At 61.1% G+C, this 44,254-nt stretch carries 39 protein-coding genes and 2 tRNA genes; 26 read left to right on the top strand and 15 right to left on the bottom strand.

All coding sequences use genetic code 11. The features are described from left to right. Nucleotides 1-469 precede the first annotated feature (469 nt). From BLL38_RS24420 to BLL38_RS24415, 3 genes are read left to right on the top strand one after another with little or no spacing between them, the layout of a single operon-like run. Nucleotides 470-1,813, top strand: coding sequence for a nucleobase:cation symporter-2 family protein (locus tag BLL38_RS24420; RefSeq protein WP_065942378.1), 1,344 nt, complete (start codon nucleotides 470-472; stop codon nucleotides 1,811-1,813). A gap of 44 nt (nucleotides 1,814-1,857) precedes the next feature. Continuing rightward, the gene (locus BLL38_RS30765) at nucleotides 1,858-2,253 is read left to right on the top strand and encodes a hypothetical protein (RefSeq protein ID WP_130898266.1); all 396 of its coding nucleotides are present in this window, start codon (nucleotides 1,858-1,860) and stop codon (nucleotides 2,251-2,253) included. After that, nucleotides 2,250-3,035, top strand: a complete 786-nt coding sequence (locus BLL38_RS24415; protein ID WP_032863253.1) for an outer membrane protein OmpK — start codon at nucleotides 2,250-2,252, stop codon at nucleotides 3,033-3,035. Before BLL38_RS30765 ends, BLL38_RS24415 begins: the two co-directional genes overlap by 4 nt. Before the next feature lie 66 nt (nucleotides 3,036-3,101). Here BLL38_RS24415 and BLL38_RS24410 read toward each other — a convergent pair whose 3' ends face one another. Continuing rightward, the gene (locus BLL38_RS24410) at nucleotides 3,102-4,256 is read right to left on the bottom strand and encodes a patatin-like phospholipase family protein (protein WP_076964629.1); all 1,155 of its coding nucleotides are present in this window, start codon (nucleotides 4,254-4,256) and stop codon (nucleotides 3,102-3,104) included. A gap of 35 nt (nucleotides 4,257-4,291) precedes the next feature. Next, nucleotides 4,292-5,224 carry a lipid A biosynthesis lauroyl acyltransferase gene (locus BLL38_RS24405; RefSeq protein ID WP_032863255.1) on the bottom strand — a complete coding sequence of 311 codons (933 nt, stop codon included), beginning with the start codon at nucleotides 5,222-5,224 and terminating at the stop codon, nucleotides 4,292-4,294. A gap of 118 nt (nucleotides 5,225-5,342) precedes the next feature. Between BLL38_RS24405 and minC the strand changes: the two genes are divergently transcribed. The 7 genes from minC to BLL38_RS24375 all read left to right on the top strand — a co-directional run bounded on the left by minC (nucleotide 5,343) and on the right by BLL38_RS24375 (nucleotide 12,253). After that, entirely contained in the window at nucleotides 5,343-6,080 is a 738-nt protein-coding gene (gene minC, locus BLL38_RS24400) for a septum site-determining protein MinC (RefSeq protein WP_032863256.1), read from the top strand. Nucleotides 6,081-6,280: 200 nt separating this feature from the next. Further along, entirely contained in the window at nucleotides 6,281-7,093 is an 813-nt protein-coding gene (gene minD, locus BLL38_RS24395; RefSeq protein WP_032863258.1) for a septum site-determining protein MinD, read from the top strand. Between the two features lie 3 nt (nucleotides 7,094-7,096). Further along, entirely contained in the window at nucleotides 7,097-7,351 is a 255-nt protein-coding gene (minE, locus tag BLL38_RS24390; protein ID WP_032863259.1) for a cell division topological specificity factor MinE, read from the top strand. Between the two features lie 189 nt (nucleotides 7,352-7,540). Then, nucleotides 7,541-8,176: an RluA family pseudouridine synthase gene (locus BLL38_RS24385; protein ID WP_065942377.1), complete on the top strand. Its 636-nt coding sequence runs from the start codon at nucleotides 7,541-7,543 to the stop codon at nucleotides 8,174-8,176. 172 nt (nucleotides 8,177-8,348) lie between these two features. Next, complete coding sequence (locus BLL38_RS24380) at nucleotides 8,349-9,638, top strand: M18 family aminopeptidase (RefSeq protein WP_032863261.1); 1,290 nt, start codon at nucleotides 8,349-8,351, stop codon at nucleotides 9,636-9,638. A 187-nt stretch (nucleotides 9,639-9,825) separates the two neighbouring features. Further along, nucleotides 9,826-10,002, top strand: coding sequence for a hypothetical protein (locus BLL38_RS31175; RefSeq protein ID WP_162843703.1), 177 nt, complete (start codon nucleotides 9,826-9,828; stop codon nucleotides 10,000-10,002). Between the two features lie 73 nt (nucleotides 10,003-10,075). Then, entirely contained in the window at nucleotides 10,076-12,253 is a 2,178-nt protein-coding gene (locus tag BLL38_RS24375; RefSeq protein WP_076964628.1) for a mechanosensitive ion channel family protein, read from the top strand. On the opposite strand, the gene BLL38_RS24370 is transcribed toward BLL38_RS24375, so the two are convergent. Next, entirely contained in the window at nucleotides 12,229-12,942 is a 714-nt protein-coding gene (locus BLL38_RS24370; protein WP_076964627.1) for a UTRA domain-containing protein, read from the bottom strand. The genes BLL38_RS24375 and BLL38_RS24370 overlap by 25 nt on opposite strands. A 348-nt stretch (nucleotides 12,943-13,290) precedes the next feature. Between BLL38_RS24370 and BLL38_RS24365 the strand changes: the two genes are divergently transcribed. The 6 genes from BLL38_RS24365 to BLL38_RS24340 all read left to right on the top strand — a co-directional run bounded on the left by BLL38_RS24365 (nucleotide 13,291) and on the right by BLL38_RS24340 (nucleotide 18,599). Then, nucleotides 13,291-14,358: an ABC transporter substrate-binding protein gene (locus BLL38_RS24365; RefSeq protein ID WP_076964626.1), complete on the top strand. Its 1,068-nt coding sequence runs from the start codon at nucleotides 13,291-13,293 to the stop codon at nucleotides 14,356-14,358. Between the two features lie 133 nt (nucleotides 14,359-14,491). Further along, nucleotides 14,492-15,298, top strand: coding sequence for an alkaline phosphatase family protein (locus BLL38_RS24360; RefSeq protein ID WP_076964625.1), 807 nt, complete (start codon nucleotides 14,492-14,494; stop codon nucleotides 15,296-15,298). Beyond that, a complete protein-coding gene (locus BLL38_RS24355) occupies nucleotides 15,295-16,140 on the top strand; it encodes an ABC transporter permease (RefSeq protein ID WP_032863266.1) in 846 nt (281 codons plus the stop codon). The genes BLL38_RS24360 and BLL38_RS24355 overlap by 4 nt, the downstream gene beginning before the upstream one ends. After that, complete coding sequence (locus BLL38_RS24350) at nucleotides 16,127-16,927, top strand: ABC transporter permease (protein ID WP_076964624.1); 801 nt, start codon at nucleotides 16,127-16,129, stop codon at nucleotides 16,925-16,927. The genes BLL38_RS24355 and BLL38_RS24350 overlap by 14 nt, the downstream gene beginning before the upstream one ends. Continuing rightward, entirely contained in the window at nucleotides 16,924-17,913 is a 990-nt protein-coding gene (locus BLL38_RS24345; RefSeq protein ID WP_076964623.1) for an ABC transporter ATP-binding protein, read from the top strand. The genes BLL38_RS24350 and BLL38_RS24345 overlap by 4 nt, the downstream gene beginning before the upstream one ends. A 32-nt stretch (nucleotides 17,914-17,945) precedes the next feature. Beyond that, nucleotides 17,946-18,599: an HAD family hydrolase gene (locus BLL38_RS24340; protein WP_076964622.1), complete on the top strand. Its 654-nt coding sequence runs from the start codon at nucleotides 17,946-17,948 to the stop codon at nucleotides 18,597-18,599. A gap of 155 nt (nucleotides 18,600-18,754) precedes the next feature. Here the strand turns inward: BLL38_RS24340 and BLL38_RS24335 are convergent, their stop codons facing one another. Continuing rightward, entirely contained in the window at nucleotides 18,755-19,717 is a 963-nt protein-coding gene (locus tag BLL38_RS24335) for a zinc-binding dehydrogenase (RefSeq protein WP_076964621.1), read from the bottom strand. Nucleotides 19,718-19,855: 138 nt separating this feature from the next. On the opposite strand from BLL38_RS24335, the gene BLL38_RS24330 reads away from it, so the two are divergent. Beyond that, complete coding sequence (locus BLL38_RS24330; protein ID WP_174553792.1) at nucleotides 19,856-21,937, top strand: carboxy terminal-processing peptidase; 2,082 nt, start codon at nucleotides 19,856-19,858, stop codon at nucleotides 21,935-21,937. Between the two features lie 118 nt (nucleotides 21,938-22,055). Further along, nucleotides 22,056-23,813, top strand: a complete 1,758-nt coding sequence (locus tag BLL38_RS24325; protein ID WP_278045936.1) for a bifunctional diguanylate cyclase/phosphodiesterase — start codon at nucleotides 22,056-22,058, stop codon at nucleotides 23,811-23,813. 18 nt (nucleotides 23,814-23,831) lie between these two features. Here BLL38_RS24325 and BLL38_RS24320 read toward each other — a convergent pair whose 3' ends face one another. The 5 genes from BLL38_RS24320 to bamJ all read right to left on the bottom strand — a co-directional run bounded on the left by BLL38_RS24320 (nucleotide 23,832) and on the right by bamJ (nucleotide 26,651). Further along, nucleotides 23,832-24,218, bottom strand: a complete 387-nt coding sequence (locus BLL38_RS24320) for a tetratricopeptide repeat protein (protein WP_032863273.1) — start codon at nucleotides 24,216-24,218, stop codon at nucleotides 23,832-23,834. Further along, the gene (locus BLL38_RS24315; protein WP_076964618.1) at nucleotides 24,219-24,590 is read right to left on the bottom strand and encodes a hypothetical protein; all 372 of its coding nucleotides are present in this window, start codon (nucleotides 24,588-24,590) and stop codon (nucleotides 24,219-24,221) included. Then, the gene (locus tag BLL38_RS24310) at nucleotides 24,587-24,925 is read right to left on the bottom strand and encodes a helix-turn-helix domain-containing protein (RefSeq protein ID WP_076964617.1); all 339 of its coding nucleotides are present in this window, start codon (nucleotides 24,923-24,925) and stop codon (nucleotides 24,587-24,589) included. Before BLL38_RS24310 ends, BLL38_RS24315 begins: the two co-directional genes overlap by 4 nt. Nucleotides 24,926-25,022: 97 nt before the next feature. Continuing rightward, nucleotides 25,023-25,478: a YkvA family protein gene (locus tag BLL38_RS24305; RefSeq protein ID WP_076964616.1), complete on the bottom strand. Its 456-nt coding sequence runs from the start codon at nucleotides 25,476-25,478 to the stop codon at nucleotides 25,023-25,025. 444 nt (nucleotides 25,479-25,922) lie between these two features. Then, the gene (gene bamJ / locus BLL38_RS24300) at nucleotides 25,923-26,651 is read right to left on the bottom strand and encodes a BamJ family beta-barrel-assembly machinery protein (RefSeq protein ID WP_032863277.1); all 729 of its coding nucleotides are present in this window, start codon (nucleotides 26,649-26,651) and stop codon (nucleotides 25,923-25,925) included. A gap of 258 nt (nucleotides 26,652-26,909) precedes the next feature. Here bamJ and BLL38_RS24295 point away from each other — a divergent pair, with 258 nt between their 5' ends. Both BLL38_RS24295 and BLL38_RS24290 read left to right on the top strand, forming a co-directional pair. After that, nucleotides 26,910-28,718, top strand: a complete 1,809-nt coding sequence (locus tag BLL38_RS24295) for a di-heme-cytochrome C peroxidase (protein ID WP_076964615.1) — start codon at nucleotides 26,910-26,912, stop codon at nucleotides 28,716-28,718. Nucleotides 28,719-28,747: 29 nt separating this feature from the next. After that, complete coding sequence (locus BLL38_RS24290) at nucleotides 28,748-29,881, top strand: catalase family protein (RefSeq protein WP_076964614.1); 1,134 nt, start codon at nucleotides 28,748-28,750, stop codon at nucleotides 29,879-29,881. Nucleotides 29,882-29,929: 48 nt separating this feature from the next. Here BLL38_RS24290 and BLL38_RS24285 read toward each other — a convergent pair whose 3' ends face one another. From BLL38_RS24285 to BLL38_RS31170, 4 genes are all read right to left on the bottom strand, one after another. Continuing rightward, on the bottom strand, nucleotides 29,930-30,889 hold the full coding sequence (locus BLL38_RS24285) for a LysR substrate-binding domain-containing protein (protein ID WP_076964613.1): 960 nt from the start codon (nucleotides 30,887-30,889) through the stop codon (nucleotides 29,930-29,932). A 50-nt stretch (nucleotides 30,890-30,939) separates the two neighbouring features. Continuing rightward, nucleotides 30,940-32,949 (bottom strand): CocE/NonD family hydrolase, encoded by a 2,010-nt coding sequence (locus tag BLL38_RS24280; protein WP_076964612.1) that lies wholly within the window; start codon nucleotides 32,947-32,949, stop codon nucleotides 30,940-30,942. A 27-nt stretch (nucleotides 32,950-32,976) separates the two neighbouring features. Further along, nucleotides 32,977-34,560: a BCCT family transporter gene (locus BLL38_RS24275; protein ID WP_076964611.1), complete on the bottom strand. Its 1,584-nt coding sequence runs from the start codon at nucleotides 34,558-34,560 to the stop codon at nucleotides 32,977-32,979. A 533-nt stretch (nucleotides 34,561-35,093) separates the two neighbouring features. Next, entirely contained in the window at nucleotides 35,094-35,261 is a 168-nt protein-coding gene (locus tag BLL38_RS31170) for a hypothetical protein (RefSeq protein ID WP_154220652.1), read from the bottom strand. Between the two features lie 119 nt (nucleotides 35,262-35,380). Here BLL38_RS31170 and kdpF point away from each other — a divergent pair, with 119 nt between their 5' ends. The 6 genes from kdpF (at nucleotide 35,381) to BLL38_RS24245 (ending at nucleotide 43,510) form a co-directional block, all read left to right on the top strand. After that, nucleotides 35,381-35,479, top strand: coding sequence for a K(+)-transporting ATPase subunit F (gene kdpF, locus BLL38_RS31690; protein WP_076964610.1), 99 nt, complete (start codon nucleotides 35,381-35,383; stop codon nucleotides 35,477-35,479). 107 nt (nucleotides 35,480-35,586) lie between these two features. After that, complete coding sequence (gene kdpA, locus BLL38_RS24265) at nucleotides 35,587-37,293, top strand: potassium-transporting ATPase subunit KdpA (protein ID WP_076964609.1); 1,707 nt, start codon at nucleotides 35,587-35,589, stop codon at nucleotides 37,291-37,293. Nucleotides 37,294-37,303: 10 nt separating this feature from the next. Then, complete coding sequence (kdpC, locus tag BLL38_RS24260; RefSeq protein ID WP_076964608.1) at nucleotides 37,304-37,957, top strand: K(+)-transporting ATPase subunit C; 654 nt, start codon at nucleotides 37,304-37,306, stop codon at nucleotides 37,955-37,957. A gap of 12 nt (nucleotides 37,958-37,969) precedes the next feature. Beyond that, nucleotides 37,970-40,039, top strand: coding sequence for a potassium-transporting ATPase subunit KdpB (gene kdpB / locus BLL38_RS24255; RefSeq protein WP_076964607.1), 2,070 nt, complete (start codon nucleotides 37,970-37,972; stop codon nucleotides 40,037-40,039). A gap of 130 nt (nucleotides 40,040-40,169) precedes the next feature. Further along, nucleotides 40,170-42,818, top strand: a complete 2,649-nt coding sequence (locus BLL38_RS24250; protein WP_076964606.1) for a sensor histidine kinase — start codon at nucleotides 40,170-40,172, stop codon at nucleotides 42,816-42,818. Continuing rightward, complete coding sequence (locus BLL38_RS24245; protein WP_076964605.1) at nucleotides 42,818-43,510, top strand: response regulator; 693 nt, start codon at nucleotides 42,818-42,820, stop codon at nucleotides 43,508-43,510. Before BLL38_RS24250 ends, BLL38_RS24245 begins: the two co-directional genes overlap by 1 nt. An 87-nt stretch (nucleotides 43,511-43,597) precedes the next feature. Here BLL38_RS24245 and BLL38_RS24240 read toward each other — a convergent pair. Next, nucleotides 43,598-43,674: transfer RNA gene (locus BLL38_RS24240), tRNA-Asp, on the bottom strand. Between the two features lie 19 nt (nucleotides 43,675-43,693). Continuing rightward, nucleotides 43,694-43,769 (bottom strand) — tRNA-Val (locus BLL38_RS24235). Nucleotides 43,770-44,254: the final 485 nt, after the last annotated feature.

Here is a 44,254-nt window from a genome sequence, read left to right as displayed (position 1 = left end):
TTCGATACGATCTTTGTTTCAGCAGTTTCACTTTGATAAACAACTACTTCGGCTTTAGCGACATCCACTCCAATGATTGATTGCGAGACAGTCATTGCCATGAGAAAAGCTCCGGGTTAGGGTTTACGGGCTTGTCGGGGCTTCACCGTTGCGCTGGCTTGCTTCTATCGTCGGTCATGGCCGATGCATTCCTTATCGGCGCTTTGGTGAAGGGGTGGGACGAAGTCTCCCACGGTCTGTACTGGCTAGAGTCAGATGCTGGCTTTTAGTCCCACCACCCCTACAAGTCTAACCATACAAGCGGGCTTGCTCGCGAATGCGGTGTGTCATTCAACCCTTAAGGTGACTGAGCCGCCGTTTTCGCGAGCAAGCCCGCTCCCACAGGGGATCTGCGGTGATTTTGAGATCGAGCTCCAAATGGCAATTGACTGCCAAACAACACAAAAATAAAAAAGATCCGAGGTGTTGCATGTCCCAGTTAGAAACGCAGATTCCTGCCGCGCCCGCCATGGTGCGGCTTCCACTTTTGCAACTGATCCTGGTAGGCCTGCAACATGTACTGCTGATGTACGGCGGCGCCGTGGCCGTACCGCTGATCATCGGACAAGCCGCGGGTTTGAGCCGTGAAGAAATCGCCTTTCTGATCAACGCCGACCTGTTGGTGGCGGGGATCGCCACCATGGTCCAGTCCTTTGGCATCGGCCCGCTGGGTATCCGTATGCCGGTGATGATGGGCGCCAGCTTTGCTGCGGTCGGCAGCATGGTCGCCATGGCAGGCATGCCGGGTATCGGCCTGCAGGGGATCTTCGGCGCAACCATCGCCGCCGGGTTCTTTGGCATGGTGATCGCGCCGTTCATGTCCAAGGTAGTACGCTTCTTCCCACCTTTAGTGACCGGTACCGTGATCACCGCCATCGGTCTTTCGTTGTTTCCCGTCGCGGTGAACTGGGCGGGCGGTGGTGCTAGCGCTGTGCAATTCGGCTCACCGATCTACCTGGCCATCGCCGGCCTGGTACTCGCCACCATCCTGTTGATCAACCGTTTCATGCGCGGTTTCTGGGTCAATATCTCGGTGCTGATCGGCATGGCCCTGGGCTATGCCTTGTGCGGTTTGCTCGGCATGGTCGACCTCGGTGGCCTGGAGCAGGCGCCGTGGGTGCAAGTGGTCACGCCGTTGCACTTCGGCATGCCCACGTTCGAGTTGGCGCCGATCCTGTCGATGTGCCTGGTGGTCGTGATTATTTTCGTCGAGTCCACCGGCATGTTCCTGGCCCTGGGCAAGATCACCGGGCAGGAAGTCACCCCGAAAATGCTACGGCGCGGCCTGCTGTGCGATGCCGGCGCATCGTTCTTTGCCGGGTTCTTCAACACCTTCACCCACTCCTCTTTCGCCCAGAACATCGGCCTGGTGCAGATGACCGGCGTGCGTTGCCGCTCGGTGACGATCATGGCCGGGGCCTTTCTGATTGTGCTGAGCCTGCTGCCCAAGGCGGCGTTCTTGGTCGCGTCGATTCCACCTGCAGTGCTGGGTGGTGCGGCCATCGCGATGTTCGGCATGGTCGCGGCGACCGGGATCAAGATCCTCCAGGAAGCCGACATCGCCGACCGCCGTAACCAGCTGCTGGTGGCCGTGAGCATCGGCATGGGCCTGATTCCGGTGGTACGCCCGGAGTTCTTCGCCCAGTTGCCGTTGTGGATGAGCCCAATTACCCATAGCGGCATTGCCATGGCCACGCTCAGTGCGTTGTCGCTGAACGTGTTGTTCAACATCCTGGGCGGTTCAGAACGACCCGAAGTCGCCCATACGCATTGATTCCTTCGTGACTACAAAAATAACAACGAACAGGGAATATCCACATGCACGCCATTCACCTGGGGCCGGCCACACGCCGTGCCCCATTCTCGCCCCTCGCGCTCTTTTACAGCGCACTTGAGCACAGGCTCTGGAGCCAGTATTCTCCGCGCCCGCTCAAATCGACTCAAAAAAAAACAGCGAATGTAAAAGCTGACTTAAAGGCCAACTTATCCCGGCCTTATGTTGGCTGCCAAAGTGCGCAAAAGTCCTCTGAATTCGACTGCATCCCCTGCAGCCGACGGGGATTTTTTGGCTTTTCAAACACCTTGGCGCAGCTCTTGCTAAAAGCATTAAAGCTGACCGAACAGACGATTTTTGCAGCGAACCAAAAGGCGCCACACCAGAGCGCCTGCGTAGAAGAAAAACCACAAAACCTTAGCTCGGGAGCAACCGAATGAAACGTACCGTGAACAGCCTTATGTTGGCAGGATCCCTGTTGGTTGGGGGCCAAGCGATGGCGGGTGACCTGCTGCAGTGGCAGAACAACAGCCTGACTTACCTGTGGGGCAAGAACTTCAAAGTCAACCCAGAGATCCAGCAAACCGTCACCTTTGAACATGCCGATGCGTGGAAGTACGGCGACAACTTCTTCTTCCTCGACCGTATCTTTTACAACGGCAAGGAAGACGGCAATGTCGGCCCCAATACTTACTATGGCGAGTTCAGCCCACGGCTGTCGTTTGGCAAGATCTTCGATAAAGACTTGTCCTTCGGACCGATCAAAGATGTCTTGCTGGCGTTCACTTACGAGTTCGGCGAAGGCGACAATGAGTCCTACCTGGTAGGCCCGGCATTTGACCTGAACATCCCTGGCTTCGATTACTTCCAGTTGAACTTCTACCAGCGCCAGACCGAAGGCAATCGCCCGGGTGACGGCGTATGGCAGATCACGCCGGTATGGTCGTACACCATTCCCGTGGGCAACTCCGACGTGCTGATCGACGGTTTCATGGATTGGGTGGTGGATAACGACAAGAACGCCCGTGGCACCTACCACGCCAACCTGCACTTCAACCCGCAGGTCAAATATGACTTGGGCAAGGCCATGAGCTGGGGCGCCAAGCAGTTGTATGTCGGCTTTGAATACGACTACTGGAAGAACAAGTACGGGATCCAGGACAGCGGCGCGTTCGAGACCAATCAGGACACGGCGAGCCTGCTGGTCAAGTACCACTTCTGATATGAAATTGCGGTGTATCAAACACCGCATGTCCCTTGTGGGAGCGGGCTTGCTCGCTCCCACATTTTAGATCGGCGCAATTCCCAGGAACCGCTGCAACTCTTCGCGCTTGGCCAGTGCATCGCGCCGGCCCAGCTCGATCAACTCACTGCAATACCCCGCCTCGAACAGCAGATAGCTGAGCACCCCCGCCCCGCTGGTCTTGGTCGCCCCTGGCCCACGTAAAAACAGACGCAACGCTGCCGGCAGTTCCTGGCGATGGCGCGCCGCAATCTCGTCGATTGGCTGGCTGGGCGCAATCACCAGCACGTCTACCGGTGCCAGACCGCGCGCGGCGCTGTCGGCCGGCTGCAGATGGCTGAACTGGTTGAGGCGCTCCAGCAACTCGATATCGCTCTCAAGGCTGTCAATGAACGTGCTGTTGAGCATGTGCCCGCCGATCTGCGCCAGGGTCGGCTGCTGGCCGGTGTAAGTGCGTTGCTGCGGCTCATTCGGGTCAACGGAACGCGGGTTGCCACTGACGCCCACCACCAGCACCCGGCTCGCCCCCAGGTGCAAAGCCGGGCTGATCGGCGCCGACTGCCGGACGGCGCCATCGCCAAAATACTCCTGATCGAGTTTGACTGGCGCAAACAGCAACGGAATCGCCGAGCTGGCCAGCAGGTGCTCCACGGTCAACTCCGTGGGCAGGCCAATGCGCCGGTGGCGCAGCCAGGCGTCGATGGTGCCGCCACCCTGATAGAACGTCACCGCCTGCCCCGACTCATAGCCGAACGCCGTCACGGCGACGGCGTGCAGGTGTTTATGGCGGATCGCCTCATTGATGCCTTCGAAATGCAATTTTTCCTGCAACAGTTCCCGTAGTGGCGAACTGTCGAGCAGCGCCACCGGCACCGGCGATCCCAGGCCCAACAGGCTGCGGGTCAGGAAGCGGCTGGCCTGGTGAATCACCCCCGGCCAGTCGCTGCGCAGTACCAGATGGCTGCGAAAGCCCTGCCAGAAGGCGGTGAGGCGTTCAATGGCGGCGGTAAAATCCATGGCCCCGCTGGCCAGGCTCACGGCGTTGATTGCGCCGGCCGAGGTGCCGACAATCACCGGGAAGGGATTGGCCGCGCCCGGCGGCAACAGTTCGGCAATCGCCGCCAGCACCCCGACCTGATACGCCGCACGCGCCCCGCCGCCGGAAAGAATCAAGCCAGTGACCGGTTCAGTTGGGCGCATTGCATAACTCCATGGGCGGGGGACAGTCCGTTTGTTCAGCGACGCTTTTCGTACAGCTTGGGTTCGCCCGGCGGCCGGCTCTTGAAACGGCGATGGGCCCACAGGTATTGCTCAGGGCACTCGCGCACCACCGTTTCCACCCACTGGTTGATGCGCAGGCAATCGACTTCGTCGGACTCACCGGGAAAGTCGCGCAACGGCGGATGAATCACCATGCGGTAACCGCTGCCATCCGCCAGGCGCTGCTGGGTAAACGGCACCACTAACGCCTTGCCCAGCCGCGCGAACTTGCTGGTGGCGGTGACCGTGGCGGCCTGGATACCGAACAACGGCACAAAAACGCTTTGCTTGGCGCCATAGTCCTGGTCCGGCGCATACCAGATCGCCCGGCCGGCGCGCAGCAGCTTGAGCATGCCGCGTACGTCTTCACGCTCTACCGCCAGGGAATCGAGGTTGTGGCGCTCGCGGCCACGGCGCTGGATGAAATCGAACAACGGGTTGCCGTGCTCACGGTACATGCCATCGATGGTGTGCTTCTGGCCCAGCAAGGCAGCGCCGATCTCCAGGGTGGTGAAATGCAGGGCCATGAGGATCACGCCCTTGCCTTCCAGTTGTGCCTGCTTGAGGTGTTCCAGCCCTTCGACATGGGCCAGGCGCGCTAGGCGCGGCTTGGGCCACCACCAGCTCATGGCCATCTCGAAGAAGGCGATGCCGGTGGACGCAAAGTTTTCCTTGAGCAAATGTTTACGCTCCTGGGCGGACATTTGCGGGAAGCACAGTTCCAGGTTTCGCGCGGCAATACGCCGACGTTCACCGGCCACTCGGTACATAAACGCACCCAGGACACGGCCAATCCCCAGCAAAACCCGGTATGGCAGCTGCACGATCAACCACAGCACACCAAGTCCCAGCCACAATAGCCAGAAGCGCGGGTGAAAAAATACAGCTCGAAAACGCGGGCGATCCATTACAGATTCCGGTAAAGACAAGGGCCGCGCATTCTACAACGGTTCGACCCGGCTTGCGGCTAGCGGATGTTCTCGTTATAAGTCTCGACACTTTTCGTGACAAGCCGCTTTGCCGACCATGAGCCAAACTGAATCGCTAGACCAAGATCCCGTATTCCAGCTCAAGGGCAGCATGCTGGCCATTACTGTGCTGGAACTGGCCCGCAACGACCTTGACGCACTGGATCGCCAGCTTGCCGCCAAAGTCGCCCTCGCGCCGAATTTCTTCAACAATGCGCCGCTGGTGCTGGCCCTGGACAAATTGCCAGCCGGCCAGGGCGCCGTTGATCTGCCGGGCTTGATGCGCGTGTGCCGCCAACATGGCCTGCGCACCCTGGCCATTCGCGCCAGCCGCATTGAAGACATCGCTGCGGCCATCGCCATTGAACTGCCAGTATTGCCACCGTCCGGCGCCCGCGAGCGCGTGCTCGACCCGGTGGAAACTGAAGTGAAGAAAAAACCGGAAAAACCACCCGAGCCGACGATCAAGCCTACAAAGATCATCACCTCCCCCGTACGCGGCGGGCAGCAAATTTACGCCCAGGGCGGCGATCTGGTTGTAGTCGCCCCCGTCAGTCCCGGTGCGGAACTTCTCGCCGATGGCAACATCCATGTATACGGCCCAATGCGCGGTCGGGCACTGGCCGGGGTCAAGGGTGATACCAAGGCACGGATTTTCTGCCAGCAACTGAGTGCTGAGCTGGTGTCCATCGCCGGGCAGTACAAGGTTTCAGAAGATTTGCGGCGTGATCCGCTGTGGGGGGCCGGGGTACAGATCAGCCTGTCGGGCGATGTGTTGAACATCATCCGTCTTTAACGGATACTGCCGCATTTTCCAAGCATCTCTAGACTCTGATAGCAAAGCGAAACCGGCAAGACTTGTGTAGGAACAATAGGAAGTTGGCGTTTCCCTACGGGAACCACATCTTTTTCTTACGAAGGCTGTCCGCCTGCAGCGAGTTTCAAGAGATGTTTTTCAGGGACCGAAAAGTCCTTTTTCCTTAGGGGTGAAACACCTTGGCCAAGATTCTCGTGGTTACATCCGGCAAGGGTGGTGTGGGTAAGACCACCACCAGCGCCGCTATCGGTACCGGCCTCGCTCTGCGCGGCCACAAGACAGTCATCGTCGACTTCGACGTGGGCTTGCGTAACCTTGACCTGATCATGGGTTGCGAGCGCCGCGTGGTGTACGACTTCGTCAACGTGGTCAACGGCGAAGCCAACCTGCAACAGGCACTGATCAAGGACAAGCGCCTTGAGAACCTGTATGTACTGGCCGCCAGCCAGACCCGTGACAAAGACGCGCTGACCAAAGAAGGCGTGGAAAAAGTCCTGATGGAACTCAAGGAAACCTTTGAGTTCGTGGTCTGCGACTCCCCGGCCGGTATCGAGACCGGTGCTCACCTGGCGATGTACTTCGCCGATGAAGCCATCGTCGTGACCAACCCGGAAGTGTCTTCGGTACGTGACTCGGACCGTATGCTGGGCCTGCTGGCCAGCAAATCCCGTCGCGCCGAGAAAGGCGAAGACCCGATCAAGGAGCACCTGCTGCTGACCCGCTACAACCCTGAGCGCGTAAGCAAGGGCGAGATGCTGGGCGTAGAAGACGTTAAAGAGATCCTGGCAGTTGCGCTGCTGGGTGTGATCCCAGAATCCCAAGCGGTACTCAAGGCGTCCAACCAGGGCGTACCGGTCATTCTCGACGACCAGAGCGACGCCGGCCAGGCGTACAGCGATGCTGTCGATCGCTTGCTGGGCAAGACCGTGGAACATCGCTTCCTCGATGCACAGAAGAAGGGATTCTTCGAGCGCCTGTTTGGAGGCAACTAAACAATGAGTATTTTTGACTTCTTTCGCTCCACCAAAAAAACTAGCACTGCGTCGGTAGCGAAAGAGCGTCTACAGATCATCGTGGCGCACGAACGCGGCCAACGCAGCACCCCGGACTACCTGCCAGCCCTGCAAAAGGAACTGGTGGAAGTGATCCGCAAGTACGTCAATATCGGTAACGATGACGTGCATGTCGCCCTGGAAAATGACGGCAGCTGCTCGATTCTGGAACTCAATATCACCCTGCCTGATCGTTGATCGAACAGGCGGTCGCCACGGCGGCTCCGCTACCTGGCCCCCTGTAGGAGCGAGCTTGCTCGCGAAGAACCTGAGAGCGCCGCGTTTATCCAGGATGGACGCGGCGCACCTGATTCCTTCGCGAGCAAGCTCGCTCCTACAGGGGGCGGTTGGCGCAGCCGCCGTTGGCGTTTGTTACGAGGCTGTTTAATGCCGCTGTCCAATATCCATATTCTCCATCAGGATGCTGCTGTGCTGGTGGTGAACAAGCCTACCCTGCTGCTGTCGGTGCCAGGTCGCGCCGACGACAACAAGGACTGCCTGATCACCCGCCTGCAGGAAAACGGCTATCCCGAGGCCCGCATCGTCCATCGTCTGGACTGGGAAACCTCGGGGATCATCCTGCTGGCCCGGGATGCTGACACCCACCGCGAACTGTCCCGTCAGTTTCACGACCGCGAAACCGAAAAAGCCTACACCGCCTTGTGCTGGGGCCAACCGGAACTGGACAGTGGCAGCATCGACCTGCCGCTGCGCTATGACCCGCCGACCAAGCCGCGACATGTGGTGGACCATGAGTTCGGCAAACACGCGCTGACCTTCTGGAAAGTCCTGGAGCGTTGCGGGGATTGGTGCCGGGTTGAGCTGACGCCGATTACCGGACGTTCACACCAGTTGCGCGTGCACATGCTGTCCATCGGCCACCCGCTGCTGGGCGACGGTTTGTATGCCCACGAACAGGCCCTGGCTGCCTGGCCGCGCCTGTGCCTGCACGCGAGCATGCTGAGCTTTACTCACCCGCAAAGCGGCGAACGTTTGCGCTTCGAGTGCCCTGCGCCGTTCTAAAATTGGCAACCCGATCAAAAATGTGGGAGCGGGCTTGCTCGCGAATGCGGTCTATCAGTCACAGAAAGGCTGACTGACACACCGCATTCGCGAGCAAGCCCGCTCCCACATTTGTTCTGTGCACTTATCACATCGGACGGTAAACTCGCGCCATTGCTGTCTGGAGCTACTTATGCGCGAAGCGTTGAATCAAGGCCTGATCGACTTCCTCAAGGCCTCTCCCACCCCCTTTCATGCCACTGCTGCCCTGGCCCAACGCCTGGAAGCCGCCGGTTTCCAGCGCCTTGACGAGCGCGAGACCTGGACCACCGAGGCCAACGGTCGCTATTACGTAACCCGTAACGACTCCTCGATCATCGCGTTCAAGATGGGTCGCCAATCGCCCCTGCATGACGGCATCCGCCTGGTGGGCGCCCATACCGACAGCCCGTGCCTGCGGGTCAAGCCGCAACCCGAGCTGCAACGCCAGGGTTTCTGGCAACTGGGTGTGGAAGTCTACGGTGGCGCATTGCTGGCGCCGTGGTTCGACCGCGACCTGTCCCTGGCCGGGCGCGTGACGTTCCGCCGTGACGGCAAGGTCGAAAGCCAGTTGATCGACTTCAAGTTGCCGATCGCCATTATCCCCAACCTGGCCATCCACCTGAACCGGGAAGCCAACCAGGGCTGGGCGATCAACGCCCAGACCGAACTGCCACCGATCCTCGCGCAGTTTGCCGGTGACGAGCGCGTGGACTTCCGCGCCGTGCTCACCGACCAACTGGCCCGCGAACATGGCCTGAACGCCGACGTGGTGCTCGACTACGAGTTGAGTTTCTACGACACCCAAGGCGCCGCCGTGATTGGCCTGCATGGCGACTTTATCGCCGGTGCACGCCTGGACAACCTGCTGTCGTGCTACGCCGGCCTGCAAGCCCTGCTCACCAGCGAGACCGACGAAACCTGTGTGCTGGTGTGTACCGACCACGAAGAAGTCGGCTCCTGCTCGGCTTGCGGTGCCGACGGCCCGATGCTGGAGCAGACCTTGCGCCGCCTGCTGCCTGAAGGTGATGAGTTTGTACGTACGATTCAGAAATCACTGCTGGTCTCTGCCGACAATGCCCACGGCATCCACCCCAACTACGCCGACAAGCATGACGCCAACCACGGCCCCAAACTCAATGCCGGCCCGGTGATCAAGGTCAACAGCAACCAGCGCTACGCCACCAACAGCGAAACCGCCGGGTTCTTCCGCCACCTGTGCATGGCCGAAGAAGTGCCGGTGCAGAGCTTCGTGGTGCGCAGCGACATGGGCTGCGGCTCGACCATCGGCCCGATCACCGCCAGCCACCTTGGCGTGCGTACCGTGGACATCGGCCTGCCGACATTCGCCATGCACTCGATCCGCGAGCTGTGCGGCAGCCATGACCTGGCGCACCTGGTGAAGGTGTTGAGTGCGTTCTATGCGAGCCGTGACCTGCCCTGAGGTCGGCGGCGCTGCCAATCGCGGGCAAGCCCGCTCCTACAGAAGACTGCGGTCAAAATGTGGGAGCGGGCTTGCCCGCGATGGCGATTTCGACTGCACTTCATCTCTATCTGACACACATCAAGGCACCCTGCACCAAACACGCCTAGACTGGTAATCATCTTCCAACGACAAGGCCGTCCCCACCATGATCCCGATGTCCGCCTTCCACGCCATGCTCATCCCCATCCTCGCGGGCATGATCCTGCTGGCCGTTGGCTTCAACTTCCGCGACAAGAACCTCGGTGTGTTTGGCATGTGGGTCGGCATGCTGCTGATCCTCGGCACCATCGTCTTCCGGATCCTCGCCAAACTGGCCGAATAGACAAATGCACTCGCATTGGGCATAGCGCCCTCGTACACTCGGTCGATCTGTCGTTTTCAAGGTTGACCGCCTCGTGCTTGCCCGTCTGTTTGCCCTGCCGTACTGCCTGCTCCTGTGTCTGCTGACCCTGCTGCCCATCGCCCCTGCCCAGGCGGTCGGCCTGCCCGGCATCCTCGGCAGCTCCTCCAAGGCCCAGCCGCAGGCCGATGTGCCGTTGGGGCAGTCCCTGGACGAGGTGATCAAGAACCTGGAAAACGACCAGCAGCGCGCCAAGCTGCTGGCCGACCTGAAAAAACTGCGCGAAGCCACGAAAAAGGCCCAGCCCGCCGCCGAGCAAGGGGTACTGGGCTTGATCGGCGGGACCCTGGCCAGCCTGGAGCAACAGCTGTCCGGCACTGACAGCCCGCTCAATCGCTGGTCTGCCGAATTCGAGCAGGCTAAGTCCGAGTTTTCCGCGTTGATGCTGCCGGCCAGCGAATGGCTGCCGATCATCTTCGGTTTTGCCGTGATTTTGATGCTCTGGAGCCTGCTGGCTGCCGCGCTGATCTGGCTCGGTCACTGGGTACGCCTGCGCTTTGGCCTCAGTGAAGAATTGCCACAACACCCCAAGACCTGGGACATGCTGCGCTTTGCCTTGCGCAAGCTAGGGCCCTGGCTGATTGCCTTGGTGATCACGGTCTATATGAGTTACGCCCTGCCCTCATCCCTGGGCAAATCCCTGGCCATGGTGCTGGCGTACGCGCTGGTGGTCGGCACCTGTTTCTCGGCGATCTGCGTCATTGCCTTCTCTGTACTCGACGGCCCGCACCGCCACCGGGCGCTGTATATCCTGCGCCACCAGGCTTTTCGCCCGCTGTGGCTGATCGGCAGTTTTGCCGCCTTTGGCGAGGCGCTGAGCGACCCGCGCCTGACCGAAGCCCTGGGGATCCACCTCGCGCACAGCGCGGCGACGGTCGCCAATGTACTGGCCGCGCTGTCCACCGGCGTGTTCATCCTGCGTTTCCGTCGCCCCATCGCCCACCTGATCCGCAACCAGCCGCTGTCGCGGCGCCTGACCCGCCGTGCGCTGACGGATACCCTGTCGATCATCGGCACCTTCTGGTATTTGCCGGCACTGTTGCTGGTGGGTATTTCGCTGTTTGCCACCTTTGTTTCCGCCGGCGACACCAGCACCGCGCTGCGCCAGTCGCTGTTTTGCACGGTGTTGCTGGTGTTGTGCATGGTGATCAATGGCCTGGTGCGCCGCCAGGCCCTCAAGCCGCAACGCGGGCACAAGCGTCATGCGCTGTATTCCGAGCGGCTGAAAAGCTTCTTCTACACCCTGGTCCACCTGTTGGTATGGCTGGTATTTATCGAGCTGGGCCTGCGCGTCTGGGGCTGGTCGCTGATCCGCTTTACCGAAGGCGACGGGCATGAAATCAGCGTCAAGCTGTTTGGCCTGGCCGGTACGCTGCTGTTTTCGTGGCTGATCTGGATCCTCGCCGATACCGCGATCCATCACGCCCTCACCCGCTCACGCAAAGGCCTGGCCAACGCGCGGGCGCAGACCATGATGCCGTTGATCCGTAACGTGCTGTTCGTGACGATCTTTATCATCGCCGCCATCGTCGCCCTGGCGAACATGGGCATGAACGTCACGCCCCTGCTGGCCGGTGCCGGTGTGATCGGCCTGGCCATCGGCTTTGGTGCGCAGTCCCTGGTGGCGGACTTGATCACCGGCCTGTTCATCATCATCGAAGACTCCCTGGCCATCGATGACTACGTGGACGTCGGCGGCCACCTGGGTACCGTCGAAGGCCTGACCATCCGCACCGTGCGCCTGCGTGACATCGACGGCATCGTCCATACCATCCCGTTCAGCGAGATCAAGAGCATCAAGAACTACTCGCGGGAATTCGGCTACGCGATTTTCCGCGTCGCGGTACCCGCCAGCATGGACATCGACACCGCGATCAAGCTGATGCGCGATGTGGGGCAGAAAATGCGCGCCGACCCGCTGCAACGTCGCAATATCTGGTCGCCCCTGGAGTTCCAGGGTGTGGAGAGTTTCGAGTCCGGCAACGCCATCCTGCGCGCACGCTTCAAGACCGCGCCGATCAAGCAGTGGGAGGTGTCGCGGGCGTTCAACCTGTCGCTCAAGCGGCATCTGGACGAGGCCGGCATGGACCTGGCAATGCCGCGCTTGAGTGTGCAGGTGGTGACGGCGGCGAGTGGCCCGCAGGACACTCAGGTCACATCCACCCCCACATGAATCGCATCATGGCGCCAGAACTCCAGGTCGCAGTCGATCAGCCGCTCATGTTGATCGTAGTTGACCCGGGCGATCCGCAGCCCGGGGCTGCCTACCGAGACTTTCAGGGCCGCTGCCGCTTCTACCTGCAATGAAGTCGGCACAATCTCGAAGCGTACACGCCCGTAATGCAGGTCGTACTTGCGGGCATACAACTCGGTCATCGATTCATTCAAGTCACACGCCAGGATCCCCGGGAAATACTGGGGATTGAGGTAGTGCTCGACATACAGCACCAATCGCCCATCAATCCGTCGCCTGCGGCAGATCTGGATCACGCTGGACAGGGCCGGCAGTTGCAACCAGGCGCAGACTGCCGCCGACGCCGGTTGCAGGCGTGCCGAGATGACCTCGGTAGACGGCACCCGGCCCTGGGCGCTGACCATGGCGTGGAAGTGGCTGCGCTGCATCAGGTTGTAGGCCAGACGGGGCGGCGAGACAAACCAGCCGCGGCGTTCTTCGCGGTAGATCTGGCCCTGGGCCTCCAATTGCAGCAAGGCTTCGCGCACCGTTATCCGGGTGGTACCAAACAACTCACTGAGTTTGCGCTCGGCCGGCAATTTGCTCGCAGGCGTCAATAAGCCGTGGCTGATCTGCTCTTGCAGCGCCTGGCCAATGGCTGTCACCGCTTTGGTTGCCTCATCACGCATCAACGTTACCTATCTGGACTAGGCCAGCACTGTTTGGGTGCGCCAAATGCCCCTGGAATGGGCGGCGGTCATTGCGTGCAGCCTAGGCATCACACATGACCGACAGATGACAGCGCCTTGTGACGCTGCCTCAAACGCCCTGCAATACATCGGCCAAGTCCAGGAAATACGGGGTCCATACCTTGGTCTACGCTTACCCGGCAGGCGCCTGCGCAGGCGTTATAAAAACGACATCGACATGAAACTGTCATCCAGCGCGCCTAAATTGGCTCGTGTATTGCTGACCTAGACCAAACCAACCGCGCATCATAAAAAACGCAGCGTTGAAAACGCCCAAAGGAGCTTCGGATGAAACAGCTTTTCCTGGCATCACTGTTAGGCTCGACCATTGCCATGTGCACCGCCGCCATGGCCGCTGACACCGACTTGAAAACCCTGGAGGCTGCCGCCAAGGCAGAAGGCGCTGTGAACAGCGTCGGCATGCCCGATGACTGGGCCAACTGGCGCGGCACCTGGGAAGACCTGGCGGCCAAGTACGGCCTCAAGCACATCGATACCGATATGAGCTCGGCCCAGGAAATCGCCAAGTTCGCCGCAGAAAAAGACAATGCCAGCGCCGATATCGGTGACGTGGGCGCAGCCTTTGGCCCGATTGCGGTCAAGCAGGGCGTGACCCAACCCTACAAGCCAAGCACCTGGGAGCAGATCCCGGCCTGGGCCAAGGACAAGGACGGCAACTGGGCACTGGCCTACACCGGCACCATCGCGTTTATCGTCAACAAAAAGCTGCTGCACGGTTCCGAAGTCCCGACCAAGTGGGCTGACCTGAAGACCGGCAAGTACAAGGTCTCGATTGGTGACGTGAGCACCGCCGCCCAGGCCGCCAACGGTGTGCTGGCCGCAGCCCTGGCCAACGGTGGCGACGAAAAGAACATCCAGCCGGCGCTGCTGATGTTCGCCGAGATTGCCAAGCAGGGACGGATCTCCCTGGCCAACCCGACCATCGCCACCATGGAAAAAGGTGAAGTGGAAGTAGGCGTGGTCTGGGACTTCAACGGCCTGAGCTACAAGGCCAAGATGGCCAACCCGGATGATTATGTGGTGCTGATCCCATCGGATGGCTCGGTGATTTCCGGCTACACCACCATCATCAACAAATACGCCAAGCACCCCAACGCCGCCAAACTGACCCGCGAATACATCTTCAGTGATGCCGGGCAGATCAACCTGGCCAAGGGCAATGCGCGGCCGATCCGTGCCGAACACCTGACCCTGCCCCCAGAAGTCCAGGCCAAGCTGCTGCCCAACGAGCAGTACAAGGGCGTGACCCCGATCAAGGACGCCGATGCCTGGGAGAAGACCTCCAAGGCGCTGCCGCAGAAGTGGCAGGAAGAAGTCATTATCAATATGCAGTAAGCCCAGTACCCACATTGGAAATCCACTGGAAACCCAATGTGGGAACAGGCTTGTGTGGGAGCGGGCAAGCCCGCTCCCACCGTTTTGACCCTGTTCCTCCAGACATACCGATGTTTACTGTTGCGGAGCCCCTATGAAGCACAACGTCATCCTTGTGGTGCTCGACGGTCTGAACTACGAGGTCGCCCGGCATGCCATGGGGCATCTCCAGGCCTACGTCGGCGCAGGACGCGCAGCGCTATACAAGCTGGAATGCGAATTGCCCGCCCTCTCCCGCCCGCTGTACGAATGCATCCTCACCGGCGTAGCGCCGATCGACAGCGGCATCGTCCACAACCACGTCTCGCGCCTGTCCACCCAGCGCAGCATTTTCCATTACGCCACGGATGCCGGCCTGAGCACCGCAGCGGCGGCTTACCACTGGGTCAGCGAGCTGTATAACCGCTCGCCCTTCAGCGCAGCCCGCGACCGGCATACCGATGACGAGGCCCTGGCGATCCAGCACGGGCATTTCTACTGGAGCGATCATTACCCGGACGCCCACCTGTTTGCCGATGCCGAAAGCCTGCGCCTCAAGCACGCGCCGAACTTTTTGCTGGTACACCCGATGAATATCGACGACGCCGGCCACAAGCACGGCCTCGACACCCCGCAATACCGCAACAGCGCCCGCTCGGCCGACATCATCCTGGCCGACTACCTGCAAGGCTGGCTCGATGCCGGTTACCAGGTGCTGGTCACCGCCGACCACGGCATGAACAACGACCGTTCGCACAACGGCCTGCTGGCGGAAGAGCGCGAAGTACCGCTGTTTGTCCTCGGCAATGCGTTCAGCCTCGACCCCAAGGCCCAGCCCAAGCAAACCGAAATCTGCGGCACCGTTTGCGCCCTGCTTGGCGTGGCCCACGACAAACCTGTCTGCCAGGAGCTGTTGAAGTGAATTCAGTAATCCGTGGCAAATGGCTGGCCGCCCTGTGCCTGGTGCCCTTCGCCCTGTTCTTTATCGTGTTCCAGATCGCGCCGCTGTTCTGGGTGATGGTCAACAGCCTGCAATCGGAAGAGTTCGGCTGGGGGCTGGCCAACTTCAGCAAGATCTTCAGCTCGAAGTTCTACGTGCAGGCAATCAAGCACAGCCTGGAGATCAGTTTCTACTCCAGCATCTTCGGCATCATCATCGCGTTGCTGGGCAGCTATTCCCTGCGCAAGGTGGATTCGCCGCTGCGCAACTTCGTCACTGCGTTTGCCAACATGACCAGCAACTTCTCCGGCGTGCCCCTGGCCTTTGCCTTCATCATCCTGCTGGGGTTCAACGGCAGCATCACCATCATGCTCAAGCAGGCCGGAATCATTCAGGACTTCAACCTGTATTCCAAGACCGGCCTGATCATCCTGTACACCTACTTCCAGATCCCCCTGGGCGTGTTGCTGCTGTACCCGGCCTTCGATGCCCTGCGCGAAGACTGGCGCGAATCCGCCGCTTTGCTGGGGGCCAATGGCTGGCAGTACTGGCGGCATATCGGCCTGCCGGTGCTGACCCCGGCGCTGCTGGGCACCTTCGTGATCCTGGTGGCCAATGCCCTGGGCGCCTACGCCACGGTCTATGCGTTGACCACCGGCAACTTCAACGTGCTGCCGATCCGCATCGCGGCGATGGTTTCCGGCGATATTTCCCTGGACCCGAACATGGCCAGCGCCCTGGCCGTGATCCTGGTGGCGCTGATGACCGTGGTCACCGTGGTCCATCAACTGCTGCTCAAGAGGAGCTACCATGTCTCGCGCTGAAGCCAGCCCCGTCGCCCTCTATCATCGCGTGGTGGTGTACCTGCTGTTCGCAATCCTGGTGCTGCCGTTGATTGGCACCCTGGTGTATTCCCTCGCCAGCAGTTGGTCGGCAACCATCCTGCCCTCAGGCTTTACCTTAAAATGGTATGTGCAACTGTGGAGCGACCCGCGCTTCCTGCACGCCTTTGGCCAGTCATTGCTGGTCTGCGTCGGCGCGCTGATCCTGTCGGTGGTGCTGATCCTGCCGCTGCTGTTCGTGGTGCATTACCACTTTCCCAAGCTCGACGCGCTGATGAACATCCTGATCCTGCTGCCCTTCGCGGTGCCGCCGGTGGTGTCGTCGGTGGGGCTGTTGCAGTTATACGGCTCGGGGCCACTGGCGATGGTCGGCACGCCGTGGATCCTGATTGGCTGCTACTTCACCGTGGCGCTGCCGTTCATGTACCGCGCGATCACCAACAACCTGCAAGCGATCAACCTGCGCGACTTGATGGATGCCGCCCAACTGCTCGGCGCCAGCACCTGGCAGGCGGCGATCCTGGTGGTGTTGCCTAACCTGCGCAAGGGCCTGATGGTGGCGTTGCTGCTGTCGTTCTCGTTCCTGTTCGGCGAGTTTGTGTTCGCCAATATCCTCGTCGGCACACGCTACGAGACCTTGCAGGTGTACCTCAACAACATGCGCAACAGCAGCGGCCACTTCACCAGCGCCGTGGTTATTTCCTATTTCCTTTTCGTGCTGCTGCTCACCTGGGCCGCCAACCTCTTGAACAAGGACAAAAGCCAATGAGCTTCGTCAGCGTCCAGCACCTGCAAAAAAGCTATGCCGCCACCCCGGTGTTCAGCGATATCAATTGCGAGATCGCCAAGGGCGAATTCGTCACCCTCCTCGGCCCATCCGGTTGCGGCAAGTCCACGCTGCTGCGCTGCATCGCCGGCCTGACGCCGGTGGACAGCGGGCAGATCCTGCTGGACGGCCAGGACATCGTTCCTGTTAGCCCGCAGAAGCGCCATATCGGCATGGTGTTCCAGAGCTACGCGCTGTTCCCCAACATGACCGTGGAGCAAAACGTCGCCTTCGGCCTGCGTATGCAGAAGGTCAACAGCGACGACAGCCATAAGCGTGTCCAGGAAGTGCTGCAACTGGTCGAACTCAAGGATCTGGCCGGGCGCTACCCGCACCAGATGTCCGGCGGACAGTGCCAACGCGTCGCCCTCGCCCGCTCCCTGGTCACCCGGCCGCGCCTGTTGCTGCTCGATGAGCCGCTGTCGGCGCTGGACGCACGGATTCGCAAGCACCTGCGCGAACAGATCCGCCAGATCCAGCGTGAACTGGGGCTGACCACGATTTTCGTGACCCATGACCAGGAAGAAGCCCTGGTCATGTCCGACCGCATCTTCCTGATGAACCAGGGCAAGATTGTGCAGAGCGGCGACGCCGAAACCCTGTACACCGCCCCCGTGGACGCCTTCGCGGCCGGTTTTATCGGCAACTACAACCTGCTGGACGCCGAGCAGGCCAGCAAGCTGTTGCAGCGCCCGGTCAGCAGCCGCATTGCGATTCGCCCCGAATCCATCGAACTGAACCACAGCGGTGAACTGGACGCCCTGGTCCGCAGCCATAGCCTGCTGGGCAATGTGATCCGCTATCGGATCGAAGCCCGGGGCGTGGAATTGGTGGTGGACGTACTCAATCGCTCGGCCCAGGATCTGCACGCGGATGGCCAGCGCCTGGCACTTTCTATCGATCCCGCTGCCCTGTGTGAGGTAGCCTGAGGGATGCCGCGTTTATTGAGGAAGCATGACTGATGGCTTTGGTAATTTTTGATCTGGACGACACCCTGATCCACGGCGACTGCGCCACCTTGTGGAGCGAACAGATGGGCCGCCTGGGCTGGGTGGACCCCGACTCGTTCATGCGCAAGAACCATGAACTGATGGCCGCCTACAGCCGGGGCGAACTGGCCATGGAAGAATTCATGGACTTCAGCCTGGAACCGATGATCGGGCGCACCCCGGAAGAAGTCGCCCATCTGGTAGAGCCCTGGGTGGAAGATATTATCGAACCGCTGATCTACAGCGACGCCACCCGGACCATCGCCCGCCACCGCCAGAACGGTGACCGGATCCTGGTGATTTCAGCCTCGGGCACCCATCTGGTCAAGCCGATTGCAGCGCGCATTGGCATCGAGGAAGTACTGGGGATTGAACTGGACGTGGCGCATGGGGTGTACAGCGGCAAGACCGTCGGTGTACTGACCTACCGTGAAGGCAAGATCACCCGGCTGATGCAATGGCTGGAGCAGGCAGGTGAAAGCCTGGAAGGCGCGTACTTCTATTCGGATTCGCGCAATGACTTGCCGCTGTTGAGCAAGGTCGATTACCCACAGGTGGTGAACCCGGATCCTGTGCTGCGGGCCCACGCAGAACAGGCCGGCTGGCCGATCCACCAGTGGACCTGACACCCCTTTTCCTGAATTGAAACCCAATCAAAATGTGGGAGCGGGCTTGCTCGCGAAAGCGGTATGTCAGTTAACAACTATGTCGACTGATCCACCGCTTTCGCGAGCAAGCCCGCTCCCACACTTTTGACCCGGTTTCAATTCGGCATTGGTATTTAAGCCAGGCTTGCGTCGATCACCAACACCAACTTCCCGGAAATCTGGTTGGTCGCCAACTGCGCAAACGCAGCCTCGGCATCCGTGATCGCAAAGGTCTTGGCCAACTGCGGGCTCAACCGCCCTTCGCCAAACAACGGCCACACATGCTGACTCAGATCACTGAACAAATCGGCCTTGAACTGATCATCACGGCTACGCAAGGTCGAGCCCAGCACCTGCACGCGTTTTGCCAGCACCTGCGCCAGGTCCAGTTGGGCCTCGCGCCCGCCCATCAGGCCGATCAACACCCAGCGCCCATCGCGGGCCAGCAGCTTGAGGTTGATCGCGGCGTAATTGCCGCCCACCGGGTCAAGAATCACGTCGAACGGGCCGAAATCGCGCAAGGCCTCGATACCGTCGGTACGTACCACACCGCCCTGGGCGCCGAGGGCTTCGCAATAGGCCAGGCGATCCGCCGAGCCGACGCTGACCCAGCACGGGCTGCCAAACGCCTTGCACAGTTGGATCGCTGCCGAGCCGACACCACTGGCGCCCGCGTGCAACAGTACCTTTTCACCGGGCTTGAGCGCCGCCAACTGGAACAGGTTGAGCCAGGCCGTGCTGTACACCTCCGGCAACGCCGCTGCCTCGGCCAGGGACAAACCCTCCGGCACCGGCAGTACGTGGCGTGCATCCACCACCACTTCTTCGGCCATGCCACCGCCCGCCAGCAGCGCACAGACCCGATCTCCCACCTGCCAGGACGAGCCGGCGCCGACTTCGCTGATGACCCCGGAACACTCCAGGCCCAGCACTTCGCTGGCCCCAGGCGGTGGCGGATAAAGCCCCGCACGTTGTAATAAATCGGCACGATTCAAGCCCGCAGCCGCCACACGAATACGAACTTGTCCTACATCACACATAGGACTTGGGGCCTCAACCCATTCCACATGACCTTCAACGCCTTGCAATGCTTTCACAGTGCCTCCATAGTGAGTCTGGACTGAGCCCGATGCTGTAGCGCCGGGCTTTTTGCATTATGCGACCGGCCCAAATGGAACCGGTAACTTCAAAGACGGCCTAATATGCGTTATCAATTGCCCCCGCGTCGAATCAGCATGAAGCATTTGTTCCCCAGCACCGCCCTCGCTCTTTTCATTGGTCTCGGCCTGTTGCCGCTATCGACCAATACGTTCGCAGCCAACAGCTGGGACAAGCTTCAGCCCGATCGCGACGAGGTGATTGCCAGCCTTAACGTCGTTGAGTTGCTCAAGCGCCACCATTACAGCAAGCCGCCGCTGGACGATGCGCGCTCGGTGATCATCTATGACAGCTACCTCAAGCTGCTGGATCCCTCGCGCAGCTATTTCCTGGCCAGCGATATTGCTGAGTTCGACAAGTGGAAGACCCAGTTCGACGACCTGCTCAAGAGCGGCGACCTGCAGCCTGGCTTCACCATTTACAAGCGCTACCTGGACCGTGTCAAAGCGCGTCTGGACTTCGCTCTGGGTGAGCTGAACAAAGGCGTCGACAAGCTCGACTTCACCCAGAAGGAAACCCTGCTGGTGGATCGCAAGGACGCCCCTTGGCTGACCAGCACCGCCGCCCTGGATGACCTGTGGCGCAAGCGCGTCAAGGATGAAGTCCTGCGCCTGAAGATCGCCGGCAAAGAGCCCAAGGCGATCCAGGAGCTGCTGACCAAGCGCTACAAGAATCAACTGAGCCGCCTGGAGCAGACCCGCGCCGAAGATATTTTCCAGGCCTATATCAACACCTTCGCGATGTCCTACGATCCGCACACCAATTATCTGTCGCCAGATAACGCGGAAAATTTTGATATCAACATGAGTCTGTCCCTCGAAGGCATCGGTGCCGTGCTGCAGAGCGACAACGATCAGGTCAAGATCGTGCGCCTGGTGCCGGCAGGCCCGGCGGACAAGACCAAGCAGGTGGCTCCGGCCGACAAGATCATCGGTGTGGCCCAGGCTGACAAAGAAATGGTCGACGTAGTCGGCTGGCGCCTGGACGAAGTGGTCAAGCTGATCCGTGGGCCGAAAGGCAGCGTGGTGCGCCTGGAAGTGATTCCACACACCAATGCGCCGAACGACCAGACCAGCAAGGTGGTGTCGATCACCCGCGAAGCGGTGAAGCTCGAAGACCAGGCCGTGCAGAAGAAAGTCCTCAACCTCAAGCAGGATGGCAAGGACTACAAGCTGGGCGTGATTGAAATCCCGGCCTTCTACCTGGACTTCAAGGCCTTCCGTGCTGGCGATCCGGACTACAAGAGCACCACTCGCGACGTGAAGAAAATCCTCACCGAGCTTTCCAAAGAGAAAGTTGACGGTGTGGTCATCGACCTACGCAACAACGGTGGCGGCTCCTTGCAGGAAGCCACCGAGCTGACCAGCCTGTTTATCGACAAGGGTCCGACCGTATTGGTGCGCAACGCCGATGGCCGCGTAGATGTGCTGGAAGACGAAAACCCGGGGGCCTTCTATAAAGGGCCGATGGCGTTGCTGGTCAACCGCCTCTCGGCTTCGGCCTCGGAAATTTTTGCCGGGGCGATGCAGGATTACCACCGCGCATTGATCATCGGTGGCCAGACCTTCGGCAAAGGCACGGTGCAGACTATCCAGCCGCTCAACCATGGCGAGCTCAAACTGACGTTGGCCAAGTTCTACCGGGTTTCCGGGCAGAGCACCCAACACCAGGGCGTGCTGCCGGACATTGATTTCCCGTCGATCATCGACACCAAGGAAATCGGCGAAAGCGCCCTGCCCGAAGCCATGCCGTGGGACACCATCCGCCCGGCCATCAAGCCTGCCTCGGACCCCTTCAAGCCGTACCTGGCCCAGCTCAAGACCGAACATGACGCCCGCTCCGCCAAGGATGCCGAGTTCGTGTTTATCCGCGACAAGCTGGCCCTGGCCAAGAAGCTGATGGCCGAGAAGACCGTCAGCCTCAATGAAGTGGACCGTCGTGCGCAGCACACCGACATCGAAAATCAGCAACTGGCCCTGGAGAACATCCGACGCAAGGCCAAGGGTGAAGAAGCCCTCAAGGAGCTGAAGAAAGAAGACGAAGACGCGCTGCCGACTGAACCTGAAAAGACCAAGCCGGAAGATGATGCCTACCTGAGCGAAACCGGGCGGATTCTGCTGGACTACCTGAAAATCAGCAAGACGGTGGCCAAGCAGTAAGTGATGGCAATTTAATGTGAGCGCTCCACGGAGCGTCATCAAATAGACATCATTCTGTCGTGAAATGAAGGACCGGGCGCCCCAGGCACCCGGTCCTTTTTTTTCGACCGGGATCATCATGACCATGACCGAACAGCTGAATGCCCTGGGCTCCATCCTGGCTCAAGGCAGTTTGCACAGCCTGTTCCAACCGATCATTTGCCTCTCCGAACGTCGCATCCTCGGCTACGAAGCCCTGAGCCGCGGCCCGTCCAACAGCCCGTTGCACTCGCCCCTGGCGCTGTTTTCGGTCGCACGCCAGGGCGGGCTTCTCAATGAGTTGGAGATGGCGTGCCGGCAAAGCGCATGTCGGCGCTTCAGCGAGCAACAGTTGCCGGGCAAGCTGTTTCTCAACGTCTCACCGGAATCGTTGCTGGAGACCACCCACCAACCAGGGCGCACCTTGCACATGCTGCGCGACTTCGGCATCGCGCCCAGCCAGGTGGTGATCGAACTCACCGAACAATCCCCAACCGACGACTTCCAACTGCTGCAAACCGCCCTGCATCACTATCGCAACATGGGGTTTTCGATTGCCCTGGATGACTTGGGTGCCGGCTATTCGAGCCTGCGGCTGTGGTCTGAATTGCGCCCCGACTATGTGAAGATCGACCGACACTTTATCGACGGGATCCACCAGGATGCGCTCAAGCGTGAGTTTGTCGGCTCGATCCTGCAAATCGCCAGGGCCTCCCGCGCGCAGGTGATTGCCGAAGGTATCGAGTTGCAGGAAGAGTTGGCGGTATTGACGGAAATGGGTGTGGACCTGATCCAGGGCTACCTGCTGTGTCGTCCCCAGGAGCATCCGCCCCAGGAAGCGCGGTTGATGCTGGCCAGGCCCGACAGCACCAGCGTCTCGCTCAACGAAGAAGCCAGCGACCTTAGCGCCCTGCTCAACGAACAACCCGCCGTGGCCCAGCACACGCCTACCGCCAATGTGCTGGAAGCCTTTCGCCGCCAGGCCAACCTCAACTCCCTGGCGGTGCTGGACGAGCTTGGCCAGCCCATCGGTATCGTGCATCGGCACTCGTTGTCTGATGTGCTGCTCAAGCCGTTTGCCACCGACCTGTTTGCGCGCAAGCCCATCAGCCGCTTGATGAGCGATGACTTCCTGGCCGTGGAGCTGAGCCAGTCGTTGCAACAGGTCAGCCGCCTGCTGACCAGTCGGGCGCGGCAACGGATCGAAGAAGATTTCATCATCACCCAGAACGGCAACTACCTGGGGTTGGGCCGGGTGATCGACGTGCTCAAGTTGATTACCGAGCTGAAAATCCAACAGGCGCGCTACGCCAACCCGCTGACCCTGCTACCGGGCAACGTGCCAATCCAGCAGTGCCTGACACGGCTGTTGCAGCAGCAGCGCGAGTCAGTGATTTGTTATGTGGATATCGACAGTTTCAAGCCGTTCAACGATATCTACGGCTATGGGCGTGGCGATGAAGTGCTGCTGTGCCTGGCACAATGCCTCAACGACCGAGTAGACCCCAGCCGCGACTTTGTCGGGCATATTGGTGGCGATGACTTTTTGCTGGTGCTCGGCGCCCAGGATTGGCGTAAGCGGCTCAACCTGTTGGTGGATGATTTCCAGACCCAGTGCCGGCGCTTCTACCGCAGTGAGCATCTGGAGGCCGGCTGTTTTATCGCCCTGAATCGCCAAGGCCTGCGTCAGGAATTCGCCCTGCTGTCGCTGTCCATTGGCGTGGTGCATCTGCATCCATTGAGCTGTGGCCACCTGGATGCCAGCCAACTGGCCGAATTGGCCTCGCAGGCCAAGCATCACGCCAAGAACGTGGCCGGCTACAGCATCCACGTGATCGACAGCCGCGAACTCCTGTAGGCGCTGGCTTGCCGGCGCCTACAACTGCTCCAGGCGTATCTGCGCCAGCGGATGCCCGGCCTTGGCGGCGATGGTCCACCAACGTGCGGCTTCAGCCGGGTCCGGGGCCTTGCCCAGGCTGCCTGCCAGGCTCAGCACACCGACTTGATAGGCCGCCTTGCCATCGCCTGCCTGCCCCGCCAGGCGCAGCAAGCGCACGCCTTCTTCCCGCGCGCCCAGCCCTTGGCCACGAAAGGTCAGGATATGCCCATAAAAACTTTGTGCATCGACATTGCCCAGGTTGGCCATGCGTGCGAACTGGCCCTCCAGCCAGTGCCAGCCACGGGGCTGACGCACAAACCATGACCAATGAAACAACCGGCGTGCCAGCCAATAGCTGGCATACGCTTTGAGCTTCCAGAACACTCAGGCCTCCGCTGATTCAGGATATTGGTACTCGAACACTCGGACCACTTCCGAGGCATGCCAGGATGCTGCGGCGACACCATCGGAAGGTCCACAGAAACGCCCAAGGCGTTCGACACATTCAAAAAAACCGGTACGCGGCAACCGGCTCGCGCCCTGGCTGATCACCAGGGAACTGCGTAGCGGTTGCTCGGCCTTGGCATCCAGGGCGGCCAGGTGTTCCAGGGCTGCGGTCAGGGTTTGCATCGCCGGCGTCGGAAACTGCAGGCGCTCAAGCAATGCACGATAAGTCAAAAGATGGCGTTGGCGACGGGCCTGATCAAGTTCGTTGAGCAACCCATCCCAATGTTGACGGCTGATGCGCACACTCACGTTTCATCCCTCCAACCAGCAATCCCCAACTCCCAGGCCAGGCTGCGACGGATCGCGGCATCCGGCTGGCGTTCACCACTTTCAATCAAGCCCAGGTAGGACGGGCTGATGCCCACGGTGCGGGCCAATGCCTCAATGGCCAGGCCCTTGGCTTCGCGCAGGTTGCGCAAGTGCGCCAGGGGGCGTAGATCCGTCGCGGTCGCGACGGGAGGGGTCTGTGCAGCAGGAGTGCTTGGTTGCTGCAGGCCGGCGGCTGTTAACAGCGCCTGGTACTGAGCCCATGGCAGAACCGCATATTCGGGTTCGCCATTCCGTGAAATGATCTGTATATCCATGACTGCCCCGTAGGATCACAACACTTACGAAGTAAGTACTTTCCTTAGGAGTGTAATCCTAACAGCCGCAAAGAGCGCAGGGGGATAATCCGCGCCTTCAGTTTTTTTTCGGGTTTTCCTGCTCCAGAAGCTGCGGTGTGGCGGGCAAGCGCTCGACCACCACCAGCTTCTCCGGGCGTTGGCGTTCACGCCAGGCGCGGAAGGCACTCAACTCACCGTCAAGGGACTTCATGACCCAGGCCAGTACCGCGATGTCATCGAGCATGCCGAACATGGGCAAAAAGTCCGGGATCGCATCAATCGGGCTGAGGAAGTACATCAGCCCCGCCACCACCGATATCAGCGCCTTGGGGCTGATCGCCCGGTACTCGCCACGCCAGTAGGCCAGGCACAGCGCCTGGAGCAGCTTGAGGTCGTCCTTGAGCTTGCCCAGGCGGTTACCCTGGCTTGAGCCTTTGGCGGCGACCGCGAACAACAGGGTCGGCAGGCGTCCACGCCCGAGCAGCCGTGCGGCCAATGGCAGGAAGCGGGTGAAATTCCAGGGTGCTTTCATCGTCACTCCAGTTCCAGGCGAGAGAAAAGGTTATCCACACAACTTGTGGATAACCTTGTGAACAGAGGCCATTTTCGCGGCTGAAAGCCACGTAATACAAGGCCTACAGTCAGATCGGGCGTTTTTTGCGCACATAAAAAAATCCCAAGATTTCATTGACTTGGGGTACATCTGCGGCTACCCGTGCCGAGGTATAGCATCAGACTGCTCTAAATCGCAGGCGTTCGTTCGGATTTAACCCACGCCCCTCCACAACCACGGTCAACTGTGGGAGCTGTCGAGCTTTAGCGAAGCGGCGATGGCGGCGGCATTACCAGCAGCAATGTTGCCTGACCCACCGCTATCGCAGCCTCGCCGGGGCTCGACAGCTCCCACACGGATCAAGCCCTGGCCCAGAAACAACAACGCCCCGTATAAACGGGGCGTTGGATGTTCAACTGCTGCTTACTTGGCAGCAGGTGCCTCAGGAGCCTCGGCCTTGGCCGGGTCCTTGATTGCCAGCAGCTCCAGGTCAAAGACCAGTACGGAGTTGGCTGGAATCGCCGGGCTCGGGCTCTGGGCGCCGTAAGCCAGGTCGGACGGGATGTACAACTCAACCTTCTCGCCCACGTGCATCAGTTGCAGGCCTTCGACCCAACCCGGGATCACGCCGCTGACCGGCAGGTCAATCGGGCTGCCGCGATCCACGGAGCTGTCAAAGGTGGTGCCGTTGGTCAGCTTGCCGGTGTAGTGCACAGTCACTACGTCGGTCGGCTTGGGCTGGGCGCCTTCGGCCTTCTTCACGATCTTGTATTGCAGACCGGAAGCGGTGGTGACCACGCCGTCTTTCTTGGCGTTGTCTTCGAGGTATTTCTTGCCGGCGGCTGCCGACTCTTCGCTCATCTTGGTCATGCGCTCTTCAGCACGCTTTTGCAGTGCGGAAAAGGCTTCAACCAGTTCTTCGTCCTTCAGCTTCTGTTCTTTCTTGCCGACGGCATCTTCGATGCCTTGGGCAACTGCCTTGGAGTCCAGGTCATCCATACCTTCCTGAGCCAGGCTTTTGCCCATGTTCAGGCCGATACCGTAGGAAGCTTTCTGCGCCGGGGTTTTCAGCTCTACGCTGGTTTGCGAATCACAACCCGCAAGTACCAGGCTAACCAGGGCCACCGCCGCCGCCAACCGATGCTGTTTCATGCTATTTCCTTGTTCATGCGCCAAAAGGGCATTCGAATAAAGTCGCGAGCTTATCAGGCGGCCACGACCAATGGCTACCGGCATGTGAGCAGGAAACTTCTGATAAGTTCACGTGTTTAAAAGCATTTTCATCTGCGTCAAAGTCCGACGAAGGACAGCAGGCCAGCCGAAAACCGCCGGTGCAGACCGATCATGGCTACTTGCCGCCTGCCTCGCTCGGTGGCATAAGGACGCAACAACTCGACAAGGATAGTTATCTTGCGCATTTTTTCCCGTGTTTTACTCCTGATCCTGTCACTTCTGGGACTGGCGCTGGCCGTGGTGCTCTATTACGTGCTCAACCCGAAGCTGCCGGATTACGTGCCGGTGGACCAGGTGCACTACCAGGACCAATGGACCACCGCCGACCGCCAGGTCTACTACTTCACGCCCCAGGGCACCCAGGTCAAGGGCCTGCGCTATGACTGGTTCACCGCGCTGGAGCTGCCGTTTTCCGAGCAGCGCTTTGCCGAACCGACTTACCTTGCGCGGTTCGGTTTCCTGGTAGACCCGCGGCAACAGGCCACACCCCAGAACCCCGGCAACCTGCCCGCTGGCTTCGCCCGGCACAAGAATGCCGGCAGCAACGCGGAGTTTCTCGATATCACCTGCGCCGCCTGCCACACCGGCGAGTTGCGCTTCAATGGCCAGGCGCTGCGCATCGACGGGGGCGCTGCGCAACACGTGCTGCCCTCCAGCGTGCCGACCCTGCGCGGTGGCAGCTTCGGCCAGGCCCTGGTCGCCAGCCTCGCCGCCACCTATTATAACCCGCTGAAGTTCAGGCGTTTTGCCCACAACGTGCTGGGGGATCAATACGACGCCCAGTACGATCAGTTGCGCCAGGACTTCAAAAAGTCCCTGGACACCTTCCTCAAGGTGGCCTGGAACGATACCCACCGTGGCCTCTACCCCACCGAAGAAGGCCCGGGGCGCACCGACGCCTTCGGTCGTATCGCCAACGCCAGCTTTGGTGATGCCATTTCGCCAGACAACTACCGTATCGCCAACGCGCCGGTGGACTACCCGCAGTTGTGGGACATGTGGACCTTCGACTGGGTGCAATGGAATGGCTCGGCCCAGCAACCCATGGCGCGTAATATCGGCGAGGCGTTGGGCGTGGGCGCGACCCTGGACTTCTTCGACAGCGCCGGCCAGCCGCTCAAGGGCGAGGCGCGCTACCCCTCCAGCGTGCGGGTGCGTGACTTGAACCTGATCGAAGAAACCCTGCAACGGCTCAAACCACCGACCTGGCCTGAAGCGTTGTTCGGTGCCGTGGACAACCCCCTGGCCGCCAGGGGCCGCGCGCTGTTTGCCGAAAACTGCGCCGGCTGCCACGTACCCAGCGTAACCCTGGTCAACGGGCGCCCGGTGCAACAACTGAAAATGCTGCCCGTGGACTACATCGGCACCGACCCCGGCACCGCCAGCAATATTGCCAACCAGCGCTATGACCTCAGCGCCCTGCAATGGGACCCGGCCGAGTTGGCGCAGTTGAATGTCGAGTTGCACCCGACACCGACCGAACCGCTGGACCTGCGCAGCCTGTCTGTGGCCAAGGGCCTGGCTTATGTCACCGCATTTGTCGAAGAACACGCCTACCGCGCCGCCGGCATCACCCCGGCAGAACGCCCGCGCCTGGACGGCTACGGCCTGCCCATCGGCGTGCGCGAACTGTGGGCCTACAAGGCCCGCCCACTGGCCGGCGTGTGGGCCACGCCGCCGTTCCTGCACAATGGCTCGGTGCCTACGCTCTACCAGTTGCTTTCGCCACAGTACGAGCGCAGTCGTACCTTCTATAAAGGCACCTTCGATTACGATCCGCGCCACCTGGGTTATCGCACCGAAGCCTTTAAAAATGCCTTCCTGTTCGATACAAACATCACCGGCAACCACAACAGCGGCCACGAATTTCGCGCAGGCAAGCGTGGCAACGGGGTGATTGGCCGGGGCCTGAAGCCTGAGGAACGCTGGGCGCTGCTCGAATACCTGAAAGTACTGGGCGGCCCGCTGGAGCAGCAACTGCCATGACTTCCCCCTTTCGATACAAGGACCGTTCCATGCTCGCTCGACTATGGTTGCGCCTCGGCGCATTTCTCGGCAAGACACTGTTATGGCTGGTGGGCCTGGGCTTGCTCGGCTGGCTGGCGACCACCCTGTGGTTCGCCTGGCACCACAGCGGCCCGGTGCCTGTAGAGGAACAGATCCCGCCCGGCGAAGCCGCCATGACCCAAGGCATCATTCAGACGGCGGTGCGCATCGTCGACCAGCATCGCGAAGGTACCCGCTACCTGCGTGACGCGCATGCCAAGGCCCACGGCTGCGTGAAGGCACAAGTCAGCGTGCTGCCGGGCCTCGACCCGGCGTTACGCCAGGGCGTGTTCGCTGAACCGGGCAAGACCTGGCAGGCGCTGATGCGCCTGTCCAATGGCAACGCTTACCCACAGTTCGACAGCATCCGCGACGCCCGCGGCATGGCGATCAAACTGCTGGACGTGCCGGGCAAGCAACTGCTGGCCGATCAACAGGCGCGTGCCGAGCAGGACTTTGTGATGTTCAGCCACCCCAACTTTTTCGTCAGCGACGTGGCGGAGTACGCGCAAAATATCGGGGCCCAGGCCGATGGCCAGAAAGCCATGGCGTTTTTCCCCAGCCTAGACCCACGCAGTTGGCAGGTGCGACATCTGTTTATCGCCCTCGCGACGCTGGCGCCGGCTCCGGCCAGCCCGACAGAGGCGACGTACTTTTCAGTATCGCCCTACAAGTTTGGTGCGGCCAACGCCAAGTTCCGCGTTGCGCCTGACCCGCAAAGCTGCCCGTCATACAGCCTGCCGAAACAGAACCAGGACTTGCCGAACTTCTTGCGCAGCGCCTTGAACCAGCAGTTGTCCACCGACCGTATCGACGCCTGTTTTGTGTTGCAGATCCAGCGCCAGAACCCACAGAAATACATGCCTATCGAAGACACCAGCATCGAATGGAAGGAAAGCGACGCGCCCTACGAGAGCGTGGCGAAAATTCGCATTCCGGCGCAGGATTTCGACACCCCTGCACTGAACCTGGCCTGTGACAACCAGTCATTCAACCCGTGGTTTGGCGTGGAGGAACACCGGCCGATTGGTGGGATCAACCGGTTGCGCAAGGCGGTGTATGAGGCGGTGAGTGATTATCGGCATAGCCGTAACACTCCCTGACTAAACCCATAGGAGCTGGCTGGCCAGCGATGACGATCAGGGTGTCAGTCACCCAGCGTTATCGTTAACGACCATCGCGGGCAAGCCCGCTCCCACAGGATTGGCCAGCAACCATTGCTGAAAGCTGCGCGCCGCCGAGGGCGGGTTGCGGTGCTGCGGCTGCATCAGTTGCAGGCGGCCACGGCTGTGCATGTGGTGGGGCAAGGCCAGTTGCAGGCGGCCAGCCGCCAGTTCACCCTGCAGCAAGCACTTCCAGCCCAGGGCCACACCGTGCCCCATCACCGCCGATTGCATCAGCAACTGATAGCTGTTGGTGCGCAAGGCATGACGGGGCGTGTGGTATTGCGCACCGATATCGGCGAACCAGTCGGCCCAGGTCAGCCAGTCGTGATAGTGGTCTTCGACGATCAACAAGGTGTGGCTGTGCAGCAGGTGTTGGGCATCGCGGATCGTGCCGTGACGCTCAATGTAGCCGGGGCTGCACACGGCAATGACCTGTTCGCTGGCAAATACCGGGGTCAGTTCCAGGCCGTGGGGCGGCGGCAGTTCGTCCAGGTGATAGAACAGGCCCAGGTCATATTCACTGACATCCAGGTGGCTTGGGCTTTCACTGCACAAGATGCGGATATCCAGGTCCGGATGCTCACGCTGGAAGGCCGGCAGCAGCGCAGCAAGCCAGATGGAACTGATGGTCGGCGTGCTGGCCAGGGTCAGTTGGCGATCGGCGCCACGCCGGCGCAGCTCCGCCGACTCGCGATCAAGCTCGCGCAGCAGCCGCTGGATGGTGCGAAAGTAACGCACGCCGGCCGGTGTCAGGCTCAGGCCCAAGGCCAGCCGATAAAACAGCGGCCGCGCCAGGTCTTCCTCCAGGCGCTTGATCTGTCGGCTCACCGCGCTTTGGGTCAGGTTCAGCTCATGGGCCGCCTGGGTGAAACTCAAATGACGGGCGGCCGCTTCAAACGTCTGCAAACAATTGAGCGGTGGAAGATCGACGTTTCGACGCGACATGCAGGGGCCCGTGCTTAATCAGACAAGCAGGCATCCTGCCATTTGCCCGCTCACAACGCGACCCGCGCGACACGTTTGTTCCAGGTTCGGTGATGGACCTGTACCCCGTTTTCCCGCGCGTGCTGTTGGGCCTCGACGTAGAACCACTGGGCGTCGGCATGCACCTGTAGGCGACTGTCGACTTCCACCGACCACGGCCCGCGCTCGACGCGGTAGTGCCACTGGATATCGGCCCGGGTCGACAACGGGTCCCAGGGCAAGGTGCGATAGAGCTCGGTGCAGCGCTGGTCCACCGCCAGGCCGTGCTCGGTGAAGCGCACAGCGCCCAGGTCGTCCTCGATTTTCACGCAGACTTCGCCACTGCCCACATCCTCGATCAACGTGCGCTTGGGTGCGGCCGCCCGCAGAATCTGCAGTGCCGCCGGGGCAGCCGCTTGCGGTGCGCCGAATGGGCATGGCACCGCCGCACCACTGAAGATCGGCAATTGCACACGTTGCAGGGCGGGTAGCACGGTCAGGGTGGTCAGCTCACGGCTGGGCCACAGCAACGGAAAACTCGCGGTGCTGAGGGCCAGGCGCAGACGATGGCCGGCCGGCACCCGCGTGCCGATGTGATCCAGGCTCAACTGCACGTCCATGGGTTCGCCTGGCACGGGGGGTGTCAGACGCGAGGCATCTTCACGCAGGGCAAGGTTAAGCACGCCGTAGGTGATCTGCGTGACCTGGCCGTCGGGCGCCACGGCATTCAGCCGGGCCACCAGTTGCCCGCAGGTGGTATCGCTGGCCAGGCGCAGTTGCAAACGCACATCGCCCAGCAGCGCCAGGGGCTCGGCCAGTGGCTGGGAGTCGAAACACAGCGATTGCGCATCGTCACGGCGCTGGTCGGTCGGGCCGTCGGGGCCGAACCAGATGGCGCAGTATTCGCCCTGGTGCAGGCCAGTGGTCAGTGGCGAACAGATGCTGCGTGCGCTGCCCAGTGGCTGCAGGCCGGGCGTGAGGCCACGGTCATCGAGGCTGTAGTCGGCCCATTGGACCTGGGAATCGGGCCAGCCCGACGTCTGCACCCAAATGCCCGGCCGCTCGGCATAACTGCCTTTGGGTGCCAGTACATCCTGTAGGTAAAAGGTGCAGGCTGCGTCGTCCATCACCCCGTTCTCGATACCTTTGAGCCAATGGTCCCACCAGCGCTTGGCCTCCTGCAGGAAACCAATGGCCGGGTTGGGCACGGCGAAATGCGGGTACTTGTGGATCCATGGGCCGATCATGGCTTTCTTCGGGCCTGGCAGATGCTGCATCAGGCGCGGCACCGCATTCTTGTAGGCGTCGCCCCAACCGCCCACGGCGTACACCGCCGCCTTGATCGCCGAGTAGTCCTCGCAGACCGAGCCGTGACGCCAGTAGGCATCGCGGGTCTGGTGCTGCAACCAGGTTTCGGCCAGCAACGGCATGGCGTCCAGGCGTTGATGCCACAGGGTTTTCCAGGCATCGCCGACCAGTTGCGGGTCCGGCACCGCAGCACTGAAGTTGAGCATGGTTGCGGCCCAGCCGAAGTTCTCCAGCAGCAGGTTGCCGCCCTTGTAATGGATGTCATCGGCAAAGCGGTCATCGGTGGAGCACAGGGTGATGATCGCCTTCAACGCCTCGGGCTGGCGCGCCGCGACTTGCAGGCTGTTGAAACCACCCCAGGAGATGCCCATCATCCCCAGGTTGCCGTCGCACCAGGGTTGCTGGCACAGCCACTCGATCACTTCGAGGGCGTCGTTTTGTTCCTGCAACAGGTATTCGTCGGCCATCAAGCCCTCGGATTCGCCGTTGCCGCGCATATCAACGCGCACGCAGACATAGCCCTGCCCCGCCATCCACGGATGGGTCAGCGCATCGCGCACCGCCGTGCCATCGCGCTTGCGATAGGGCAGGTATTCGAGGATCGCCGGGAAGGCCTGCACGCTGGCGGTTTCAGGCAGCCAGATGCGAGCCGCCAGTTGCGTGCCGTCGCTCATGGGGATCAGGCAATGTTCGATTTCACGGACTGTGTAGGCAAATTCGGTGACGATTTCCATCGGTAACTCCAGCAACAAACAGGCAAGTCAGCGGGCAAAATCCGCCACGGGGCTGGCATCACGCAGGCCAGGCTCAATCGTCGGTGCCACTGCCTTTACCTCCAGCAGCGCCGGGTTCTTCAACCAGTAGATCAACGACGTGCTGGCCAGCAGCACCAGGATCATTCCCGGCAAGCCGCCGAGGTTGGAGAGCATCTTCACCCCGTCGATACCGACAAAGGCCACCATGACCCAGGACACCGTGCCGATGATCACGCCCCAGACGATCTTCAGTAGCGGGTTGCCGTCCAGGTCCGAATCAGCGGTAACCCCCTTGCTGCACAGGTTGGCGATCACGTCGGTGCTGGAGTCGGCGGCAGTGACGAACGAGATGAACGCGACAAACAGCAGGAACGCAATCATCAAGCCGCTGGCCGGCAACTGCTGGAACATCTGGTACAACACATGCTCCACGCCTTGTTCGTTGAGCACGCGGTTCAAGCTGCCGTCGCCCAGCGCATCGAAGTACAGGCTGCTGCCAGAGAAGATGCAGATCCACAGCGCGGTGAACAACGCCGGGTAGAGCATGTTGATATGGATAAATTCGCGCACCGTGTAGCCCCGGCCGATCTTGCCGAGGAACAGCGCACTGACCGGGGCCCAGGCGAACCACACCGACCAGTAGAACACCGTCCAACTCTGCGGCCAGCTGTCGCCACTGGCAGCGCCGGTGAACAGGCTGCGGCTGAAAAAGGTGTCGAGGTAGACCCCCAGGGACTCGATGCCCAGGCTGAACATGTACAGGGTCGGCCCGCACAGCAATACAAACCCGCCCAGGGCCAGCATGATCCAGGTGTTGAACGACGACAGCATGACAATGCCGCGTTGCAGGCCGCTGGCAGCCGAGGCCACGAAAGTGATGACGATCACCGCGATGATCAGCGCCAGGCGCAACGGCGTGGTTTCGCCGCCGATGTATTGGCTCAGGCCGCCGGACAAGGTCAGCGCGCCGGTGCCCAGGGACGAGGCCATGCCCGCCACCAGGGCGAACATTGCCAGGGTGTCGATCAGCCCGGCATACCGCTTGACCCGCGCGGCGCCGAGCAAGGGTTGCAACATGGCGCCAATCGAGAAATGGCTGCGCAGGTTGTAGAACACCAGGGCAAAGACCAGGGAGGGCACCAGGTAAATCGCGTAAGGGGTGATCGTCCAGTGCAGGAACATCGTCGACAGGGCAAAACTCTTGGCCGCCGCGCTGCCCGCCTCGATCGGCAGGCTGCTGGGCGGTGAATACACATGGTAGAGCGGTTCGGCCGTGGTCCAGAACAACACGCCCACCGCCAGGGTGGTACACAGCGCGACCATGAACCAACGCCATTTGCTCAACAGGGGCGTGGCGCCCTCTCCGCCGATGCGCACCTTGCCCAGGGGCGAAAAATAGACGATCGCGGTCAGTACCACCATGGCAAAGGAACCGGCGCTGAACAGCCAGGAAAAGTTTTGCAGGATCACCGTATTGAGTTGCTTGCTCACGGCGAGGAATGCCTTGAGGTCGACGTAGCTGGCGATCACCGCCGCCAGCAGAATCAGAAAGGTTGGCCAGAAGACCAAAGGACGCAATGGGTATTTCATCTCGTGCGCTTCCCCAGACAGACTATTTTTATTGCCTTTGCAGGCCATTGTTAGAAAGCGGGCACCGTAAGCGCCCGCCTTGAAGTCTTCGCGTGGATATAGATAAGCGTGGGTACAGGCTGCAGCGCAATCGACCAATGGGTATGGGGGTATTCCGTCAGGTCATGACTGATCGCGGGGCCTTGAGCAAAAGCAGAGTGGCATCCGCCGGATTGAGATTGAAATGTGGGAGCAGCTTGCCGGTGCTAGAGGACAGGTAGGCTCGCTGTGCTTAAGATCAAAGCGAGGCAGCCTGATTGTCGAAGCGTACACACACCCCTTGTAGGAGCCGGCTTGCCGGCTCCTACAAGGTATGCGAGGTACTAAGTGGGTTGGCCTACACCCTGTAAAGAATTCATATAGATTACCTGCTCACCATAACGTTTACGTCGCCTCTATTGAGTAACTAAGCTCAAACGCTCTACCGTCACTTCCTACCCAAACACCCGTAGGAAGTCATCGTGGAAAGTTCAACTTTAGGCATGATCGTCCTGTCAATGATTGCGCTCTTCGGCACTGCCGCGTTTTGCTTCGAACACCTCGCTACCCGCAGCGAGAAGAAAAAGAAAGCCAAATAAGCGGGTCGTCAACACCAGCAGCACCCCAGTGTTTAAAGGGATACCCGGGCGGCGGGCTATCCCTTTTTTTCGTGCGCCCGACATAAGTTTTTCTCTATACCGTCTTAATACCGCTTCGTGTAATCAGTACCCGAACTTGATACCCCAGGGATTAACCTCCCCGCGTCCGCAGTTGCGGCTTATTCACTCAGGGGAGTTACACCGTGCTCACACTCACGTTCATTTATATCGCCAGCGGCTTATGCGCCGTGGGGCTGTTCGTTTACTTGGGCTACGCCCTTATTCGCGCAGAGAAATTCTAGGGAGCTGGCCATGTACGACCTGATGTTTATCAGCCTTTCCCTGGTGTTTTTTGTTGCGACTGCCATGGCCATTGTCGCCATGGGCAAGATTTGAACGGAGCCACGACATGTTAAGCACGCTGCTGGAATTTGCGCTGGTCCTGGGGGTAATGACGGGGCTCGCCGTACTGATGGGCAAATGGCTGACCCGGGTATTCACCGGGACCCACCATGCCTTGCCGGAACGCTATACCTATCGCCTGCTGGGCATCGACCCACAGGAAACCATGGGCTGGGCCCGCTTCGGTTCGGCGCTGTTGTTGTCGAACGCGGCGATGATGCTACTGGGCTATCTGGTCCTGCGCCTGCAGGCGGTCATGCCGATCAACCCGCTGGGGCTGGCCGCACAAACGCCGGACCTGGCGTTCAACACCGCCGCGTCCTTTATTACCAACACCAACTGGCAGGCGTACGCCGGCGAGACCAGCCTGTCGAACTTCAGCCAGATGGCGGTCATCACCTTTCTGATGTGCGTCGGCGCCACCTCCGGCGTGGTCGCGGCGGCCGGTTTCATTCGTGGTTTGAGCCGCTCAAGTTCGGGCGATATCGGCAACTTCTGGGTCGACTTCACCCGTACGCTGTACCGCGTGATGCTGCCGCTGTGCGTGGGCATGGCGCTGGTGTATGTCTGGCAGGGCATGCCACAGACTTTCGCCTCCCAGGCCCTGGTCACCACCCTTGAAGGGGCGCAGCAACAGTTGATTGTCGGCGCAGTGGCCAGCTTTGAATCGATCAAGCACATCGGCACCAACGGCGGTGGTTTCTTCAGCATGAACGCCGCGCACCCGTTCGAAAACCCGACGCCGCTGACCAACATCCTGCATATCCTGAGCATGTTGCTGATCCCTTCGGCGTTGACCTACACCTTCGGCAGCATGCTGCTGCAACGTCGTCAGGGCTGGGTGTTTTTCGGCACCTTCCTGGTGATGTTCATCGGCTTCCTAGCCCTGGTCTACGGCGCCGAGCAAAGCGGCAACCCGCTGCTGACCCAGGCCGGCGCCAACCAGACCCTGTCGCTGGAGCACAGCGGCGGCAACATGGAAGGCAAGGAACTGCGCTTCGGTATCGCCGACAGCAGCCTGTTCATTGCCACCACCACGGCGGCGACCACCGGTTCAGTCAACACCATGCACGACTCGCTGACCCCCATGGGTGGCTTCGTGCCCTTGGCGCAGATGATGCTCAACTGCGTGTTCGGCGGCGACGGCGTGGGCTTTATCAACCTGATCCAGTACGCCCTGCTGACGGTGTTCCTGGTGGGCATGATGATCGGCCGCAGCCCGGAGTTCCTCGGCAAGAAAATCGAGGCGCGGGAGATCAAGCTGGTGATGCTCTCGGTGCTCGCGCACCCCATCAGCATCCTCGGCTTCACCGCCCTCGCCGCCCTGTGGCCCGACACCATGGCCAGCCTCAACAACCTCGGCCCCCATGGTTTCAGCGAGGTGTTGTATGCCTACACCTCAGGCACCGCCAACAACGGCTCGGCCTTTGCCGGTTTGAACGCCAATACGCCGTTTTTCAACACCACCATTGGCCTGGCGATGTTGATCGGGCGCTTCTTCACCATGCTGCCGATGCTGGCCGTGGCCGGCTCCCTGGCGATGAAGAAAACCATGCCTGCCGGTGCCGGCACCATTCCCACCGCAACCCCGTTGTTCATGCTGCTGGTGGTGTTCGTGGTGCTGGTGGTTGGCGGCTTGACCTTTTTGCCAGCGCTCGCGCTCGGCCCGCTGGTGGAGCAACTGCAGTTGCTGTCCGGCCAGACGTACAACTGAGGACACGTAGATGACGACTCAATCGATATTCAAGGGGCTGTTGCGCCCGGTGCTGGTTTCGGCGGTGTTTTTCATGTTGTTGACGGGGTTCGCCTACCCGGCATTCACCACCGTGACCGCACAGTTGGTGTTCCCGTTCCAGGCCCGGGGCTCGCTGATTGAACGCGATGGCCTGGTCATGGGCTCGGCCCTGATCGGCCAGCACTTCACCCGGCCGGAATACTTCCACGGCCGCCCGAGCATGACTCTGGGCGCCGACCCGCAAGACCCGGGCAAAAGCGTGTCGCAGCCGTATAACGCCGGGGCAAGCGGCGCCAGCAACCTGGGGCCAACCAGTCAGAAGCTGGTGGACCAGGTGGCCGCACGCGTGCAGGTCTATCGCCTGGCCAACGGCCTGGCCGCCGACGCCCAGGTGCCGGTGGACGCGGTCACCGCCTCCGCCTCGGGCCTCGACCCGCATATCTCGGTGGCCAATGCACGGCTGCAATTGCCACGGGTGGCACGTCTGCGGCAGATCCCCGAAGCCGAGCTGCTGCAACTGGTCAGCCAGCACACCAGCGCACGCACCTTCGGCCTGCTCGGCGAACCACGGGTCAATGTGCTGCAACTCAACCTTGCGCTGGACGCCCGCCTGCCATCGCCTCCTATTGCGGCCAGTGAGTAAGAGATTGCCCTTATGAAGAATGCTCGTTTACCTCTGTTTGATCGCGCCATCGTGCTCACCGCGTGTGGGGATGCGCTGAAGAAACTGCTGCCACAGGCGCAATGGAAAAACCCGGTAATGTTTGTGGTCTACCTGGGCAGCATCCTCACCACCCTGCTGTGGTTCCAGTCCCTGGGTGGCCAGGGGGAAGCGCCCAGTGGCTTTATCCTCAGCATCACCTTGTGGCTGTGGTTCACCGTGCTGTTCGCCAACTTCGCCGAAGCCTTGGCCGAGGGCCGCAGCCGCGCCCAGGCCGCCAGCCTGCGCGGGATGAAACGCCAGACATTGGCCAAGCTGCTGCAACAACCCAAGCACGGCGCTGCGTGGCTGCCGACCGAAGCGTCGCTGCTGCGCAAGGATCAGGTGGTGCTGATCGAAGCCGGCGACCTGGTGCCGCTCGATGGCATCGTGATCGAGGGCGTGGCATCGGTGGATGAAAGCGCGATCACCGGCGAATCGGCGCCGGTTATTCGCGAGTCCGGTGGCGATTTTTCCTCGGTCACCGGCGGTACGCGCGTGCTGTCGGACTGGCTGGTGGTACGCATCAGCGTCAACCCCGGCGAGTCGTTTCTGGACCGCATGATCTCGATGGTCGAGTCGGCCAAGCGTCAGAAAACCCCGAACGAAGTAGCCCTGACCATCCTGCTGGTGGGCTTGACCCTGCTGTTTCTGCTGGTGATCGCCACGCTGAGCCCTTACTCGATCTTCGCCGTGGCCATGAGCGGCAGCGGCAGTGTGGTCAGCGCCACAGTTCTGGTGGCCCTGCTGGTATGCCTGATCCCCACCACCATCGGCGGCCTGCTCTCGGCCATCGGCGTGGCGGGCATGAGCCGGATGATGTCGGCCAATGTCATCGCCACCTCCGGGCGGGCGGTCGAGGCGGCGGGCGACGTGGACGTGTTGCTGCTGGACAAGACCGGCACCATCACCCTGGGCAATCGTCAGGCCAGCAGCTTTTTGCCGGCGCCGGGAATAAAGGAGGCCGACTTGGCGGATGCCGCACAACTGGCCTCCCTGGCTGATGAAACCCCGGAAGGCCGCAGCATTGTGGTCCTGGCCAAGCAGAAGTTCGACATTCGCGCGCGGGACATCAACCAGTTGGGCGCAAGCTTTGTGCACTTCACCGCGCAAACCCGTATGAGCGGCGTCGACCTGCCCGCAGGCCGGGCGATTCGCAAGGGTGCAGCGGACGCGATTCGCCACCATGTCGAGGCCTTGGGCGGTAGTTTTCCGACAGCCTTGCAGGCCAAGGTCGATGAAGTCTCACGGCGCGGCAGCACGCCGCTGGTGGTCAGCGACGGCGCCACGGCACTGGGCGTGGTGGAACTCAAGGACGTGGTCAAGGGTGGCATCAAGGAGCGCTTCGCCGAGCTGCGGCGCATGGGTATCAAGACCGTGATGATCACCGGCGACAACCGCCTGACCGCCGCCGCCATTGCGGTGGAGGCCGGCGTGGATGACTTCCTCGCCGAGGCCCGCCCGGAAGACAAACTGCAATTGATCCGCGACTACCAGGCCAAGGGCAAGCTCGTGGCCATGACCGGCGACGGTACCAACGACGCGCCAGCGCTGGCCCAGGCGGACGTGGCGGTGGCAATGAACAGCGGCACCCAGGCTGCCAAGGAGGCCGGCAATATGGTCGACCTCGACAGCAACCCGACCAAGCTGATCGAAGTGGTCGAGGTCGGCAAACAGATGCTGATGACCCGCGGCGCCCTCACCACCTTCAGCGTGGCGAATGACGTGGCGAAGTACTTTGCAATCATCCCGGCGGCGTTTGTCGCGACCTATCCACAGCTCGGCGCATTGAACGTGATGCAGTTGAGCAGCCCCAACTCGGCGATTCTCAGTGCGGTGATTTTTAACGCGCTGATCATTGTCGCGCTGATCCCCCTGGCCCTGCGCGGCGTGACTTACCGCGCGATCGGCGCGGCGGCGCTGCTCAACCGCAACCTGCTGATCTATGGCCTGGGCGGGGTGTTGGTGCCGTTTGCCGGGATCAAGCTGATCGACATGCTGCTGACGGGATTGGGCCTCGTGTAACGCCCCATCCACTGTAGGAACGAGCTTGCTCGCGAAGGGCGTTAACGATAACTCGGGAAACCTGACACCCAGCGGCGCCATCAGGTTTTTCGCGAGCAAGCTCGCTCCTACAGACAACTAGAGGAATGACATGCCTGCCTTAAACAACGAACGCCCCGACCCCGACACCCTGCTGGCCCGGGTCCAACAGGAAGAACAGGCCGCCTTGCGCGGCAAGCTGCGTATCTACTTTGGCTCCAACGCCGGTGTAGGCAAGACCTGCGCGATGCTTGCGGCGGCGCGTCGTGAAGCCGGCCTGGGCCGCGATGTGCTGGCCGGCGTGGTGGAAACCCACGGCCGCGAAGAAACCGCCGAGCTGCTCCACGGCCTCGAACAACTGCCCCGCGCCCAGCACCTGCACCGCGAATTCGCCCTGACCGAATTTGACCTCGACGCCGCCCTGCTACGCCACCCAGCCATCGTGCTGGTGGACGAACTGGCCCACAGCAACGTGCCCGGTTCGCGCCACCCCAAACGCTGGCAAGATGTGGAAGAACTGCTCAGCGCCGGTATCGACGTGTGGACCACCCTCAACGTCCAGCACCTGGAAAGCCTGAATGACCTGGTCAGCGGGATCATCGGCATACGCGTTCGGGAAACGGTGCCGGACCATGTGTTCGACAACGCCCACGAAGTGGTGGTGATCGATCTGCCGCCAGACGATCTACTGCAACGCTTAAAGGACGGCAAGGTGTACCTGGGCCCGGCGGCGGCGCGCGCGTCACGGCATTTTTTCCGCAAGGGCAACCTGTTGGCACTGCGCGAGCTGGCCCTGCGGCGCACGGCCGATCGGGTTGACACGCAGATGCGCGTGTATCGCCGCGAACAGTCGATCAAGACCCTGTGGCCGGCCCGCGAACGGCTGTTGGTCGGCATCGCCGGTGATGCCGGCGATGAACGCCTGGTGCGTGAGGCGGCGCGCCTGGCGCAAAAACTGGAAGCCGACTGGATTGTCGTCCATGTCGCCTCGGCCCAGGGGCGCGGCGCCAAGCGCTACCTGAGCGCGATGAAAGCCCTGGCCCTGGCCGAAGAGTTCGGCGCCGATACCGCCACACTGCCGGGCATGGACGTCGCCGAAGCCCTGGTGGCCTGTGCCCGCGAGCACAATGCCAATCGCCTGGTGCTCGGCCATCATCCGCGCCGCCGGTGGCGGTTTTGGCATCAGTCGGTCAGCGATCGGATCAGCCGCCACCACCCGCAAATCGATCAGATCGTGATTGCCCACGGCCTGTTGCCGGGCAAGCCCGTCGCGCTCGAAAAAACCGCAACGCTGCCTGGCACTCGCCTGGCCTACCTCTGGGCCAGCCTGGCCTGTTTCGCCGCCAGCGCCGTCGCCGCGCTGCTGCTGCAGGTGTTCGATCTGGCCAACGTGGTCATGTTGTTTTTGCTCACGGTGGTGCTGGTAGCGCTGCGCTTTGGACGCGGCCCCGGCGTGTGGGCGGCGATGCTTGCAGTACTGTGTTTCGACTTCTTTTTTGTACAGCCGCGCTATTCATTCACCGTCAACGACACCCAGTATTTCTTCACCTTTGCGCTGATGCTCGGCATCGCCCTGATCACCGGCCAACTCACCGCGCGCCTGCGGCACGAAGCGCGCACCGCCGCCGCACGCGAGCGCCGCGCAACTTCCCTGGCGCGCCTGGCCCGCGACCTGTCGGCGGCGCTGACCGTAGAACAAATCAGCGAAGTCGCACTGCGCACCTTCAGCGGCGTCTTCGAAGCACGGGTGGGCCTGGCCCTGCCGGACGCCGCCGATGGTGTACACAGCGTGAGCGCCGGTGGGCTGCCGATCGACGACAGCATCGCGCAATGGACCTACGACCACGGCCACCCCGCCGGCCACGGCACCGACACCTTGTCGGCGGCCAAGGGCTGCTACTTGCCGCTCAAGGCGCCAATGCGCGTGCGCGGCGTGCTGGTGCTGGAGTTGGCCCAACGCGATCGCTTGCACGACCCGCAGGAACGCCGCCTGCTGGAAGCCTGCATGAGCCAGCTGGCGATTGCCCTGGAGCGCGTGCATTTCGTCGAAGTGGCGCAAAGCACCCTGGTGCAGATGGAAGGCGAGAAAATGCGCAACACCCTGCTCGCGGCGATTTCCCATGACCTGCGCACCCCGCTGACCACCCTGATTGGCGCCGCCGAGACCGCCCTGCCCCACGCCCCGCCGGGGCCATTGAACGAGCTACTGCACGGCATCCATGAACAAGCCACTTCCATGCAGCGGCTGATCGAAAACCTGCTGGACATGGCGCGTATGCAAGAGCGCGGCGTGCGCCTGAACCGCCAATGGCACTCGCTGGAAGAAATCGTCGGCAGCGCCCTGCGCCAATTGCGCGAACCGTTGGCGCGGCACCGCGTACACACCACGCTCGACGCGCATCTGCCACTGGTGGAAGTCGACGCGCTGCTAATCGAGCGGGTACTGGTCAACCTGCTGGACAACGCCGCCAAGTACACCCCGCCAGGCACCACCCTCAGCGTGGCCGCCAGCCAGGCCGGTGAGCACATTGTGCTGGAGGTCAGCGATACCGGCCCCGGTCGCGCGCCGGCCAATCTGTTTGAGCCCTTCACGCGCGGCCAGCAGGAATCATCGGTGGCCGGCATCGGTCTGGGCCTGGCATTGGTCAAGCGCATCGTCGAGGCCCACGGCGGGCATATCGAAGCAAACCCCGGCCGCCAGGGCGGCATGCATTTCACCATCACGCTACCCGCAGGCACCCCGCCTGCCATGGAACCCTAATGAGCACTGCACGCATTCTGATCGTTGAAGATGAGGCCAATATCCGCCGTTTTGTGCGCATTGCCCTGCAAGATGAAGGCTTTCAGGTGTTCGAGGCCGACAGCGTCAAGCGTGCGCTGATCCATGCCGCCAGCCGTCAGCCGGACTTGGTGATTGTCGACCTTGGCTTGCCGGACAGTGATGGCAAGCAACTGATCAGCGAACTGCGTGGCTGGCTGGCGGTGCCGATCCTGGTGTTGTCGGCGCGTGACCGTGAAGAAGAGAAAGTCGCCGCCCTCGACGCGGGTGCCGATGACTACCTGACCAAGCCGTTCGGCGTGCCCGAGTTACTCGCACGCATTCGCGCCCAACTGCGCCGGCATGGGCATACCGGCACCGTGGTGGCCACCAGCAAGGTGGCATTTGGCGAGATTGCAGTCGACCTGGCGACCCATCAAGTGTGGCGCTCAGACCAGCCGGTACACTTGACGCCCATTGAGTACCGCTTGCTCTGCGCAATGATTCGCGGCCAGAACCGCGTACTGACGCACCGGCAGTTGCTACTGGAAGTGTGGGGACTGGATTACGTCGACCGTGCACATTATCTACGGGTGCATATGGCGCATTTGCGGCAAAAACTGGAGGTGGACCCAGCGCAGCCACAGTATTTCATTACCGAACTGCAGGTGGGCTACCGACTGGTGGGCTTGTAGAGCAGCAAATCCCAGGTACAAAAAAGCCCGCTCAGTGAGCGGGCTTTGCGTGGTGACCTGGCGTTCAGCGTTCCAGGTTACCGAATATGGCGCAGCGGACGGGACTCGAACCCGCGACCCCCGGCGTGACAGGCCGGTATTCTAACCGACTGAACTACCGCTGCGCGTAACACATCAAGCGAATGGTGGGTGATGACGGGATCGAACCGCCGACCCTCTGCTTGTAAGGCAGATGCTCTCCCAGCTGAGCTAATCACCCTTCACTTTCGGTGTGGGACGCATCATATACGAAAATTTCGCAATGTGTTGATTTAAATGCAATTTATTTAAAATATCTTTTCCACAACAGCGGACGCCCTTAAAAACCGGCGCTTATCGGCTTCTATAGCTGCGCCACCTACGGTGAACCGCGCAACTTCAGGGTCACCACACCCTGGAACTTCTAAACCTCCAATAAAAAATGCCCCCGGTCATCGGAAATGACCGGGGGCATTTTGTAGGAGCGAGCTTGCTCGCGAAAATCGTCAACGATGACGCGAGCATCCTGAAAAAACACAGCGCCCTCAGGTTCTTCGCGAGCAAGCTCGCTCCTACAAAAAAAAGCAGGAAGGTAAACCCCAGAATCGAGTAGGAGGCGGATTCACATCCGCCGTCCTCTCACACCACCGTACGTACGGTTCCGTATACGGCGGTTCAGGTTATACGGTTAAGTCGGTTTATCGTATCCAGTATCGAGACCAGCCC

It is taken from the genome of Pseudomonas gessardii (assembly GCF_001983165.1).
In the GTDB taxonomy this organism is placed as follows: domain Bacteria; phylum Pseudomonadota; class Gammaproteobacteria; order Pseudomonadales; family Pseudomonadaceae; genus Aquipseudomonas; species Aquipseudomonas gessardii.
Note: the sequence above shows the minus strand (reverse complement) of the source record. Positions and strands in the feature narration are given on the sequence as shown.

Coding starts and splice junctions, on each gene's coding strand:
- BLL38_RS24420 (WP_065942378.1), top strand. CDS start 470: ATGTCCCAGTTAGAAACGCAGATTCCTGCCGCGCCCGCCATGGTGCGG.
- BLL38_RS30765 (WP_130898266.1), top strand. CDS start 1,858: ATGCACGCCATTCACCTGGGGCCGGCCACACGCCGTGCCCCATTCTCG.
- BLL38_RS24415 (WP_032863253.1), top strand. CDS start 2,250: ATGAAACGTACCGTGAACAGCCTTATGTTGGCAGGATCCCTGTTGGTT.
- BLL38_RS24410 (WP_076964629.1), bottom strand. CDS start 4,256: ATGCGCCCAACTGAACCGGTCACTGGCTTGATTCTTTCCGGCGGCGGG.
- BLL38_RS24405 (WP_032863255.1), bottom strand. CDS start 5,224: ATGGATCGCCCGCGTTTTCGAGCTGTATTTTTTCACCCGCGCTTCTGG.
- minC (WP_032863256.1), top strand. CDS start 5,343: ATGAGCCAAACTGAATCGCTAGACCAAGATCCCGTATTCCAGCTCAAG.
- minE (WP_032863259.1), top strand. CDS start 7,097: ATGAGTATTTTTGACTTCTTTCGCTCCACCAAAAAAACTAGCACTGCG.
- BLL38_RS24385 (WP_065942377.1), top strand. CDS start 7,541: ATGCCGCTGTCCAATATCCATATTCTCCATCAGGATGCTGCTGTGCTG.
- BLL38_RS24380 (WP_032863261.1), top strand. CDS start 8,349: ATGCGCGAAGCGTTGAATCAAGGCCTGATCGACTTCCTCAAGGCCTCT.
- BLL38_RS31175 (WP_162843703.1), top strand. CDS start 9,826: ATGATCCCGATGTCCGCCTTCCACGCCATGCTCATCCCCATCCTCGCG.
- BLL38_RS24370 (WP_076964627.1), bottom strand. CDS start 12,942: ATGCGTGATGAGGCAACCAAAGCGGTGACAGCCATTGGCCAGGCGCTG.
- BLL38_RS24365 (WP_076964626.1), top strand. CDS start 13,291: ATGAAACAGCTTTTCCTGGCATCACTGTTAGGCTCGACCATTGCCATG.
- BLL38_RS24360 (WP_076964625.1), top strand. CDS start 14,492: ATGAAGCACAACGTCATCCTTGTGGTGCTCGACGGTCTGAACTACGAG.
- BLL38_RS24350 (WP_076964624.1), top strand. CDS start 16,127: ATGTCTCGCGCTGAAGCCAGCCCCGTCGCCCTCTATCATCGCGTGGTG.
- BLL38_RS24345 (WP_076964623.1), top strand. CDS start 16,924: ATGAGCTTCGTCAGCGTCCAGCACCTGCAAAAAAGCTATGCCGCCACC.
- BLL38_RS24340 (WP_076964622.1), top strand. CDS start 17,946: ATGGCTTTGGTAATTTTTGATCTGGACGACACCCTGATCCACGGCGAC.
- BLL38_RS24330 (WP_174553792.1), top strand. CDS start 19,856: ATGAAGCATTTGTTCCCCAGCACCGCCCTCGCTCTTTTCATTGGTCTC.
- BLL38_RS24325 (WP_278045936.1), top strand. CDS start 22,056: ATGACCATGACCGAACAGCTGAATGCCCTGGGCTCCATCCTGGCTCAA.
- BLL38_RS24310 (WP_076964617.1), bottom strand. CDS start 24,925: ATGGATATACAGATCATTTCACGGAATGGCGAACCCGAATATGCGGTT.
- BLL38_RS24305 (WP_076964616.1), bottom strand. CDS start 25,478: ATGAAAGCACCCTGGAATTTCACCCGCTTCCTGCCATTGGCCGCACGG.
- bamJ (WP_032863277.1), bottom strand. CDS start 26,651: ATGAAACAGCATCGGTTGGCGGCGGCGGTGGCCCTGGTTAGCCTGGTA.
- BLL38_RS24290 (WP_076964614.1), top strand. CDS start 28,748: ATGCTCGCTCGACTATGGTTGCGCCTCGGCGCATTTCTCGGCAAGACA.
- BLL38_RS24285 (WP_076964613.1), bottom strand. CDS start 30,889: ATGTCGCGTCGAAACGTCGATCTTCCACCGCTCAATTGTTTGCAGACG.
- BLL38_RS24280 (WP_076964612.1), bottom strand. CDS start 32,949: ATGGAAATCGTCACCGAATTTGCCTACACAGTCCGTGAAATCGAACAT.
- BLL38_RS24275 (WP_076964611.1), bottom strand. CDS start 34,560: ATGAAATACCCATTGCGTCCTTTGGTCTTCTGGCCAACCTTTCTGATT.
- BLL38_RS31170 (WP_154220652.1), bottom strand. CDS start 35,261: ATGTCGGGCGCACGAAAAAAAGGGATAGCCCGCCGCCCGGGTATCCCT.
- kdpA (WP_076964609.1), top strand. CDS start 35,587: ATGTTAAGCACGCTGCTGGAATTTGCGCTGGTCCTGGGGGTAATGACG.
- kdpC (WP_076964608.1), top strand. CDS start 37,304: ATGACGACTCAATCGATATTCAAGGGGCTGTTGCGCCCGGTGCTGGTT.
- kdpB (WP_076964607.1), top strand. CDS start 37,970: ATGAAGAATGCTCGTTTACCTCTGTTTGATCGCGCCATCGTGCTCACC.
- BLL38_RS24250 (WP_076964606.1), top strand. CDS start 40,170: ATGCCTGCCTTAAACAACGAACGCCCCGACCCCGACACCCTGCTGGCC.
- BLL38_RS24245 (WP_076964605.1), top strand. CDS start 42,818: ATGAGCACTGCACGCATTCTGATCGTTGAAGATGAGGCCAATATCCGC.